We start from the raw sequence: 56494 nt of genomic DNA, 5'->3' as shown, positions 1-56494 counted from the left end.
CCCTCGGCGTGACGCCGCAGGCGATTTTCGATTCGCTCTCCCGCCAGAACGACGTGACGCCCGCCGGCACGGTCGAAACCGATGCGCGGCGCATCCCGTTGCGCGTCACCGGCGCCCTCGACGGCGTGAAGGCGGTGGCCGAGACCCCGGTGGAATCGGGAGGGCGCACCTTCCGGCTGGGCGATATCGCCACCGTGACGCGCGGCTTCATTGATCCGCCGGACTTCCTCGTCCGCCAGCGCGGCCAGCCGGCTCTCGGCGTCGGCGTGGTAATGGCTCGTGGCGCCAACATCCTGAAATTCGGCGAGGATGTCCTTGCTGAGACCCGCGCCTTCCAGGCGGACGTGCCGCAGGGCGTCTCCTTCGAGCAGATCGCCGACCAGCCCGAGATTGTCGAGGAATCGATCTGGGAGTTCGAGCGCTCCTTCGTCGAGGCGCTGGCGATCGTGCTCGGCGTCTCGTTCCTGTCGCTCGGCTGGCGCACCGGCATCGTGGTGGCGCTCTCGGTGCCGCTGGTGCTCTCGGCGACCTTCGTCGTCATGTACACGCTCGGCATGGACCTGCACCGCATCACTCTCGGCGCACTGATCATCGCGCTCGGGCTGCTGGTCGACGATGCCATCATCGCGGTGGAGATGATGGTCGTGAAGATGGAGCAGGGCTACGACCGCATGGAGGCTGCGGCCTTCGCCTGGACGTCGACCGCCTTCCCGATGCTCACCGGTACCGCGGTCACGGTCGCCGGCTTTCTTCCCGTGGGCTTCGCGAAGTCCGCCGCGGGAGAATATGCCGGCGGCATCTTCTGGGTGGTCGGCATTGCGCTTGCCGCCTCATGGATCGTCGCCGTGGTGTTCACACCCTATCTCGGGGTGATGCTGCTGCCTTCGTCGCTGGCAAAGGCCGGCGCGCACGGCGATCACGACGCCATCTACCAGACCCGCCTCTATCGCGGCCTGCGCGCGGCGATCCGCACCTGCGTGCGTTGGCGCATCACCACCGTGGCGATCACCGTCGCCCTCTTCTTCAGCTCCGTCGTCGGCTTCGGTCTGGTCCAGCAGCAGTTCTTCCCGCTCTCCGAGCGCAAGGAGCTTTTCCTCCAGCTTCGCCTTCCCGAAGGATCCTCGATCGGCGCCACGACGCGCATCGTCACTGAAGCGGAAAAGCTGATCGGACAGAGCGATCCCGATATCCAGACCTTCACCGCCTATGTCGGGCAGGGCTCGCCGCGCTTCTGGCTGGGCCTTAACCCGACCCTGCCCAATGAGGCCTTCGCCGAGATCGTGATCCTGACCCGGTCCATCGACGGGCGCGAGCGGGTGAAGACCCGGCTTGAGACCGCGATCGGCGCCGGTGCGCTGGCCCAGGCCCGCGCCCGCGTCGACCGCTTCTCCTTCGGGCCGCCGGTCGGCTTCCCGGTGCAGTTCCGCGTCATCGGACCGGATCCGATGAAGGTGCGTGAGATCGCCTACCGGGTCCGCGACGCGCTGCGAACCAACCCCAACACGATCGATCCGCATCTCGACTGGAACGAGATGTCGCCTTCGGTGAGGCTGGTGGTCGACCAGGAGCGCGCCCGCGCGCTCGGGCTGAATGTGCAGGATGTCGCGCAGACCTTGCAAACCCTGGTCTCGGGCCTCACCGTCACCACCGTCCGCGACGGTATCGAGCAGGTCGGCGTGGTGGCCCGTGCGGTGGAGAGCGAGCGGCTCGACCTCGGCCATGTCGGCGACCTGACCATCGTCGCCCGCAACGGCGTCGCCGTACCGCTGTCGCAGGTCGCGCGGCTCGACTATGTCCAGGAGGATCCGATCCTGTGGCGGCGCAACCGCGATACTGTCATTACCGTGCGGGCCGACGTCGCCGATGGTGTCCAGCCTCCGGACGTGACGGCGCGGACTCTGCCGCTGCTGCAGCCGATCAAGGACAGCCTGGAGCCCGGCTACCGCATCGAGACCGGCGGCGCGGTCGAAGAGTCGGAGAAGGCGAACGCCGCGCTTTTCGTGATTTTCCCGATCATGTTCCTGGCGATGCTGACGCTGCTGATGCTGCAGCTGCAGAGCTTCTCGCGGCTCGCGCTGGTGTTCATGACGGCCCCACTCGGCCTGATCGGCACCGCGGCGGGCCTGCTCATCGCACAGAAGCCGTTCGGCTTCGTCGCGCTGCTCGGGGTGATCGCGCTGGCCGGAATGATCATGCGCAACACGCTGATCCTAGTGGACCAGATCGAGAGCGATGTCGCGTCCGGCTCGCACACGCGCGGCGAGGCCATCGTCGAGGCCACCGTCCGCCGGGCGCGGCCGGTGGTGCTGACGGCGCTGGCCGCGATCCTCGCGATGATCCCGCTTTCGTCCAGCGCCTTCTGGAGCCCGATGGCGGTCACGATCATGGGCGGCCTGTTCGTCGCCACCTTCCTGACCATCCTGTTCCTGCCGGCGCTCTATGCCCTGTGGTTCCGCAACTCGCTCGACGCGCGCGGTGTTCCGCCAGAGCCGGCGCGGGCGGGTGCCCAGGCGAGTGCGCGTCCGGTTCTGGCGGCCGAAGGGCATCGCTAGGCCCATATACCCTTTCGGTGGGACATGTCCTTCGGTAGGACATGTCCCCTGCGACCGTTTCGGAGTAGCCTGAATGGAACGTTCCCCCGGTGCCCCGTCCCGAATGACCGCCCAGACCCAGACCGCCAATCGACGTCAGGACGGCTCGGAAGGCCAGCGCGAGATCATTGCGGTCGCCCAGAAGCTGTTCACCACGATCGGCTACCGTAAGACCACGGTGGCCGATATCGCGGCTGAGCTCGGCATGAGTCCCGCAAACGTCTATCGCTTCTTCGACAGCAAAAAGTCGATCAATGAGGCGGTGGCAGAGCTGCTGCTCGACGGGATCGTGGCAGAGCTGGGCGCGATTGCGACGTCGCCGGCGCCGCCGTCGACAAGATTGGCCGACTTCATGCGGGAACTCGCGCGGCTCAGCGATGAGCGCTTCATGACCAATAGCCGCGTGAACGACATGGTAGAGGATGCCATGACGGAGAGCTGGAGCGTCTGCGTGCGCTACGCCGAAAATGTCCAGTCGATGATCGCGCGAATTGTCGAAGACGGCCAGGTGTCGGGCGATTTCAACATCGACGATTCCTTGGTGTTTGCGGCGTGTGTGAAGGCCACGATGACCTGCTTCATGCACCCCACCATGATGGCGCTAAGCACCGGCCTCGGCAGGCCCGACATCGAGCAGGTGATCGCCTTCACGCTACGCGGCCTTGGTTACCAGCCCGCCGACTGAACCGAGCGCCCACAGCGCACCAACGGCTGCCATTCGCGGAGGGCGGAAGGCTATCGGACTGAGGGTGCGCTTCAGCATCGAGGCGCACCCGGGCAACCAAGCTCCCGCCGGCTGGCCGGGAGGCGGGACGGCATCGTCGACAAGGGGAAAGACGTTGCCATGGCATGAACCGACGCGCCATCGATCGGCATGCCATCACACAGCAACAACGCCGCTGGCGCCGCGGTTCGTGCCGGACTCTCCGAGGCGGCGAGGCGGGTTTCGCCTCGGGGCTGGAATATAAGGGCGGAAATCTGGCTCCCCAGGCGCCAAAAGGGCGAGAAGCCGCCGATGCGCAATCGCGCCTCCATGACGCGGACCGGACGCCGCCGCGCGCCGAAAATCCTCCGGCACGCCCGGCGACGACATGCGGAGCATCGAGGCGTTCCCGGCTAGACCTGCACGGAAAATTCTCGTCCCATCACCTGGTTTCGGCCGGCCGACTTGGCGAGGTAGAGCTGCTCATCCGCCGCCCGCACCCACGCCTCCGGCGCCCCGCCGGCAACGCAGGCAGCCGTCGCCACGCCGACGCTGACCGTCACGAAGGCCGCCGCATCTGAAGCCCTGTGCGGGATATCGAGCAGTTGCACGCGCTGATGGATCTGCCGGGCCACCTCCATGGCCTCGGCATGAGAGCATTCCGGCAGCACGCAGGCGAACTCCTCGCCGCCATAGCGGACGGCGACATCCGCCGTACGCTGCATCGCCCGCTTGAGCGCCGATGCCACCATGGAAAGGCAGCGGTCGCCGGCGGTATGGCCGTACGCATCGTTGTAGCGCTTGAAAAAATCGATATCGACGATGATGAGCGACAGCAGCGACTCGTTCATGGCCAGCCGCACCGCCGACTGGTCGAGCACCCGTTCCAGCCGTCGCCGATTGCCGAGGCCGGTCAGCGCGTCGGTCACCGCCATCTCGGCCAGCTGGTCGCGCATGCGCTTCATGTCGAGGTGGTTGCGCACGCGCGCCCGTACCGCGACAGGGCTGATCGGCTTGGTGATGTAATCGATCGCACCAAGCGTCAGCCCCCGCACTTCCGCGTCGCGGTCGCCAAGCGCCGTGGTGAAGATGATCGGCACGTCGCCGACCAGCGGATCGGCCTTGAGCGTGCTGCACACGACATAGCCGTCCGTGCCTGGCATCAGCACGTCGAGCAGGATCAGATCGGGCATGTTGGTGCGCGCGATATCCACGGCCTCCTCGCCGGAGGTCGCGAAATAGATTTCGTAGTCGTCTTCCAGCGCGGCCGAGAGAATCTCGATGTTGGATACTTCATCGTCGACGATCAGCACCGATTGGCGCTCGTTCAAGATTGCGTCTCCTCGGTCTCGGTCGGTTCGCTGAGCTGGTGAACAACGACCAGCGCAGCCGTGAAATCCAGGCGTGTCAGAGCCGCCTTCAGCGGATCGAGCGCGGCGTCCGGCCCGATGATCCGCTCCAGCTGCTCGAAGGTCCGGCGAGCGCCCAGATTGCGGCGCTCCAGCTGGGTGACGAGCGTGGCGACCAGCTCGCGCGCCATCGGGGTCAGCTCCGGTCCCTTCGGTACGTTCGCGCCCTCGGGGATCGCCTGCACCTCGGCGGTCGGCCTCAAGGATCTGGCGGCCGAAAGGGCGGGCAGCATGGCACGATCGAGGTGCGACAGCCGCACCCCGAAACCGTCGGTCTCGCGATGTGCCAGCGCGTCTTCCAGCTGGCGCGCCGCCTCGGTGACGTGCCGCAGTTCCAGCGAACCGGCGACGCCCTTGAGCGAATGCGCCAAACGGCGGGCCTCGTCGAGTTGGCCGGCGGCGATCTGCTCGCTCAGCTCTACCACCGCATCGGAATACTTCTCGCCGAAGCCGGAGATAAGCTTCGTGAGCAGGGGACGCTTGCCGTTCACTCGCACCAGCGCGGCCGCGATGTCGAAGGGCGGCAAGGTCTCGGGTAGCTCGGCCCATGGCGGCGGGCTCGGCGCGACGGCCGTCTCGGCCGCGGTGACAGCAGGCGGCGTGCGGCCCACCGGGCGCTCGCCGATCCAGCGGTCGAGGGTCGCGATCAGCCGTTGCGGATCGACGGGCTTGGCGATGTGATCGTCCATGCCGGCCTCGATGCAGGCCAGCCGCTCGCGTTCATAGGCGTGGGCGGTCATGGCGATGATGGGCAGCTGGGCCGCGGAAATCGTCCGGCGGATGCGCCGCGTGGCTTCCAGGCCGTCCATTTCCGGCATCTGCACGTCCATCAGCACCGCCTGGTAGTGCCGCCCGGATTCCAGCACCATCTCGCAGGCGACGCGGCCGTTGCCGGCCAGTTCGACCAGCAGCCCGGCATCGGTCAGCAGTTCGAAGGCGACCTCGCTGTTGATCTCGTTGTCCTCGACCAGAAGCACCCGCGCGCCACGCACGGCGGCGGACACCATAGGCACCGCGTCCGGCGCGACGGCGGCGGTTGCTTCTGTGGTGCCGCTCTTGGCCCGGAACAGATCGACGATGGTGTCGAGCAGCATGCCCGCATCGATCGGCTTGACCAGGAAGGCGGCGATGCCGACATCCTGCGCCGCCGCCATCGCGTCCTCGCGCGCATAGGCGCTGACCATCAGCGCCACCGGTGGCCGCGAAAGCTTCGGGCTGTGCTCGAGCTCGCGCACCAGATCAACGCCGTTCATGGAAGGCATCTTCCAGTCGACCAGCAGCAGATCGTAGGGCGTGCCCTGCGCGGCGGCCGCCTCGAGCGTCGCCAGCGCCTCCGGGGCCGAGGCCGCAAGCTCGACATGCAGCGACCAGCTCGCAAAGATGGCGCTCAGGATCTCGCGCGCGCCCGAATTGTCGTCGACGATCAGCACGCGCAGGCCGCGCATGTGCGCCGGCAGGGCAAGGGCCTTGGCCCGCTGGACTGCCGAGCCCTCCTCCAGGCGCAGCGTCACGGTGAACACGCTGCCAAGCCCCTGCGCGCTCTGCACCCCGATCGTGCCCCCCATCAGCTCCACCAGCTGCTTGGTGATGGCGAGGCCGAGCCCGGTGCCGCCGAACTTGCGCGTGGTCGAGCTGTCGGCCTGGGCGAAGGAGCGGAACAGGTTGGCCTGCTGCTCGGCATCCATGCCGACGCCGGTATCGCGCACCGCAATCTCCAGCACCACGTCGGAAGGCGTGGCGTCGGGCAGGCGCCGCACCGAGATCCGCACCTCGCCGCGCTCGGTGAACTTCACCGCGTTGCCGACCAGGTTGAGCATGACCTGGTTGAGGCGCAGCGCATCGCCCATCACCATGTCCGGCACGTTGGCCGCGATGGAGACGCGCACATCGATTCCCTTCTCGGTCGCCTTCAGCATGGTGATGCCGACCGCAGTCTCCACTTCCTCGCGGAGGTCGAAGCAGGATTTTTCCAGCATCAGCTTGCCGGCCTCGATCTTCGAGAAGTCGAGGATGTCGTTGATCAACGCCAGCAGCGCGGTGCTGGCCTGCCGGATCTTGGTGAGGTATTCGAGCTGCTTGGGCGGCAACTCGCCGCGCAGCGCCAGATGGGTGAAGCCGAGGATGGCGTTCATCGGCGTGCGGATCTCGTGGCTCATATTGGCCAGGAACAGGCCCTTGGCGGCATTGGCGGCCTGCGCCTCGCGGGTGCGTTCCTCGACCTTCTGCTCCAGCGTCTCGTTGCTGAGCATGATCTCCTGGCTCATGGCGTGCACGCGATCGAAGCCTCCAACCAGCATCTCGCTGATCCACACCAGGATCGCGGTCTGGAAGGCGACGATGCCGGCATGCAGCCAGACGCGGGAGAGGTCCTGCCCGGCCGGGAACACTGCGGCCGGGAACACGAAATTGAGCGTGAGATGGTGCACCGCCACAGCCGTCGCCGCCATCAGGATGCTGCGCCAGTCGCACCAGCCGATCATCAGCGCCAGCGAGGCGAAGAAATACATGTGCAGGTCCATCTGCCACCCGTGCCCCGCCAGCAGGAACACGAAAAGCGACGGCATGCCCATCAACGCGACCGCCGACACATAGCGCGTGACGGGCTCCACCCCATAGACCAGCCAGGAGATCGTGTAGGCGCCGGCCAGCGCCGCGACGATCAGCGCCGGCACCGTCATGTCGCGCCCCACCGCATAGGCGATCACCATGGCGACCGGCAGATGCAGCCACAGCAATGCGAGCAGCAGATAGCCAAAGCGAACCCGCAAATGCTCGATCTCGGTCATAACCTGATCCCGTAAGAACCTTGCGTGGCACGGGCTTCGCCCCTACCGGCCGCAGATAAAATAACTTGCAACAACAACGGCCTAACGGCCGACGCATCCCTTCAAAGAACCGGCATCGAGCGTCAGCCACGCCCCCTCGCGATGCAAGGCATCGAGAAAAGCCTGCCGCGCCGCACCATCTTCGACCACGGCGACCACCATATTGCCGAAACGCCCCATGTCGACGATCCGCCCGCCGGCGCGGCCGACGAGTTCCAGAGTCTGCGCCGGCCCATACCAGGGCGGCGCCACCACCGCGACATGCTCAGAGCCCGCTCCCGCCGCCAGCATGGTCGTGCCGATGGCCAGGGTGCTGAGCAGCAGAAGCAGCACCGCGGGCAGCAGCGCGCCAAGGCCGCCAAGGGCACGAACGCCCGGACGCGTCCGCAAAGGGAGCACGCCATGCCGCATCACCATCGGCGCACTGCGCATGAGACCTTGAACTTTCCTCTGGCGGAGCTGCAGCGCCCCTGCCCAATTCCACATCGCCCGCTGGGCGGAAGTTACCGGTAAACCACCGCCGCCGCCACCGGGCTCCGATGGCGGCCGAACATCAACAAATATGTCAGTTCGTGCATCTGCAGACCCACCCCGCAGGCCGAACATTCTCTACCGTGCCGCCTCAGCGCGGCATCATCCCCTCGACGATCAGCCGGATCGCCTCGCGCAGATAGTTGCGGCGGTCGGTCTCGCGCGGCCAGTCCGGCAGGCCCGGCTGCTTCAGCGGCACGGCGCCGAAAATCAGGTCCATCAGCATCCGCGCGGTATATTCGGGGTTGGCTAGGCGGATGCGGCCGCGCTCGGCCTGGCGGGCCAGCCACGCGGTAAGCTCGGCGCGCGACGGATCGGCACCGTGGATGCGCACCACATTGCCAAGCTCGGGGAATTGCCGGATCTCCGCTAGCACGAAGCCGACCAGGGCCATGCGCTCCTGGTTTTCCGCGTCGCCGATATCGACCCGGAAGATAGCGGCGATCGCATCGATCAGCGACAGCTGGTCGTAGTCGCCCGGCAGCGCCAGCATGGTGAAGCGGTGCTCCTCGACGATCGCCGCGAACAGGTCGATCTTAGCGGGAAACAACCGATACAGCGTGCGCTTGGAAATCCGGCAGGCGGCGGCAATTTCGTCCATGGTGGTACGACCATAGCCGCCGGCCAGGAACAGGGCGCGCGCCTGGGTGACGATCGCGGCGGCCTGCTCGTCGTCGGAGCGTGCCTTGGGCCGTCCCCGCCCGCGCTTCTGCGGGAGCCGATCCTCCTCCAACATTTCGCCTCCGACGTCTGCAACGGACCGATTTACGCACATCGCGGCCCAGCCGCATCGATCCGTCACGGTTTGACATATGGCAAGTTCGTCAATTATAGAAACGCATAAGTTTTGTAAATATGGATCGACTATTGCCGCTCCCCTTCTCCCTTTGGTCGAGGATCCGCTGATCGAAAGCCGCGCCGACATCGCCAGCGCCGAGTTCACCCGCGCCACGGCGTGGTCCGGCGATTGCAGCGGCGGGACCGATTCCTCTAAGCCGGAGCAGGAAGCCGGAGGTGGTAGACAGCCATACCGGTCACTATCCCGCCCCCTGTCGCGCCTTCCCAGCCAGCCGTACGCCATGATCCGCTTCCCGCGCCCACGCCTTGACACCCGCATGGAGAGCGACCGGTGAACACTCCCGCCCGTCTCATCGGCACGCTGGCGCTACTGGCCCTGGTCGCCGCCGGTGGCGCCTATTTCTGGCAGCAGCGCGCCGCCGCCACCACCCCGGCGCTGATCACCGCGCCGGTGACGCGCGGCGACATCGAGGAAACCGTGCTCGCCACCGGCACGCTGAAGCCGGTGAAGCTGGTCGCGGTCGGCGCCCAGGTCTCCGGCCGCATCACCGCGGTGAATGTGAAGCTCGGCGAGGCCGTGCGCGCCGGCGACCTGCTCGCCGAGATCGATTCAGTCACCCAGCAGAACGACCTGCGCACCGCCGAGGCGGCGCTCGCCAATGTCACCGCCCAGCGCGCGGAGAAGCAGGCGACGCTGCGGCTGAACGAGACCACGCTCGCCCGCCAGAAGCGCATGGTCGACCTGAACGCGGTGTCGCGCGCCGATTTCGACACCGCGCAAGCGGATGTCGACGTCACCCGCGCGCAGATCGACGCCTTGTCGGCGCAGATCGTGGAGGCGCAGGTCGCCGTCGACACCGCCCGCGCCAATCTCGGCTATACCCGCATCACCGCGCCGATCGAGGGAACGGTGCTCTCCCTCGTCAGCCAGCAGGGGCAGACGGTGAATGCCGCCCAGTCGGCCCCGACCATCGTCATCCTCGGCCAGCTCGACACCATGACGGTGCGCACCGAGATCTCCGAGGCCGATATCGTGCGGGTGAGGCCGGGCCAGCCGCTCTATTTCACCGTGCTCGGCGAGCCGGACCGGCGCTACGACTCAACGCTTGCCTTCATCGAGCCGGCACCGGAATCGATCCGCAGCGATTCCAGCTTCTCCTCCTCGACCACGTCCAGCACCAGCAGCAGCTCCTCTTCCTCCTCGTCGGAGGCGATCTACTATAATGGCGTGTTCGATGTCCCCAATCCGGACGGACGCCTGCGCACCTACATGACCGCCGAAGTACGCATCGTGCTCGGCAGCGCCAAGGACGCCCTCGCCATCCCTGCCGCGGCGCTCGGCGCGCGCGACGGCGAGGGGCGCTATCAGGTGCGCGTCGCCAATGCCGCCGGCGGCGTCTCCACCCGCAGCGTCGAGATCGGCCTCAACAACAAGATCGCCGCACAGGTGCTGTCCGGCCTCGAGGAGGGCGAGCGCGTCGTCATCGACGAGGCGACCGGCCAGACGGCGTCCGCGTCGTCGCGCCCGCCCGGCCCGATGGGGCTGTGAGCGATGGGGCAGTGACCATGGGCGAGCCGCTCATCGAGATCCGCAACCTGCGCCGCGAATTCCCGTCCGGCGAGCGCAGCATCACGGTGCTGAAGGATGTCGACCTCACCATCGAGGCCGGCGATATGGTGGCGATCGTCGGCGCCTCCGGCTCCGGCAAATCGACGCTGATGAACATTCTCGGCTGTCTCGACCGCGCCAGCTCCGGCAGCTATCGCGTCGCCGGCCGCGATGTCGCCGAGCTCGGCGCCGACGAGCTGGCGGCGCTGCGCCGCGAGCATTTCGGCTTCATCTTCCAGCGCTACCACCTGCTGGCCGAGCTGACCGCGCTGGGCAATGTCGAGATCCCCGCCGTCTATGCCGGCCAGACGCCGGCGGCCCGCCGCACCCGCGCCGCCGCGCTACTCGGCCGGCTCGGCATGGGCGAGCGCACCGGCCACCGGCCCGGCCAGCTCTCCGGCGGCCAGCAGCAGCGCGTCTCCATCGCCCGCGCGCTGATGAACGGCGCCAACGTCATCCTCGCCGACGAGCCGACCGGCGCGCTCGACAAGCACAGCGGCGAGGAAGTGCTGCGCATCCTTGCCGAGCTCAATGCCGAAGGGCGCACCATCATCATCGTCACCCACGACATGCAGGTGGCGAACCGCACCGGCCGCATCATCGAGATCAGCGACGGCGAAATCCTGTCCGACCGCCGCATCACCCCGGCGCCGGCCGCGCCGGCTGCGGAGGCCGCGGAGGCCGCCGCCTCCCCCGCGCAAGGCCGCCTCGGCGCCTTCGCCGACCGGTTCCGCGAAGCCTTCCACATGGCGCTGCTGTCGATGCGGGCGCACGGGCTGCGCACCTTCCTCACCATGCTCGGCATCATCATCGGCATCGCCTCGGTGGTCAGCGTGGTGGCGCTCGGGCAGGGCTCGCAGCAGCGCGTGCTCGCCAATATCGCCAGCCTCGGCACCAACACGCTGGAAATCTTCGCCGGCCGGGATTTCGGCGACACCCGCTCCGGCCGGGTGACCACGCTGGTGGTGGGCGATGCCGACGCTTTGGCCGGCCAGCCCTATGTGGCGGCGGTGACGCCGACGGTCTCCACCTCGTCGACGGTGCGCTACGGCTCCAAGGAGGCCAATGCGCTGGTGAACGGCGTCGGCGACCAGTATTTCAAGGCCAAGGGCACCCGCCTCGCCGCGGGGCGCCTGTTCGACGCCACCAGCGTGCATGCCCTGGCGCAGGACGTCGTCATCGACGAGAACACCCGCAAGACGCTGTTCGGCGACATCGCCGGCAGCCCGATCGGCGAGGTGGTGTTCATCGGCAAGGTGCCGGCGCGGGTGATCGGCGTCACCCAGCCGCAACAGGGCGGCTTCGGCTCCAGCCAGAACCTGTCGCTCTATTTGCCCTACACCACCGTGCAGGCCCGGCTGCTCGGCTCGACCTCGCTGCGCTCGATCACCGTGCGGGTGGCCGACGACGTGCCGACCGACCTCGCCGAGCAGGCGGTCACCCGGCTGCTCCTCCAGCGCCACGGCACCAAGGACTTCTTCATCCTCAACACCGACGACATCCGCAAGACCATCACCGCCACCACCCAGACGCTGGCCTTGCTGATCGCCGCCATCGCGGTGATCTCGCTGGTGGTCGGCGGCATCGGGGTGATGAACATCATGCTGGTGTCGGTGTCGGAGCGGGTCGGCGAGATCGGGGTGCGCATGGCGGTGGGGGCGCGGCGCGCCGACATCCTGCAGCAGTTCCTCATCGAGGCGGTGCTGGTGTGCCTCATCGGCGGGGTGCTCGGCATCGCCGCCGCACTCGGGCTCGGCGCCCTGGCCGGCGCCCTCGGCGCCGGTTTCAGCTTCGTCTACTCGACCGCCTCCATCGTCGCGGCGGTGCTGTGCTCCAGCCTGATCGGCATCGCCTTCGGCTTCCTGCCGGCGCGAAACGCCTCGCGGCTCGATCCGGTGGCGGCGCTGGCACGCGACTGACGCGCCACCGGCCTTCCGCGGAGGAAGAATGGAACATCCCGCGATTCCAGGACTTTAGCGGATAGGTGAGCCCTCCTCGGCGACCCGGCGGCCGGTCCATACCCGACTATATGCGATATTGCGCTGCACTTATTTTTCGCTGCATAGCAAAAAATGGACAGCCTCTGCCGGCGTGGGCGCCGGCCAAATGCTCGGAGTACGCCAAATCATGAGCACCGTTGACATCGCCGGCCTTCACATCGACGCCGACCTCTACGCCTTCGTCAACGACGAGGCCATTCCCGGCACCGGCATCGACCCCGCCGCCTTCTGGCAGGGTTTCGCCGAGATCGTCGGCGAGTTCGCCCCCCGCAACGGCACGCTGCTGGCCAAGCGCGACGCGCTGCAGACGGTGATCGACGACTGGCACCGCACCCATAAGGGGCGCAGCATCGATCCGGCTGAGTACGAGACCTTCCTCAGCGACATCGGCTATCTGCTCCCCGAGCCGGACGCGGTCGCGGTGGCGACGCAGAATGTCGACGACGAGCTCGCCCGCATTCCCGGCCCGCAGCTGGTGGTGCCGATCACCAATGCCCGCTATGCGCTGAACGCCGCCAATGCGCGCTGGAACAGCCTCTATGACGCGCTCTACGGCACCGACGCGTTGCCGGAGGAGGGCGGCGCCACCCGCGGCGGCGGCTTCAACCCGGTGCGCGCCGCGCTGGTGGTCGCCAAGGTCCGCGCGTTCCTCGACGAGACCTTCCCGCTGACCGTCGGCTCGCATCTCGACGCCACCGCCTATGCCGTCGCCGACGGCGCGCTCCAGGTGACGCTGGCCTCCGGCGCCATCGCCGGCCTCGCCGATACCGCGCAGTTCGCCGGCCATGCCGGGGACGCCGCGACGCCCGCCGCGGTGCTGCTGGTCAATCACGGCCTGCACGTCGAATTGAAGATCGACCGCGCCACCCGCATCGGCGCCACCGATGCCGCCGGCATCGCCGACGTCATCGTCGAAGCGGCGGTCACCACCATCATCGATTGCGAGGACAGCGTCGCCGCGGTGGATGCCGCCGACAAGATCCTCGTCTACCGCAACTGGCTCGGCCTGATGAAGGGCACGCTCAGCGCCCATTTCGACAAGGGCGGCGCGACGGTGGAACGCCATCTGGCGCAGGACCGCGCCTACACTGCGCCGGATGGCGGCACCAAGGTGCTGCATGGGCGCAGCCTGCTGCTGGTGCGCAATGTCGGCCACCATATGATGACCGACGCGGTGCGCGGCGCCGATGGCGACGAGATCCCGGAGGCGATTCTCGACGCGGCGGTGACCTCGCTCATCGCGCTGCACGATCTCAAGGGCACCGGCCCGCTGCACAACAGCCGCACCGGCTCGGTCTACATCGTCAAGCCGAAGATGCACGGGCCCGAGGAGGTCGGCTTCGCGGTGGAGCTGTTCGCCCGCGTCGAGGCGCTGCTCGGCATGGCGCCGACGACGCTGAAGATCGGCATCATGGACGAGGAGCGCCGCACCAGCGCCAATCTCGCCGCCGCCATCCATGAGGCGCGCGAGCGCGTCGTCTTCATCAATACCGGCTTCCTCGACCGCACCGGCGACGAGATCCACACCTCGATCGAGGCGGGCCCGATGGTCCGCAAAAACGAGATGAAGGCGCAGGTCTGGATCAAGGCCTATGAGGACAACAATGTCGATGTCGGGCTCAAAGCCCATCTCGACGGCAAGGGCCAGATCGGCAAGGGCATGTGGGCGATGCCGGACCGCATGGCCGACATGCTGGTGCAGAAGATCGTGCATCCGCTGGCCGGCGCCAACACCGCTTGGGTGCCTTCCCCGACCGCGGCGACGCTACACGCCCTGCACTATCACAAGGTCGACGTCTTCGCCCGGCAGGCGGAACTGCGCCACCGCAAGCCGGCCGCACGCCGCGACCTGCTCACCGTGCCGGTGGTCGATCGCGGCAACTGGGAGCCCGCCGCGGTGCAGGAGGAGCTCGACAACAACATCCAGGGCATCCTCGGCTATGTGGTGCGCTGGATCGACCAGGGGGTCGGCTGCTCCAAGGTGCCGGACATCCACGATGTCGGGCTGATGGAAGACCGCGCCACGCTGCGCATCTCCTCGCAGCACGTCGCCAACTGGCTGCTGCACCGGGTGGTGACGCGCGAGCAGGTCGAGGAGACCCTCAAGCGCATGGCCAAGGTGGTCGACGGCCAGAATGAAGGCGACCCGGCCTATGTGCCGATGGCCCCGTCCTATGATGGCTTCGCCTTCCGCGCCGCGCGCGACCTGATCCTCGAGGGCCGCACTCAGCCGAACGGCTATACGGAGTTCATTCTCCACCGCCGCCGCCGCGAGGCCAAAGCCGCCTGAGCCTACCGCCTCGGCGCAACGCGGTGCCGCCCGCCACCGATCCTCCCCGGCCCCTCGCGCCGATGCCCGGGGGAGGTTGCTTGCATTCCCAATGGACAGGCGAAGCATCGCGGTCGATAGTGGCCTGCCGCACCGAAACGACTGCCTCGAAGCGGCCGCTGAATTCGGGGCCCAGCCCGCGGCACTCCGCCGGGGCGGTCGACCGGCTGAAGCGCTTGACGTGGCGGTCCATTGCCCGGCCAAGGCTCCATGAACCTCCTGCGTCGCGTCGTTCTCGCTCTCCCGTTTCTGCTCCTGCCGGCGGCGCCCATCGCCGCCCAGACCCCGGCACCCGCCCCGCTCAGCCAGCAGCAATTCGACCAGTTGGTGGATTCGCTCAGCACGGCGGTGGTGGAACGGTTGAAGACCGGTGCCGCGGCGCCGGTCGCCAGCCCGCCGGCGGGAACCGCCGCCGCCGGGAAGCCGGAGGCGCCGGCCTCGGAACCGGCGCCGGCTCCGGCTCCGATGATGAGCATGACCCATGAGGAGCCGATGAGCGAAAAGTTCATCGAGGTCCTCGACCGCAGCGACGATGTGCTGGCGGAATTCCCGGCGCTGATCGAGCAGGCCGGCCGCATTCCCCACATACTCAGCGCCGATTTGAACCATGGCCGCGAGCCCGGCCGCTTCCTGCTGCTCTTGGCCGCCTGTGTCGCCGTGGCGCTCGGCACCGAGGGCCTGCTGCGCCTCGCTTTGCGCCCGGCGCGGCGCCATCTCGCCAACCGGGTGACCGGCGCCGCCTCGATGTGGGCTCTCGCGGCGCTGGTCAGCCTCGATGTGGTGATCCTTGCCGGCCTGTGGCTGGCGACGCATGCGATGATCGTCGGCTTCTTCGAGGATGGCGTGCCGCAGGCGCATTTCGGCTTCCTGGTGCTGACCAGCGTGTTCTACTGGCGGCTCTATCTGTTGGTGTTCCGCATCGCCCTGCGGCCGAACCTGCCGCAGGCACGGCTCGCCGAGATCGACGACGCCGGGGCGCTGAAGATCTATCGCTGGACCTCGGCGGTGATCCTGGTGGCGATCCTGCTCTCCGATATCCGCCGCATTCTCGACGGCATCCAGTCGCCGCCGCTGGTGATCGCCTGCGCCACGCTCATCAACTCACTGGTGCTCACCGGCCTGATCATTGGCGCGTCGGTCGCGATCCGCGAGCCGGTGGCGAAGTGGTTCCATGGCCTCAGCCAGGGCGGCAAGCCGGGGCCGTTGGTTGCCAGCGTCGCGCGGTTCTGGCTGGTCATCGCCATACCGTTCTTCCTCGTACTCGGCATGGCCCGCGTCTATGGTGCCCTCACCACCGCCAATGGCGTGCATGAGGCAATCATGATGACGCTGAACGTGCTGATCGGGCTTCTGGTGGTGGAATCCTTCATGGACAAGGTCTGCCGCCTGATGCGCCTCGACATGGACGTCAGTCATTCCCGGCGCGAGCGGGCGATCGAGGCGCTGATGCGCTGCGTGCGGGTCGCCATCCTGCTCGGCGCGCTGTCGCTGCTGTTCCGCATCTGGGCGGTGCATGGCGTCGGCATGATGGATATGAGCGGCTACAATGCGCTGGCGGCGGCAGCACTGCCGGCGGGTGCCATCCTGCTCGGCGCCTATTGCGCCTGGCAGGCGGTGGAATACTTCACCAAGCTCTACGCCGCCCCGGTCGCCAGCGGCCTTCCTGGCCACCAGGATACCGAGGACCCCGCCGCGGCCCCGACCACCGCCTCGCGCATGAGCACGCTGATGCCGTTGCTGCGGGTCACCATGCTGCTCGCCATTGTCGTCATGGCGGCGCTGACCGTGCTGTCGCAGCTCGGCATCAACATCACACCGCTGATCGCCGGCGCCTCCATTGTCGGCCTCGCCATCTCCTTCGGCAGCCAGACGCTGGTGAAGGACATCGTCTCCGGCGTGTTCTACCTCGTCGACGATGCCTTCCGGGTCGGCGAATATATCGACTGCGGCAAGGCCAAGGGCACGGTGGAGGGCTTCACCCTGCGCTCGCTGAAGCTGCGCCACCAGAACGGCATGGTGCACACCATCCCCTTCGGCCAGCTCGGCCAGATCACCAATTTCAGCCGCGACTGGTCGACGCTGAAGTTCAACCTGCGCTTCACCCGCGACACCGATATCGAGAAGCTGCGCAAGACGGTGAAGAAGATCGGCATCGAGCTGCAGGACGACCCCGAATACAAGGACGATTTCCTGATGCCGCTGAAGATGCAGGGCGTGGCCGATATCGCCGACAACGCCCTGGTGGTGCGGTTCAAGTTCACCGTGAAGCCGACCCGGCCCACGGTGATCCAGCGCGAGGCGGTCAAGCGGATGATCCGCACCCTGCCGCAGCAGGGCATCGAGTTCGCCAACAACACCGTCTCGGTGCAGTCCATGACGACCGGCGATCCGGCCGGTGCCGCCGCGGCCAGCCGCAAGGCCGCCAACGATCTCGCCGAGAAGGTGGCGGCGGAAGCCGCGGCGAGCTGAACGCCAGGCCGCGGTCGCCGCGCCGCGACGGCCTCGCCGCCCGACAATCGGGCAGCCCAAACCCCTTTCCGATCAGGTGAAATCGCCTGATCGTCAGGGAAGCGCTTTCGATAGAACAAGCTGAAGCTTGTCCCCGTCGCGAAGGCCTTTCGGCTTTCGTGGCGGGAACGGGCTCTAGCCGGAAAACTCGGTCTCGTGGCGCAGTGCGTCCTCCGCCTCGGGATTGAGCGCATGCGCCTCGCGCTCGGGCGGCACCAGCGGCTCGGGCTCGGCGGCCATGCGGCCGGGGCCGTAATCGATGCCGCCCTCCATCTGCCGCTGCAGCCGCTGGCGGTCGAGCTCGCGCACCTCGGCGATGATGTGGCGGGCCGCTTCGACCGCCACGCCATTGGCCCTCAGCGTCGCATTGCCGAAGGCCAGCGCGGATTCGAAGGTCTCGCGGATTTCATAGTCGACCCCCTTCGCCTTGAGGGCGAGGCTGTGGGTTCGATCATAGGCGCGCACATGCAGTTGCACGTGCGGGACGTTCATCTTGAGGATTTCGACGATGCGATCTGCCGTCTCGCGATGGTCGACGCACACCGCCACCACCCGCACCCGCTCGGCCCCCGCCGCGCGCAGCACGTCGAGCCGGGTGCCGTCGCCGTAATAGATGCGGAAGCCGAAGCGGCCGGCGCTCTGGATCATCTCAACATCGTTGTCGATGATCGTCACCTCCATGCCCTGGGTCAGCAGGCATTGCGAGACGATCTGGCCGAAGCGGCCGAAGCCGACCACCAGCACCGAACCATGCGCGTCAGAGAAATCGTCCGGCTTCGGCACCGTGATGTCGCGGCGCTCCAGCTTGCGGGCGATGCGCTCGCCGATCAGCGCCACCGGCGGGCCCAGCATCATGGTCATCGCCGCGCAGGCGGAGAGCAGATCCGCCTGCTGGGCGGTGATCAGGCCGAGCCCGAGGGCGAGCGGGAACAGCACGAAGGAGAACTCGCCCGCCGAGGTGAGCACCGAGGCGGCCCGTACCGAATCCGCCTCCGAGCCCTCCGACAGATGGAACACCGCCCAGACCGATACCGCCTTCACCAAGGTGACCAGCAGCGTCCCCAGGATCAGCAGCGGCGCATTGGCGAGCACAACGTCGAGATTCATCGACATGCCGATGCTCATGAAGAACAGCGCGATCAGCAGCCCGCGAAACGCGTCGACATTAGCCTCCAGCTCATGGCGGAAGCTGGATTCCGACAGCATCACCCCGGCGAGGAAGGCGCCCATCGCCATCGACATGCCGACAGAGGCCATCAGCGCGCCGGCGCCGAGCACCACCAGCAGCGCCGCCGCGGTCATCACCTCGCGGGCATGGCTGCGGGCGAGGATCTGGAACAGCGGCGTCAGCAGATAGCGGCCGACCCCGATCACCACCGCCACCGCCGCCAGCACGATGCCGACATCGCGCAGCGAATCGAGGATGGATTGCCCTTCATGGGTGCCCGGCACCATCAGCGGCATGAAGGCGATCAGCGGCACCACTGCCATGTCCTGGAACAGCAGCACCGCGAAGGCCCGCTGGCCGTAGGGCTGCGCGAGCCCGTTCTTCTCCTCCAGCAGCTGCAGGGCGATGGAGGTGGCCGACAAGGCGAGCGCCAGCCCGGCGATGGCGCCGGCGCGCCAGTCGAAATCCTTGCCGGCATAGTGCGCCAGCACGGCGATCGAGCCGCCGGTGAAGATCAGCTGCGCGGCGCCGATGCCGAAGATCGCCCGGCGCAGCGCCAGCAGCCGCGACAGTTTCAGCTCGAGCCCGATGACGAACAGCAGCAGCACCACGCCGATCTCGGCCACGGTGATGATGCGCTCGGGGTCGCGGATCGCCCCGAGGCCAGAGGGGCCGATGGCAATGCCGGCGACCAGATAGCCGACGATGGGCGAGAGGCCGAGCCGCCGGGCGAGGGGAACCGCCACCACTAGCGCCAACAGGAACACCAGCGCCGAGATCAGCAGCCCATACCCGTCGCCGTGCATTCCCACTCACTCCGTTCCGCGACCAGCCCGTTGCCACCGGTCCGGCGCCCCCGTATTCCGATGCCCCCCGGCCATGGCGGAACAATGGTCGCGACGCGGCCGAATGGCGCCGTAGCCATGGGATCACCTTTCGCGACCGGACAGAAGGCGTCTAGCCGAATCGCCCTGCAAAACGCCAACAAAACGCCCGCATGGACGATCCATGCGGGCGTGGCGACGTGACAAAAGGGAAGCTGGCGAGACCCGCTCAGTGATGCGCGGGCAGCGACTCGGAAGGGCGGGCCACCGGGATATCGGTGCGCTTCACCGGCGGCAGCGTCTTGAGCGATTCGACGACCAGCGGCTTCAGGCCGTCGCCGCCGGCGGCGATGTGGTCTTCGATCTTGGCGCGCATGCGCGGTTCCCAGAAGTCCTTGATATGCTTGGCGATGCCGACCACCGCCTTGTCGTGCTTCTGGGACTCGAAGAAGGCGCCGATCTGGTTCGCCATGTAGATCAGCCGCGGCAGGCTGTCATGCGAATCATGCGACATGGGGAACGGTCTCCGTGTTGGATCCGCCGGTCGCGATGCGCTGCGGATGGGTAAAGACTTCAAATCCGTCGTCCCGCGCGATCGCCGCGAGGGTGATGCCCGCCGCCTCGGCCGTGCGCACCGCCAGCGCCGTCGGCGCCGAGACCGCCACCAGCACCGAGGCCCCGAGCATCGCGGTCTTCTGGATCATCTCGATCGACACCCGGCTGGTCAGCAGCACGATGCCGCGCGACGCCGGGTTTTCCGTCGCCATCCGCGGCTGCCGCACCAGATGGCCGACCAGCTTGTCGAGCGCGTTGTGACGCCCGACATCCTCGCGCACCGCGACCAGCCCGGCCTCCGGCTCCCAGAACGCCGCGGCATGCACGGCGCGGGTGGCATGGTTGAGCAGCTGTGCCGGCGGCAATGCAGCGATGGCGCGGGAAATGTCGGCCGGCGCGAAGACCCGGCCCGCGCCGACAGCCCGCGCCGGCTTCACCGCCAGTTCGAGACTTTCCACCCCGCACAGCCCGCAGCCGGTCGGCCCGGCGATCTGCCGACGCCGCGCCACCATCTGCCCGGCCCGCTCGGCATTGATCCACAGCCGCACCTCAACCCCCTCGTCAAATTCGAGAAGCTCGAGGTCCTCGACATCGGCAAGGCGGTCGATCACGCCCTCGGTCAGGCTGAAGCCGATGCCGAAATCTTCCAGATCGGCCGGCGTCGCCATCATCACGGCATAGGTGGAGCCGTTATGGACAATGGCAACCGGCGTCTCCTCGGGAATGGCGCGCTCGCCCGCCTGCGCGCCTTTCGGCGTGCAGGCGAGACGGGGAACGCGGACAACCGGCGGGATCATCGCGCTATGCTATCACTCCGCCGCTTCGACGGCGATGCGGCGGCTCTGGCGTGCGAAGGCGTCATAATCCTCCTGCCACTGCGACGGCCCGTTGGAGCGAGCCACCTGCACCGCCGTCACCTTGAACTCAGGGCAGTTGGTCGCCCAGTCCGAGAAGTCGGTGGTGACGACATTGGCCTGCGTCGTCGGGTGGTGGAAGGTGGTGTAGACCACGCCCGGCGCCACGCGGTCGGTGATTTCCGCCCGCAGGGTGGTGGACCCGGCACGGCTGTCGATGCGCACCCAGTCGCCGTCGCGCACGCCGCGCTGCTCGGCATCGTGCGGGTGGATCTCCAGCAAATCTTCCGGGTGCCAGGCGACATTGTCGGTGCGGCGGGTCTGCGCGCCGACATTGTAGTGGGACAGGATGCGGCCGGTGGTGAGCAGCAGCGGGAAGCGGGCGCCGGAACGCTCGTCGGTCGGCACATATTCGGTGACGACGAACTTGCCCTTGCCGCGCGCGAAACTCTCGATGTGCATGATCGGCACACCTTCCGGGTTCGCGTCGTTGCAAGGCCACTGCACCGAACCGAGCTCGTCGAGACGCTTGAACGACACCCCGGCGAAGGTCGGGGTCAGCGCGGCGATCTCGTCCATGATCTCGGACGGGTGGGTGTAGTTCCAGTCCATGCCGATGGCGCGGGCGAGCAGCTGGGTCACTTCCCAGTCGCCATAGCCGTTCTTCGGCGCCATCACCTTGCGCACCAGCTGGATGCGGCGCTCGGCATTGGTGAAGGTGCCGTCCTTCTCCAGGAAGGTGCAGCCGGGCAGGAACACATGGGCGTAGTTGGCGGTCTCGTTCAGGAACAGGTCCTGCACGATCACCAGCTCCATGGCGGCGAGGCCGGCGGCGACATGCTTGGTGTCGGGGTCGGACTGCAGGATGTCCTCACCCTGCACGTAGAGCGCCTTGAAGGTGCCCTCGACGGCGGCGTCCAGCATGTTGGGGATGCGCAGGCCGGGCTCGGGATCGAGCGGACGGCCCCACATGGCTTCGAAGGTCGCGCGGGTGGCGTCGTCGGAGATGTGGCGGTAGCCCGGCAGCTCGTGCGGGAACGAGCCCATGTCGCAGGAGCCCTGCACGTTGTTCTGGCCGCGCAGCGGGTTCACGCCGACGCCGCGACGGCCGATATTGCCGGTCGCCATGGCGAGGTTGGCGATCGCCATCACCGTGGTCGAACCCTGCGAGTGCTCGGTGACGCCGAGGCCGTAATAGATCGCCGCATTGCCGCCGGTGGCGAACAGCCGGGCAGCGCCGCGGATCAGCTCCGGCGGCACGCCGGTATACTGGGCGACGGCTTCCGGCGAGTGGCGTTCGTCGGCGACGAACTCGGCCCAGTCCTGGAACTCGTCCCAGTCGCAGCGCTCGCGCACGAAGGTCTCGTCGACCAGGCCTTCGGTCACGATGACATGGGCGAGCGAGGTCACGATGGCGACGTTGGTGCCGGGCTGCAGCGGCAGGTGGAAATCCGCCTTGATGTGCGGCGAGCGCACCATGTCGATGCGGCGCGGATCAACGACGATCAGCTTGGCGCCGTCGCGCAGGCGCTTCTTCATGCGCGAGCCGAACACCGGGTGGCCGTCGGTCGGGTTGGCGCCGATGATCAGGATGACGTCGGAATCCTCGACCGAATCGAAGTCCTGCGTGCCGGCGGAGGTGCCGAACGCCTGGTTGAGGCCATAGCCGGTCGGCGAGTGGCAGACGCGGGCGCAGGTATCGACATTGTTGGTGCCGAAGCCGGCGCGGATGATCTTCTGGACGAGATAGGCTTCTTCGTTGGTGCAGCGCGAGGAGGTGATGCCGCCCACGGAACGGCGGCCATAGGTCCCCTGGATGCGCTTCAGCTCATTGGCGGTGTGGGTGATCGCCTCGTCCCACGACACTTCGCGCCACGGATCGGTGACCTTGGCACGGATCATCGGGTTGAGCACGCGATCCTTGTGCATCGCGTAGCCCCAGGCGAAGCGGCCCTTGACGCAGCTATGGCCGCGATTGGCCTTGCCTTCCTTCCACGGCACCATGCGCACCACTTCCTGGCCGCGCATTTCCGCCTTGAAGGTGCAGCCGACGCCGCAATAGGCGCAGGTGGTGACCACCGAATGCTCGGGCGTGCCGATCTCGATCAGCCGCTTCTCGGAGAGGGTGGCAGTCGGGCAGGCCTGCACGCAGGCGCCGCAGGACACGCATTCCGAGGTGAGGAAGGCTTCCGACTGGCCGGGCGACACGCGGCTGTCGAAGCCACGGCCGGAGATGGTCAGCGCGAAGGTGCCCTGCACTTCCTCGCAGGCGCGCACGCAGCGATTGCAGACGATGCACTTGGCCGGGTCATAGGTGAAATAGGGGTTCGACTCGTCCTTCGGCATGACGAGCTCGGAGGTCGGGGCGAAATGGTTCGCACCCTCCATGCCGTAGCGCACCTCGCGCAGGCCGACCGCACCGGCCATGTCCTGCAGCTCGCAGTCGCCATTGGCGGCGCAGGTGAGGCAGTCCAGCGGGTGGTCGGAGATGTAGAGCTCCATCACGCCCTTGCGCAGCTGGGCGAGACGCGGCGTCTGGGTGTGCACCTTGATGCCCGGCGCCACCGGCGTGGTGCAGGAGGCCGGGGTGCCGTTGCGGCCCTCGATCTCGATCAGGCACAGGCGACAGGAGCCGAAGGCGTCCAGCATGTCGGTGGCGCAGAGCTTGGGGATCTGCGTCCCCATCTCCATCGCCGCGCGCATGATGGATGTGCCTTCCGCGACCGTGACCTCGACGCCGTCGATGGTGAGCGTCACCATCTTGTCGGTCTTGGGGGCGGGCGTACCGTAGTCGATCTCATGGACGAGAGACATGCAGCGTCCTCCTCATTCAGCGGCTTCGAGGCGGCGCGGGGTGTCGCCGAATTCTTCGGGGAAATGGGTGAGAGCACTCAACACCGGATAGGGCGTGAAGCCGCCCAGCGCGCAGAGCGAGCCGAGCTTCATGGTCTGGCAGAGATCCTTCAGCACCACGAGGTTCTGCTCCCGGCGCTCGCCGGCGACGATACGGTCGATGACCTCGATGCCGCGGGTGGAGCCGATGCGGCAGGGCGTGCACTTGCCGCAGCTCTCCACCGAGCAGAACTCCATGGCGAAGCGGGCCATCTTCACCATGTCGGCGGTCTCGTCGAACACCACGATGCCGCCATGGCCGATCAGCGCGTCCTTGGCCGCGAAGGCCTCGTAGTCGAAGGGCAGGTCGAACTGCCAGGTCGGCACATAGGCGCCGAGCGGGCCGCCCACCTGCGCCGCCTTCACCGGGCGGCCGGACGCCGTGCCGCCGCCAATGTCGTTGATCAGCTCGCCGAGGGTGATGCCGAAGGCGGTCTCGAACAGGCCACCGAACTTCACATTGCCGGCGATCTGCACCGGCATCGTGCCGCGCGAGCGCCCCATGCCGAAATCGGCGTATTTCTGCGCGCCGTCGGCAAGAATATGCGGCACCGCCACCAGCGACAGCACGTTGTTGATCACCGTCGGCTTCTGGAACAGGCCCTTATGCGCCGGCAGCGGCGGTTTGGCGCGCACCGTGCCGCGACCGCCCTCGAGGCTGTCGAGCAGCGCGGTCTCCTCGCCGCACACATAGGCGCCGGCGCCCATGCGTACTTCCATGTCGAAGCTGTGCTGCGAGCCGGCGATGTTAACGCCGAGCATGCCGTGGGCGCGCGCCGCCTCGATCGCCTTCTCCATCGCCCAGATGGCGTGCGGATATTCCGAGCGGGTGTAGACGAAGCCCTTGGTGGCGCCCACCGCGATGCCGGCAATGGTCATGCCCTCGATCAGCTGGAAGGGGTCGCCCTCCATGATCATGCGGTCGGCGAAGGTGCCGCTGTCGCCCTCGTCGGCGTTGCAGACGATGTATTTGCGGTCCGCCTGCGCGTCGGCGACGGTCTTCCACTTGATGGCGGTCGGGAAGCCGGCGCCGCCGCGGCCGCGCAGGCCGGACTTCTTGACTTCCTCGATGATCTCCGTCGGGCCGAGCGCCAGTGCGCGCTCAAGGCCCTTATAGCCGCCATGGGCGACATAGTCGGCGTAGGAGGCCGGGTCGATGATGCCGCAGCGGGCGAAGGTTAGGCGGGTCTGCTTCGCCAGGAAGGGGTGCTCCTCCGGCTTGCCGATGCGCAGCGCATGCGTGGCCCCCGTGAGGAAGCCGGCCTCGAACAGGCCCTCGACGTCGCCTTCCTCCACCGGGCCATAGGCGATGCGGCCTTCCGGGGTCGCCACTTCGACCAGCGGCTCCAGCCACAGCATGCCGCGCGAGCCGGTGCGCACGATCTCGACCGGCTGCTTGCGGGCGAGGGCCGCGGCCTCGATGGCTTCGACCACCTCGTCGGCGCCGCAGGCGATGGCGCAGGCGTCCTTGGGAACGTAGATGCGGATGCTCACGACTGCGCCTCCGAGATCAGCGCGTCGAGGCGACGCTCGTTAAGACGGGCGACGATGCGGCCGTCGAGCATGGCGGAAGGCGCGGTGGCGCACAGGCCGAGGCAGTAGATCGGCTCGACGGTGACGCGGCCGTCGGCGGTGGTCTCGCCGAGCTTGCAGCCGAGCTTGTGCTCGGCATGGGCGGCGAGGGCGTCGCCGCCGGCAGCCTGGCAGGCCTCGGCGCGGCACAGCTTAAGCACGTGCTGGCCGGCGGGCTCATGCCGGAAATCGTGATAGAAGGTTACCACGCCGTGGACTTCGGCGCGCGAGACGTTCAGGCGTTCGGCAAGCATCGGCACCACCGCGTCCGGCACATAACCGAACGTTTCCTGCACCGCGTGGAGCATCGGCATGAGCGGGCCTTCGAGATGAACGAACTCGCCGATCACGGCCTGCGCCCGCTCTTCGCTCCATGGCTCGTAGTGCGGCATCTTCTCCCGGACCTTCTTTTAAAGTTTTCCAATGGAGAACATCGTCCCTGACTTGACGGAAATCAATTCCGGCGTTCCGTCTCTTGATAGAAAGGTTCTATCGAAGGCGCACGACGCCGTTTCGCGAGCGGGTGAATTCGTCGAATTCGTTCCCTTAATGTTCTTGACGTCGGGTTTCCGCACCGTAGAATTAGGGTTTCGGGGCTGGAAAGCGCGGCGAGACCGCGCGAAGACGTGATCGGGAGCTTGATGGTCCAGCGGGTGGCGACGGTGGCGTTCGAGGGCATCGAGGCGCGCCCGGTCGACGTGCAGGTTCAGGTCAGCCCCGGCCTGCCGGCCTTCAATCTGGTCGGCCTCGCCGACAAGGCGGTCACCGAGGCGAAGGAGCGGGTGCGCGCGGCGCTGATCGCCTCCGGCCTCGCTTTGCCGCCCAAGCGCATCACCGTCAATCTTGCCCCCGCCGACCTGCCCAAGGAGGGCAGCCACTATGATCTGCCGATCGCGCTCGGCCTGATGGCGGCCATCGGCGCGGTTCCCGCCGAGGCGCTGGAAGGTTTCACCGTGGTCGGCGAGCTGGCGCTCGATGGCCGCGTCGCCGCGGTGGCCGGGGTGCTGCCGGCGGCGATCGGCGCCAATGCCCGCGGCCACGGCCTCATCTGCCCGGCGGAATGCGGCCAGGAGGCCGCCTGGGCCAGCCCCGACATGCCAGTGCTGGCGCCCTCCTCGCTCATCCAGCTGGTCGGCCATCTCGCCGGCCGGCAGCGGCTTACCCGGCCGGAGCCCCGGCTGGACGCCGCCGGCGCCGCGCTGCCGGACCTCTCGGACGTGCGCGGGCAGGAGACCGCCCGGCGGGCATTGGAGGTGGCCGCCGCCGGCAGCCACAATCTGCTGTTCTGCGGCCCGCCCGGCGCCGGCAAGTCGATGCTGGCGCAGCGCCTGCCCTCGATCCTGCCGCCGCTGTCGCCGGTGGAGCTGCTGGAGGTCTCGATGATCGCCTCGGTGGCCGGCACGCTGCAATCCGGCGCGCTGACCGACCGGCGACCGTTCCGCGCCCCGCACCATTCCGCCTCGATGGCGGCGATGGTCGGCGGCGGCAACCGCGCCCGGCCCGGCGAGGTGTCGCTCGCCCATAATGGCGTGCTGTTCCTCGATGAGCTGCCGGAGTTCCAGCCCTCGGTGCTCGACGCGCTGCGCCAGCCCTTGGAGACCGGCGACGCCTTCATCGCCCGCGCCAACCACCGCGTCACCTATCCGGCCCGGTTCCAGCTGGTGGCGGCGATGAATCCCTGCCGCTGCGGGCGGGCCGGCGAGCCCGGCTTCACCTGCCGGCGCGGCCCGCGCTGCGCGGGCGATTATCAGGCACGGCTTTCCGGCCCCTTCCTCGACCGCATCGACCTGCATCTCGACGTGCCGGCAGTGTCCGCGGTGGATCTGGTACGGCCGGCGCCGACGGAATCGAGTGCCGGCGTCGCCCGGCGGGTGGCGGTTGCGCGGGCGATGCAGGCCGAGCGCTTCGCCGCCCTCGGCCGGCCGGACCTGACCACCAACGCCCAGGCCTCCGGCCCGATATTGGAGGAGATCGCCACCCCCGACAGCAACGGCACCGCGCTGCTCACCGATGCGGCGCGCATCATGCGGCTGTCGGCGCGCGGCTATCACCGTGTGCTCCGGGTCGCGCGCACCCTTGCCGATCTTTCCGGATCCGAAACGGTTGGGCGCACCCATATCGCCGAAGCCTTGGCCTATCGCGTCGGCGCCGACCGCACCACCGCCGCGGCATAATGCCGGAAACGCCGCCGCAGCCGCGAAGCGTTCCGGATCGACGGGAGTGCGGGCAGTGCGTGCCAAGGTCCGGCAAAGGGCCCGCAGCTGCCTTGTCGGCATGGCGCCGGGCCACCAGCTTCCCGGTTTCAAGCCACCAACCTTGCACACGGCCTGCCCTGCATACCGTCACTGCGCCCGATCGCTGGCAGGGTGCGATCGGCCATTTCCGGCTACAGCGCCGGCAGCCCCCTCCAAGCCTCCGGCCCCTGCGATCCGGCGCCTTCAGTCGCTCGCCGTCGAGGCCCCTATCCGCCAGCCCATTTGAACGAAACCGCGGAGCCTTTTATGCAAGGGCGTCCGTAAATCTCGCCCCGGCGATGCTCCTCCAGCCGAAGCCGGCCGCCGCCCCGCTCAGTACCCGCGATCCTGCGGGCACCCGGGGCATCGCTCTGCGTCGCCCCGTCCGAAGGATGTGTCCATGACCCTGCCGGCCGCCGCCATCAATGAATACAGCGAACGCCAGTACAATCTGGCGCTCACCGTGCCGGACATGAAGACGATCAACGGCGCCTGGCCCGCACATGCCGAAGCCACCCGCCGGCAGCATCCGCCGCTTGCCGACGTCGCCTATGGCGCGCATCCGCGCGAGCGGCTCGACCTGTTCCGCGCCCCCGAGCCGCGCGGCACCTTCGTCTTCATCCATGGCGGCTTCTGGCGGGCGCGGTCGAAGGATGAATTCTCCTGGATCGCCGAGCCCTTCCTCGCCGCCGGCTATTCGGTGGCGCTGCCCAGCTACCCGCTATGCCCGCAGGCGCCTTTCGCCACCATCGCGCCCGCGGTGCGTGCCGCCTTCGCCTATCTTTACCGCGAACTTCTCGCGCCGGCGGAGCGCACCCGCATCGTGGTCTCTGGCCATTCGGCCGGCGGCTATCTCGCCGCCGACCTGGCGACCGTCGACTGGACCGCGCACAGCCTGCCGACGGCCCCCTTCCAGGGCGTGCTGCCGATTTCCGGCGTGTTCGACCTGCGGCCGCTCATCGCCACCGGCATCAATGCCGATCCCGCAGCGCCATGGGCCGGATCGCGAGATTCACGGTGAAGTGCCGAGCAGGACGGTACGGCAAGGCAACGCTGCCGCTGTCACATCGCCGTTGGAAAAACGTGATTCTGTCGCCCCTTGAAACTATGATACGTGGCAGTTTCAGGGGCACGCCATGACCCGTTCTTTTGCCGACGATCCGGCCGGTCCTACGCCGAATCCCTTCGCTTCGGCGCTGCGTCTGGTATTGCCCACGTCACTCGCTCCCCATTTTGCCGAACCGATGCGCCGCATGGCCGGCCCGCTCGCCCCGTCGCGGCTGATGCCGGCGCTGCGCTCCTATTCCGGTCTGCGCCACCGGGAGAGCCGCGCCGAGCCGGGGCCGGTGAGCCTCGGCCGCATCGGTTCATTGGAAGTACGGCTCGCCCGCACCGCCGCCGATGTGCGCCGGGCGCAGCGCCTGCGCTACCAGGTGTTCTACGAGGAGATGTCGGCACTGCCCGGCGCCGCCGCCCGCCTCGCCCGCCGCGACTTCGACGGCTTCGACGCCATTTGCGACCATCTCCTGGTGATCGATCACGATGCGTGCCGGCTGGTGCGCGGACGGCGCGTGCCAGCGGTGGTGGGCACCTACCGGCTTCTGCGACAGGAGATCGCCAATCGCCACGGCGGTTTCTATACCGCCAGCGAGTTCGACATCGCGCCGCTGCTCGCCCGCCATCCGCATCGCCGCTTTCTGGAGCTCGGCCGCTCCTGCGTGCTCGGCCCCTATCGCACCAAACGCACGGTGGAGCTGCTCTGGCACGGCATCTGGGCCTATGTGCGCCAGCACCGCATCGACGTGATGTTCGGCTGCGCCAGCCTTGAAGGCACCGATCCGCTGACGCTGGAGCGTCCGCTGGCCTTCCTGCACCATTTCGCACCCTCCGAGCCGGAATGGCGCGCCCGCGCGCGGCCCGGCCGCGCGGCGGCGATGGACAATGTGGCGAAGGACGATCTCGACGCCAAGAAGGCTCTCAACGAGCTGCCGCCGCTGATCAAGGGCTATCTGCGCCTCGGCGCCCAGATCGGCCAGGACGCGGTGATCGACCACCAGTTCGGCACGACCGACGTGCTGATCGTGCTGCCGATCGAGCGCATCGATCCGCGCTATCTCGGCCATTTCGGCCCGAATGGCGAGCGCTACGCCGCCTGAGCCCGCACTGATTCGATCTTTGGGCGCGACATCGGCCGACATCTTGCGCCCCAGTACCACCTTGCCCATATCTCGATGCAACGGGATGCCCTTTGGGGGTCCCACCCTGCAAAGTCGCTTCGGACAAGGACTTTGGGAGCATGTCGCGCATTCCCACGCTGTCGAGCCCCTTCCTTCTCGGGTTCGACGAGGTGGAGCGGGCGCTGGATCGGGTCGCAAAGGGCTCGGACGGCTACCCGCCCTACAATGTCGAACGCATCGCCGCGCCGGGTCAGCCGGAACGGCTGCGCATCACGCTGGCGGTCGCCGGCTTCGCCCGTGACCAGCTGGATGTGACGCTCGAGGAAAAGGAACTCGTCATCCGCGGCCGTCAGGCCGAGGAGCCTCAGCGGACCTTTCTTCACCGAGGCATTGCCGCCCGTCAGTTCCAGCGCACATTCGTGCTGGCCGAGGGCATGCATGTCCTGGGAGCCGAACTGAAGAACGGTCTTTTATCGGTTGATCTCATCCGGCCGGAACCGGAACGGGTGGTTAGGCGTATCGCCATAGCAGCCGACGAGTGAACGTGCGACGAGTGAACGTGCCCAGAGCCGGTCTCGACAGCTTGGAAAGGAGTCGCGGACCATGACCAACGAATTCACCCTTGATCCCGCCGCCACCAGCGGTGCGCCCGGCGGCCTGACGGCGGAGGCCTTTGCCAGCCTCGGCGGCGGCCACATCGCCTATGTGCGCCCGATCGATTCGGAAGACGCGGCCCGCCTGTTCCCGCAAGCCCGGCTGCAGCCGGGTCTCAAGCTCTTCACGCTGCATGCTGCCGATGGCACGCCGTTGATGCTGACCGACAGCCGAGAGGCTGCTATTGCCAGCGCCATGCAGAACGAGCTCGTCATGGTAAGCGTGCACTGAGCTGCCAGGCGCCGTCCTCCCGGACGGCGCCTGCGCCCGTCAGCTCCGCTTCGCTTCGATCGCATCCCAGATCAGCGCGGCGATATCCGGCCCGCCCAGCCGGCGGATGGCGCGGATTCCGGTCGGTGAGGTGACGTTGATCTCGGTGAGATTGCCGTCGATCACGTCGATGCCGGTGAAGAGCAGACCCTTTGCCTTCAGCGATGGACCCAGCGCTTCGCAGATTTCCCGCTCGCGCGCAGTAAGGTCGGTCTCCTTCGCCGCGCCGCCGCGCACCATGTTGGAGCGCAGGTCGCCCGGGCTCGGCACGCGATTGACGGCGCCTGCAAACACGCCATCCACCAGAATGATGCGCTTGTCGCCCTGGGTGACCTCGGGAATGAAGCGCTGTACCACCCAGGGTTCGCGGAAGGTGGTTGCGAACAGGTCGTAGAGCGAGCCGAAATTCAGGTCATCGCGGGTCAGGCGGAACACCGCCGCGCCGCCATTGCCGTAGAGCGGTTTCACCACGATGTCGCCGAACTCGTCGCGAAACGCCTTGATCTCCTCGAGGTCGCGGGTGATCAGCGTCGGCGGCATAAGTTCCGGGAACTCGGTGACGAAGATCTTCTCCGGCGCGTTGCGCACATGCGCCGGATCGTTCACCACCAGCGTCTTCGGATGCACCCGCTCCAGCAGATGGGTGGCGGTGACATAGTGCATGTCGAAGGGCGGATCCTGACGCATGAGGATCACATCGAAGCCATCGACCCGCACCCGCTGCCTGTCGCCGAGGGTGAAGTGGTCGCCCTTGATGTCGCGCACCTCGACCGGCTGCACGGTGGCAAACAACTCGCCGTCGCGCAGGGCGAGGGTATCGGGCGTGTAGTAGGAAAGCGCGTGCCCGCGCGCCTGTGCTTCGAGCATGAGGGCGAAGGTCGAATCGCCCGCAAAGTTGATGCGGTCGATCGGGTCCATCTGGACGGCGACGTTGAGGCTCATGGATGCTGAGGTCCTAAAGGGGAAACCGCCTTGGCGGCATTCGTCCCCTGTTTACCGCCTCGCGCCGGACGACGCCATGCACACGAGATGTGCGCCGCACCGTCAGTCTGCCTCGAAGGCGCCCGGCAGATGCACCGGCGCGCGCCCCGGGGCCAGCAGCACGACATCGAGCCGCATGTCGAGGCCGGCAAACTCGGGATGCGCGGCAAGATAGATCTCTGCCGCAGCGGCAATGCGCCGGCGCTGGCGAACCAGCAGCGATTCGGCTGCCGCGCGCAGGCCCGAGCGCGCCTTCACCTCCACGAACAGCAGCAATCCCCCGCGCCGGGCGACAAGGTCGATCTCGCCGCGCGGCGTACGCACGCGGCGCGCCAGGATGGCGAATCCCTGATTTGCCAGCAACCGCGCGGCCGCTTCCTCGGCATCGATGCCACGGGAAAAGGCCGTTGGCTTCGGCGCGCTCATCCGTGCGATTCCGCCTGCAACGCCAGCGCCCGCGCATAGACGTCGCGGCGCGGACGGCCGGTGGCGGCGGCCACCGCAGCGGCCGCATCCTTGAGCGAAAGGCTGGCAAGCGCCTGGCGCAACGCCGAATCAATATCGGCATCGCTGGCTTCGGTGGCGTCGGGCGGGCCGATAACCAGCACGATCTCGCCCCTGGGCGGGCCGGCCTCCGCATAATGCGCCGCAAGGTCGGCGAGCGAACCGCGCCGGACTTCCTCGAAGGCCTTGGTAAGCTCGCGGCACATCGCCGCCTTCCGCTCCCCGAGCCCGGCGGCGAGGTCGGCAAGGCTCTCCGGCAGGCGCGGGCCGCTCTCATAGAGCACCAGCGTCGCGGGAAACGACGCCAGCTCGGCGATTCGGCTGCGGCGAGCCCCGCTCCTTTGCGGCAGGAATCCGTCGAACAGAAACCGGTCGGTCGGCAGGCCCGCCGCCACCAGGGCGGCAAGGCTCGCCGAAGCCCCCGGCACCGGCACGATGCGAAAACCGGCCTCGATGGCCGCCTCCACCAGCTTGTAGCCGGGATCGGAGACCAGCGGCGTGCCGGCATCCGACACCAGCGCCACGGTGGCGCCCTGTTCCAATCGCCCTAGCAGACGCGGGCGCATGCTGGCGGCATTGTGATCGTGATAGGCGACGAGCGGCGTTTCGATACCGTAACGATCAAGCAGGCGGCGAGTGACACGCGTATCTTCGCAGGCAATGAAATCGGCCCCGGCGAGTGTCTCCAGCGCGCGGATCGTCACGTCGCCGAGATTGCCGATGGGCGTCGCCACCACATGCAACCCCGCATCGAGGCGCGGCGCCGGCACGATCTGGCCGGCAAGACGAAAGGAACGCGGGGCATCGGCGGGCGGATGGGTCATCGTGGCGCCACTCTAGAAGGCGAGAGCGGCGCCGTCATGCCCGCATCGACTCCATGGGAGGGGATTGTCGGCATTTTTGCGCTGTTTGCCTGCGTAGGCCGCGTGACAGGTAGGCTCCCGACATCCTACAAGGGTGGATATGCCCGCTCAGAAACCCGACGAGGCGATGACCGAGCCAGACCGACCGACACAGACCGGCACCCGCGCCGCACTCGGCCACAGCCGTCGCGGCTTCCTGCTCATGGCCGGCGGCGCGACACTCGTTGCCTGCAGCTCATTGCCGGAATCGCCTCCCCCTCAGGCGGCGCTGCCGCCGGCACCGGCTGCGCCGGCGCTGCCAACCAATGTGCTCGGCAGCGGCACCGTGCGGATCGGCCTCATCCTGCCGCTGGGTGCGACCGGCAACGCCGCCATCGCCGCGCAGTCGCTGAAGAATGCCGCCGACATGGCGATCGCCGAGTTTACCGGCGCCAATATCCAGCTCATCGTCAAGGATGACGGCGGCACCGGCCCCGGTGCCCAGACCGCCGCGCAGCAGGCGCTCGACGAAGGCGCGCGGGCGGTCATCGGGCCGCTCTTCGCCCACACCGTCGCCGCCGCCGGACAGGTGACGCGCACGCGAAACGTCCCACTGGTCGGCTTCTCAACCGACACCAATGTGGCGACGCGAGGCGTCTATCTGCTTTCCTTCCTGCCGCAGACCGATGTGGTGCGCGCGGTACGCTATGCCTCATCGAGCGGTCGGCGCGCCTATCTCGCCATGCTGCCGGACAACGCCTATGGCTCGGTGGTCGAGGCCGCCTTCCGCGAGACGGTGCCGGCGGCCGGTGGTCGGGTGGTAGGCCTTGAGCGCTACACGCCCGGCAATGCCGGCCAATATGCCGAGGCCGCCCGCAGGCTGGCACCGTCCGCCGCCCTGGCGGATGCGCTGTTCCTGCCGGATTCCGGTGAAGCCGTGCCGCAGATCCTGCAGGCGTTGTCCAGCGCCGGGGTCAATCTGTCGGGCAAGCAAATGATCGGTACCGGTCTGTGGGACAGTCAGGCGTTGTTCAACGTCCCTCAGTTACAGGGCGGCATCTTCGCGGCGCCGGATCCGGCCGGCTTTCGTGCCTTCTCGCAGCGCTATGAGGCGCGCTTCGGCCAGAAGCCGGTACGCACCGCGACGCTGGCCCATGACGCGGTCTCGCTGATGGCAGCCCTGGTCAACACCGGCGGCGAAGCAGGCCTCAACGACACCGCGATCCAGAACCCGTCCGGCTTTGGCGGGATTGATGGCATCTTCCGTTTCCGCTCCGACGGCACCAACCAGCGCGGGTTGGCCGTCATGCGCATTGCCAGCGGCGGCACACAAATCGCCAGCCCCGCCCCGCGCAGCTTCGCCGAGCAGGGAATCTGACGCCCGCAGCTATGCCGCCAGATCCGCAACGATGGCGTCGAGCACCGGGAAGCCTTGTGGCGTCACCCGTAGCCGACCGTCGGCGCGCTCCTCGAGCATCCCTTCGCCGATCAGCGCCGCCACCCGTATCGCATCGAAATCGCGGCCGGAAAGGGCGGCAAAGCGGTGGCGGTCGATGCCCTCGGCGAGCCGCAGCCCCATGATGAGATATTCGTCGGCCTGCTCCGGCCGGCTCAGCCCCTCGTCGACGACGAGACCATGGCCATCCGCCTCGACGCGCCCCAGCCACTGCTCCGGGCCACGCTCGGTGGAAGTGGCGCGCCGGCCCTCCGGCGTGTCGAGCCGGCCGTGGGCGCCGGGGCCGATGCCGGCATATTCGCCATAGCGCCAGTAGAGGAGATTGTGCCGGCTCTCGGCGCCGCACCGGGCGTGATTGGAAATCTCATAAGCCGGCAGACCCGCGGCGGCGGTCGTCTCCTGCGTCACGTCCCACAACGCACGCGCAACGTCCGGGTCCGGCGTCTTCAGCTTGCCGGCGCGGTGCAGCGCCGCAAACGGCGTACCGTCCTCGATGGTGAGCTGATAGAGCGAGAGATGCTCGCAGCCCTCGGCGATAGCTCGCTCCAGCTCGCGCGCCCAATCCTCCGGCTTCTGATCCGGCCGTGCATAGATGAGGTCGAAGGAGGAGCGCTCGAAAGCCGAGCGGGCGATGGCGACCGCCTGCAGCGCCTCGGCTGCCGTGTGCATCCGCCCGAGTGCCTTCAATGAGCTGTCATCCAGCGCCTGCACACCGAGCGAGACGCGATTGATGCCGGCGGCGCGATAGCCACGGAAACGCCCGGCTTCGACGCTGGTCGGGTTGGCCTCCAGCGTTACCTCGGCGCGGGCATCGAGCGGCCAGGCGGCGTCGATGGCGGTCAGGATGCCCTCCACCGTCGCCGGCGCCATCAGTGAGGGCGTGCCGCCGCCGAAGAACACGCTCTGCGTCCGCCGCTGGCCGGTGCGCTCGCGCATATGGCCGATCTCGGCGCGAAACGCGGCGAGGAACCGCGCCTCGTCCGGCGGGGCATGGCGCACATGCGAATTGAAGTCGCAATAAGGGCATTTGGCTTTGCAAAATGGCCAATGCACGTAGACGCCGAATCCCGGATCCACCGGGGGCGCCCTATCGGCCAGGTCAGTCAAACTTGGCCCCGAAACAGGCCTCGGCCAGCTTGATGAAGGCACGGGCGCGATGCGATCCGCCGCGGCCGAGCGGTGGCATGGCGTGCTTCTCCTCGCCGTTCATCTCGCCGAAGGTGCGGGCCGAGCCGTCCGGGAGGAACATCGGGTCGTAGCCATGGCCGCTGTCGCCGCGCGGCGGCCAGACCATCTCGCCGGAGACCACGCCCTCGAAATCCTCGATATGGCCGTCCGGCCAGGCGATGCACAGCGCCGAGATGAAATAAGCACGCCGGTCGAGCGGATCGATGGCATCGACCTTGCGCAGTTCCTCCTCGACCTTGGCCATGGCCAGCCCCCAGTCACGCTGCGGCCCGGCCCAGCGCGCGGTATAAAGGCCCGGCGCACCGCCTAAAGCCTCGACACAGAGCCCTGAATCGTCGGCGAAAGCCGGCAGGCCGGTAAGCTCGCAGGCGGACCGCGCCTTGATGCGGGCATTCTCCTCGAAGGTCAGCCCGGTCTCCTCCGGCTCGGGCAGGCCGAGATCGCCGGCCGAGACCAACTCGACGCCATAAGGCTCCATCAGCCCGCGCATCTCGATGAGCTTGCCGGGATTATGGGTGGCGATCACCACCCGGCCGGTGAGGCGGCGGTGCGGCTGACGATCCTCATCCATGGTTCAGGCCACCGCCATCTTCTGCAGATCGACCAGCCGGCCTATGCCCTTGCGGGCAAGGCCGAGCATGGCATTGAACTCTTCCTCGGTGAAAGGCGCCTTCTCCGCCGTGCCCTGCAGCTCGACGAAACCGCCACCCCCGGTCATCACGAAATTGCAGTCGGTGCCAGCGTCGGAATCCTCGGCATAGTCGAGGTCAAGCCGCGGTTCGCCATCGATGATGCCGCAGGAGACCGCCGCCACATGGTCGCGCAGCGGGATCGTCGAGAGCAAGCTTCGAGCCTTCATCCAGCTGAGGCAATCATGCAGCGCGATCCAGGCACCGGTGATCGCGGCTGTACGGGTGCCGCCATCCGCCTGGATAACGTCGCAATCGACGGTGATCTGTCGCTCGCCGAGTTTTTCGAGATCGACGATGGTGCGCAGCGAACGGCCGATCAGCCGCTGGATCTCCATGGTCCGACCCGAGGGCTTGCCGGCCGTTACCTCGCGGCGGGTGCGCTCATGGGTGGCGCGCGGCAGCATGCCGTATTCGGCGGTCACCCAGCCGCGGCCCTGCCCCTTCAGCCAGGGCGGCAGCCGCTCTTCCAGGGTTGCCGCCACCAGCACATGGGTCTCGCCGAACTTTACCAGGCAGGAGCCTTCCGCATGGCGCAGCACGCCGCGCTCGAAGCTGACGGCCCGCATCTCGTCGGGGGCGCGGCGGGAGGGACGCATGCTGAAGTCTCCATGAGGCATTGTCGGGCGCGATGGCGCCAGTGCGCGCGACAAACCGCTACCAATGAGGCGCCGGTTTATCGGCGCTCCTTGTAAGGGGCAGCGCCGTGCAACCGCAAGCGCATAACACTGCGCCTTGTACGCTCCGACGCGAAGGCCGATGATATGTTTCACATGAAACGTCCTGATGGCGAACGCGGCTCGACCATGCCTCTCGATCCGATCCTGGCTTCCACCTCCCCCTCCCTCGCCAAGCTCGACGAGCGCTCGCGGGAGATCTTTCGGCAAATCGTCGAGACCTATCTCGCCACTGGCGAGCCCGCAGGCTCGCGGAATATTTCCCGCCTCATTCCCATGACGCTGTCGCCGGCTTCGGTGCGCAACGTGATGGCCGATCTCGAAGCCGCCGGCCTCATCTTCGCCCCGCACACCAGCGCCGGGCGCCTGCCGACCGAGCGCGGCCTGCGCTTCTTCGTCGATTCGCTGCTGGAGATCGGCGACGTCTCGGAGGAGGAGCGCAATGCCATCGAGGCGCAAGTCAAGGCGGCCGCCCGCGCCCAGACCGTCGAGGGCGTGCTGGCGGAAGCCTCCAATATGCTCTCCGGCCTGTCGCGCGGCGCCGGTGTCGTGACCGCCACCAAGAGCGACGCACGGCTGAAGCACATGGAGTTCGTGCCGCTCGACTCGTCGCGGGCGCTGCTCATTCTGGTTTCCGACGATGGCGAGGTGGAGAACAGGCTGGTGCCGCTGCCCGCCGGCCTGCCGCCCTCGGCACTGGTCGAGGCGACCAACTTCCTCAACGCCCGCACCCGCGGGCGCACGCTGTCCGAGCTCCGCGTCGAGGTGGAGCGCACGCTCGCCGCCCGCCGCGCCGAGCTCGACGAGGTCACGGCGCGCGTCGTCGCCGCCGGGCTCGCTTCGTGGTCAGGCGGCGACAAAGCCGAGCGGCGGCTGATAGTACGCGGCCAGACCCGGCTGCTGCACGACCTCAAGGCCATCGAGGACCTCGAGCGCGTGCGACTGCTGTTCGACGATCTCGAAGCCAAGCAGGAAGTGGTGGATCTTCTGGGGCGGGCGGAGGACGCGCAGGGCCTGCGCATCTTTATCGGCTCGGAGAACAAGCTGTTTTCGCTGTCGGGCTCCTCCACCATCGTCGCGCCCTATCGGGATGGGCAGGGGCGGGTGGTCGGCGTGCTCGGCGTCATCGGGCCGACCCGGCTGAATTATGCCCGTATCGTGCCGATGGTGGACTTCACCGCGCGGGTGGTCAGCCGGGTTCTGGGCCTTCCGGACTTCGACGCAGCTTGATTTTTTGCCGCTAGGACCCGATATGGCGGGCGACCGTGACGCAACGCGTCCGGAATTCCTTCCCCCGACGAGGCAGTCATGACCGAAGATAACCGCAAGCCGGCGGATGCTTCCGACGAGGTCGCCGGTACGCCGAGCGAAGAGACCGTCGGTTCGACTGAAAACGGCGAGGATGGTTTCGCCGCCGAGCGTGAGCGCTACGAGGCGGAAATCGCCGCACTGAAAGACAAGTTCCTGCGCGCCTTCGCCGAAGCCGACAATGTGCGTCGTCGCGCCGAGCGCGAAGTGGCCGATGCCAAGGTCTATGGCATTACCGGCTTCGCCCGCGACGTCCTGTCGCTGTCCGACGATTTCGAACGCGCGCTCGGCGCCATCGAGCCCGACGCTCGTACGAGCGCCGAGGGCACACTGAAGACGCTGCTGGACGGCATCGAGCTGACCGCGCGCAGCCTCAACCAGACGCTGGCGAAGCATGGCGTCGTCCGCATCGAGGCCGAGGGCTCCCGCTTCGATCCGAACCTGCATCAGGCCATATTCGAGGTCCCGAATGCCGAAGTCCCCTCCGGCACCGTCGTGCAGGTGATCCAACCCGGCTACACGATTGGCGGGCGCGTGTTGCGGCCGGCGATGGTAGGCGTTTCCAAGGGTGGTCCGAAAGCGGCTCCGGCGGAAACACAAAGTAGCCAGAACTGAGCTGAACAAAGGAGCTGGAGCCGCGCCTCAGCGCAGCTCCAGCCCGTCGCGCAGTGCTCGCAGACTGTCGAAGTCGCGAGCGAAATCGTCCGCCGGCAACACCCCGACCATGCGGATATAGTTGGCACGGCCGAAACGCAGCCACTGCGCAACCTTCACCGGCTTTCCCGTTTGCAGGTCCACGGCATTGGCGACGATCTCGATGCCGGGCTGACCGCCGATGCGCAGCGGCCCTCCGCGCTCGACGCGCAAATCGCGCACGCCCGGTACCGACGCGACCGCCCGTTTGGCAAGACTTTCACGCTCGTTCTCGCCGACCTCGCCCGGCACCACGCCGGCAATGAAGATCGGCTGCCCCTCCTGCGGCGCGGCCACCTCGCCCTTGGTCATCAACACCGCCGAATTGCCGAGCACTCGCAGCACCTTGAAACCCTCCAGCGACTGGAAGGTGAAGGGCAGGCGAGCGAGCAGCTCTTCCTGGCTTGGCGGCGCGCGGAACACCACGCTGGACAGCGCCGCTTCCACGGCTGCGTCCGGATAGCGCTCCGAGGCCGCCTCGGGGAATTGCACGGTGATGACCGCAGTCTGGCTCTTGCCACCCGCCAGCATGATCCACTTCTTGATCGCCACCGCGCCGACGCTCTGATAGCCGCTGAGGATCAGTCCGCGACCGCCGTCGGCCAGCGTGACCTGCTTGCGGTTCTCGATCGTCACGCCCTTGTTCTGCAGCGCATCCGGCTCGAAGCTTTTCACGATCGTGTCGAAATCCGCATGCGGCACCTCGACGAACAGGATCGCCGCCTTGGCAACGCGGTCTTCGAAGCCCGCGGCGCCGGGAATCGGCACCATGTCGCCCGGCACTTCCATGCCGACCGAACCGCCATTGGGAAACACCGGCTCGGCATGAACCGCGAGAGACGAGCCGGCCAACGCGGCGATCAGAACGGCAGCGCGCACGAGGCGTCGCATGGCATGTCCTTCCATGGGAAAGCGATTGAGTTGTTTCTGCTCATAGCGCCGCATCCCGTTCCTCGCGAGCCGGATGCACGCGCCGTAACGTCAGATTGATGCGGCCGGGCTGACTGAGCAGCGTCGACGTGCCGGCAAGAATACGATCAATACCGTGAAAGGCCAGCCGGCTCGACCCGGAAAGCAGCAGCGCATCCCCCGAGGCGAGATGAATGGAGCAGGTTTTGCCGCGCCGCTCGACGCCGCCGAGGCGGAAGATAGCGGTATCGCCCAGCGAAAGCGAAAGCACCGGCGCCGAAAATTCCTGCTCGTCCTGGTCCTGATGCAGCCCCATGCGGGCCTCGGGACCGTACCAGTTGATCAGGCAGGCTTGGGGAGCTGGGATCGCGCCGGCAAGCTCATCCCATGCCGTGCGTAGCGCAGCGGGGAAGGGCGGCCAAGGCTCGCCGGTCACCGGATGATGCGGCTGATAGCGATAGCCGCTCTCATCCGAGACCCAGCCGAGCGGACCGCAATTCGACATGCGCACCGAGAACGGCTTTCCGGTGCGCGGCATAAGCGGGCTGAACAGCGGCGCCGCCTTCAACACCTCGCGAATGTCGGCAACCAACGCCTTCTGAGCGGCACGGTCAAGATAGCCCCGCCACCACAGGCAGCCGGGCGCGAGTTCGAGCGGGGCGGGTATCATGACACGATCAGAGCTTGCGCAGCGCCACCGCTTCGACCTCGTGATCGCCACCCTTGCGCAGGATGAGGTCGGCGCGCTGGCGGGTGGGCAGGATATTCTCCTGCAAATTCACCCGGTTGATCGCGTGCCAGATGGAGCGCGCGGTCTGGTCGGCCTCGCTTTCGGAGATGCCGGCATAACGGTGGAAATAGGCGGCGGGGTCGCGGAAGGCGGTCTCGCGCAGCCGCATGAAGCGCTCGACATACCAGCGCTCCAGGATCGCGTCGTCGGCGTCGATATAGATCTTGAAGTCGAAGAAATCGGAAACGAAGGGAATGCCCTTGCCGTCCTTGGGCGGCCGGCTGGTCTGCAGCACGTTGAGCCCCTCGACGATGAGAATATCTGGCTGGTCGACCTCGACCCGCTCGTTGGGCATCACATCATAGTCGAAATGGCTGTAGATCGGCGCTGCCACCGGGTGCCGCCCCGCCTTGATATCGGTGAGGAAATGCAGGAGCGCCGGCAGGTCGTAGCTTTCCGGGAACCCCTTCTTCTGCATCAACCCTTCCCGCTCCAGCACCGCATTGGGCAGCAGGAAGCCGTCTGTGGTCACCAGCGCCACCTTGGGCGTGTTGGCCCAACGGCCGAGCAGCGCCTGCAGCACGCGCGACGTCGTCGACTTGCCGACCGCCACCGAACCGGCAACGCCGATGATGTAGGGCATCTTCCCGGCCTGCTCGGGGCCGAGGAACTTCTGCATGGCACGGAACAGCTTCTGCGTCGCCGCCACATAGATGGAGAGCAACCGCGACAGCGGCAGATAGATCTCCTCGATCTCCGCCAGGGACAAGCGGTCATTGAGGCCTTGTAGCCGGGCAATCTCCTCGGGCGTGAGCGGCTGCGGCGTATCGGCACGCAGTGCCGCCCATTCGGCGCGCGAGAAATTGCGGAAGGGCGAGAGCCCAATGCTGTCGAGCTTCATGTCCATGGGCTGCGATTCCTCGGGGCAGCATATATCGTCGTCGCCCGGACGTGGCGCCAAGCGTTGGTCGACCGTATACCACGTTCATATCGCACTCGATACCGCCTCCCCTCCGGCTCTCGGGATGGTTCAGCCAGCGGAACGCGACGTCTTCTCCTCGATGCCCGAACGGGCGGTACGACGACCGAGCTCGGCATAGATGTCCTCGAGCGGAATCCCCCGCGCATGGAGCAGCACCAAGAGATGGTAGAGGAGGTCGGCGCTCTCCGAAACGACGGCTTTGGTATCAGCCCCCACCGCCGCGAGAGCGGTCTCAACCGCCTCCTCGCCGAGCTTCTGGGCGCATTTGGCGACGCCCTTCTCGATCAGCGAACGCGTATAGGAAGGCGGCCCGCCGCCCGCCGCGCGGTCGGCGACGATACTTGCGAGATCATCCAGAGTTACGCGCTTGTCGTCCATTCCGGCTTCCTCAGCTGCGCCGCACCGGCAACCCGGCCTCGGCGAGACGGTCCTTGGCGGCACCGACGGTGAAAGTGCCGAAATGGAAGATCGAGGCGGCCAGCACCGCGCTCGCCTTGCCCTCGCGGATGCCGTCCACGAGATGATCGAGCGTGCCGACGCCACCGGAGGCGATCACCGGCACCGGGACGGCATCGGAAATGGCGCGGGTCAGCTTCAGGTCGAAGCCCTCGCCGGTACCGTCGCGGTCCATGGAGGTGAGCAGGATCTCGCCGGCGCCGAGCGCTACCACTTCGCGGGCGAAATCCACCGCATCGATGCCGGTGCGGTTGCGCCCGCCATGAGTGAAGATTTCCCAGCGGTCCGGGGTGCCAGGCTCCGACACTTTCTTGGCGTCGATGGCGACGACGATGCACTGCTCGCCGAACTTCGCCGCTGCCTCGCGCACGAATTCCCGCCGGTTCACTGCCGCGGTGTTGATCGACACCTTGTCGGCGCCGGCGTTCAGAAGCGCGCGGATATCCTCCACCGTACGCACCCCGCCACCCACCGTGAGCGGCATGAAGCACTGCTCGGCGGTGCGGCTGACGACGTCGATCAGCGTCCCGCGCGCCTCATGGCTGGCCGTGATGTCGAGGAAGCACAACTCGTCGGCACCGGCGGCGTCATAGGCCTTGGCGGCCTCGACCGGATCGCCGGCGTCGCGCAGATCAACGAATTTCACGCCCTTGACGACACGTCCGTCCTTGACGTCGAGACAGGGAATGACGCGGACCTTCAGCATGGATGCCTCGCTCACGCCGATACTCCCGCGACCAGCGCCAGCGCCGCGCGGGGATCGAGCCGCCCGTCATAAAGCGCACGGCCGGTGATGGCGCCTTCGAGCTTCGCGGCGCGCGGCTCGAGCAGCGACCGTACGTCGTCGATGGAGGCGAGTCCGCCGGAAGCGATCACCGGGATCGAGATGGCGTCGGCCAGCGCGAGGGTTGCATCGAGGTTAAGCCCCTTCAGCAGGCCATCGCGGGCGATGTCGGTGTAGATGATGGCCGCGACGCCGGCATCCTCGAATCGCTGCGCCAGTTCAAGCGCACCGAGATCAGAGGTCTCCGCCCAGCCCTCCACCGCCACGCGGCCATCCTTGGCGTCGAGACCGACGGCAACCCGTCCCGGGAAGCGGCGCGCCGCCTCCTTCACGAAGGCCGGGTCGCGCACCGCCGCGGTGCCGAGGATGACACGGGTCACGCCCTTCCCCAGCCATCCCTCGACGCCGGCAAGGTCGCGGATGCCGCCGCCGAGCTGCACCGGCATGGTGACGGCTTCGAGGATGCGCTCCACCGCGCCGGCATTCACCGGCTTGCCGGCGAAGGCGCCGTCGAGATCGACGATATGCAGATAGCGGAAGCCCTGCGCCTCGAACTCGGCCGCCTGCTGGGCCGGATCATGGTTGAACACGGTAGCGCGTGCCATGTCGCCCTGCTGCAGGCGCACACACTTGCCTTCCTTGAGATCGATGGCGGGAAAAAGAATCACGGCGTCCACGTCAGGAAATTGGCGAGAAGGGCGAGGCCGAGGCGCTGGCTCTTCTCGGGATGAAACTGGGTGCCGGCGACATTGTCGCGGGCGACGACCGCGGTGACCTTGCCGCCATAGTCGCTGGTGGCGACGAGTTGCTCGTCCCGCGCCGCGGCGAGATGATAGGAATGCACGAAATAGGCATCGAGCCCCGCTGCACCGGTGGGGATGCCCTCGAGAAGCGGATGCGGACGCCGGACGTCCAGCGAATTCCATCCCATATGCGGAATTTTTAGCGACGGATCGTCCGGCGCGATCTTCACCACGTCGCCGGCGATCCAGCCCAGGCCCGGCGTCACGCCATGCTCCAGCCCGCGCTCGGCCATGAGCTGCAGGCCGACGCAGATTCCGAGGAAGGGCTTGCCCTTGGCGATCACCGCCTCGTTCAACGCCTCGACCATACCGTCGATCGCATCGAGGCCATGCCGGCAATCGGCATAGGCGCCGACACCGGGAAGGACGATGCGCTCGGCCTTTCGCACCTCGTCCGGGTCGCTGCTGACGACAATCTGGGCGCCGGAGCCACCCTCGCGGGCGGCGCGCTCCAGCGCCTTGCCGGCCGAATGCAGATTGCCCGAGCCGTAATCGATCAACACTACCGTATCGCTCATCGGCGCATCGCCTCCGGAAACAGGCCGAGCACGGAGCCCGGTACACCGGGCCCGCCGAGCCGCGCCTCGAAGAAGCGGCGCTCGGCCGCTTCGGCATAATCGGCATTCACCACGCCGGCTTCCTCGAAGCCGAGGCGGGCGAGCTTGAGACGCCGCAGCATCGGCAGTTCCAGCGCCACGAACAGGTTCGGCACCACCAGCACCGCGATGAACCCGTCGCCGAGCTCGAAATTGACATAGGTTGCCAGCAGCGCACCCACGATCACCGCATAGATGACGAAGGCCAGCCACAAGCGGTTCGCCAGCAACACCAGCGGCGCGAAGAACAGCGCCCGCCAAGCAAAAGCCTCGCGCACGAACACCACCCGCTCGGACCAATCGGCCTCACCAGGCAACGCTTCCTCGGGCTCGAACACGGTCCATACCGCCATCGTCGGTCCTCCCAGGCTCAGCCGCCGAGGCTGCCCTTGGTGGAAGGGATCTCGCCGGCCGCTGCCGGATCGATTGCCACCGCCGCCCTGAGCGCCCGCGCCAGCCCCTTGAAGCAGCTCTCGGCGATGTGGTGCGCATTGGCGCCGTACAGCGTCTCCACATGCAAGGTGACGCCGGCATTGATCGCGAAGGCCTGGAAGAACTCGCGCACCAGCTCGGTATCGAACTCGCCGATCTTCGCCACCGCGAACTCGGTGCGGAATACCAGGAACGGCCGGCCGGAAATGTCGAGCGCGACTCGGGTCAGCGTCTCGTCCATCGGCATATAGAGGCTGGCATAACGGGTCATGCCGCGCATATCGCCCAGCGCCTGGCGTACCGCCTGACCGAGCGCGATGCCGACATCCTCCACCGTGTGGTGGAAATCGATGTGCAGGTCGCCCTTCGCCGCGATATCCATGTCGATCCGCGAATGGCGGGCGAGCAGGTCCAGCATGTGGTCGAAAAAGCCCACGCCGGTCGCAATCGTCGCCTTGCCCGTGCCGTCGAGATTCACGGCGAGGCGAATATCTGTTTCCTTGGTGGCGCGGGTGATGGACGCCGTACGCATGATCAGGCTCCCGGAAGAGCCGGCGTCTTAGCAGCATTGCCGGCCGGGCGCCATACAAAGCCGCCCTTGCAGCCAAGAGGCTGGGCACGCTCGCGCTTTGCCGTCATCATCGACTTACGCTTCACCGTTGGTAAGCCATCATGGACCTCGCCGCGCTGCGCTCCCGCGCCCCGCTGTTCCTCGCCGTCTTCATCGACATCTTCTCCTTCGGGCTGATGTATCCGTTGATCGTCGCGCTGTTCGGTGGCGGCTGGGTGGCTGAAGCCTATGCGCCGGCGACCCGCGACGCCCTGCTCTCGCTCGCCTTCGCGCTGTTTCCGATCGGCATGTTCTTCGGCGCCTCGCTGCTCGGCGACCTATCCGACGCACTCGGCCGCCGCAGGACGCTGATGATCTGCATGGGCGGCCTTGCCGCCGGGTATGGACTGATGTGGGGCGGGCTGGAGATCGAGCATCTCTGGCTGTTCTTCCTCGGTCGCCTCACCTGCGGCCTTATGGCCGGCACCGCCCCCATCGCCCAGGCCTCGGTTGTCGATGCGGCACCGGAGAGCGAACGCAGCGCCGCCATGGCGCAGGTGGTATTGGTCAATACGCTCGGCATGGTCGCCGGACCGGCGATCGGCGGCGTGCTCGGGCACTGGGATTTCCGGCTGCCGCTCGGCCTCGCCCTGATTCTGTGCCTCACCACCCTCGCCTTGCTGCGAAGCGCCGATTTCGCGCGCGACAGCGCGCGGCGCGCATTGGCGCTCGACTGGAAGCAGCCGTTCATCCTGCTCAGCCGGATCCGCGATCGCCCGGCGATCGTGCTTCCCGTCAGCGCCTTCTTCCTGTTCCAGCTCGGCTTCCTGATCTACTACACCTTCATTCTCGTCGAGATGCAGGCTTCCTATGGCTTCTCGACCGCCGGCCTCGGCCTGTTCTCCATGGTGATGGGGATTGGCTGCGCGGTATCGTCCGCCTGGGGTTTCGGGCTGCTGCGGGCCCGCTTTTCCAGCGACAGGCCGGTGACACTGATCGGCCTCGCCTTGTGCGGAGTGTTCGTCGCAGCAAGCGCCCTCCCTATTCCGGCCGCAGGACAAGTGACACTCGCCTTTCTGTCCACCTTCACCAACATCTTCGCCTTCATCACGCTGCTGGCCGCCATCTCGTCGGCCGTCGACGAAAGCGAACGCGGCTGGGCGCTAGGCATCGCCAATGCCGGGGTGGCGCTGTCGGTATTCATCGCCGGCCTGTTCACCAGCCTGCTCACCTTGATATCCAGCGACGCCTTCCTGCTGCTCGGCGGACTGATCATCGTCACCGGCCTTGTCCCGGCATGGCGAATGCGCCACGGGGGCTGAGCTTCCGCCGGGTGCGACGTGTTGCGAAACCGCGACTCATAGCTAAGTAAGGGCTCTGTTTCGGAGTCCCTCATGAACACTAGCGGTTTCCCCACCCAGCACTCCCCCGACACCATCTACGGCACCACCATCGTCTCGGTGCGCGACGGCAAGCGCGTCGCCATCGGCGGCGACGGCCAGGTGACGCTCGGGGCGACGGTGATGAAGTCGAACGCCCGCAAGGTGCGGCGGCTCGGCAAGGGCGATGTCATCGGCGGCTTCGCCGGCGCCACCGCCGATGCCTTCACCCTGTTCGAACGGCTGGAAGCCAAGCTGGAACAATATCCCGGCCAGCTGCAACGCGCCGCCGTCGAGCTTGCCAAGGACTGGCGCACCGACCGCTATCTGAGGCGGCTGGAGGCGATGATGATCGTTGCCGACGCCAAGATCACCCTGGTGCTCACCGGCACCGGCGACGTGCTGGAGCCCCAGTACGGCATCGCCGCCATCGGCTCGGGCGGCAACTACGCCCTCGCGGCGGCACGGGCGCTCGCCGATAGCGGCCAGGACCCGGAGGCGATCGTGCGCCGGAGCCTGGAGATCGCCGCCGACATCTGCATCTACACCAACGGCAATCTCACCATCGAGACGCTGGATGTCTGAGCCGCCACCGGCCGGCCATGCCAACCAATGTGCCGGCCGGGCCTCGGAGCCGACCGGATTTCATATCACCGCTCCACGCCCAACCCCGTTCGGCGACGTGCTCCTGAAGAGGCGGAACGCCGAGAGGACCTTGAGCTCATGAATAATTTCTCGCCTCGCGAAATCGTCTCGGAACTCGACCGCTATATCGTCGGCCAGCACAAGGCCAAGCGGGCGGTCGCCATCGCGCTGCGCAACCGCTGGCGGCGCCAGCAGCTGGAAGGCCATCTGCGGGAGGAGGTTCTGCCGAAGAACATCCTGATGATCGGCCCGACCGGCGTCGGCAAGACCGAGATCTCCCGTCGCCTCGCCAAGCTCGCCGGTGCGCCGTTCCTCAAGGTCGAGGCGACCAAGTTCACCGAGGTGGGCTATGTCGGCCGGGATGTCGAGCAGATCGCCCGCGATCTTCTCGAGATCGGCATCGGCCTGGTGCGCGACGCCAAGCGCAAGGAGGTGGAAGCCAAGGCCCACCTCGCCGCCGAGGAGCGGGTACTCGACGCGCTGGTCGGGACCGGTGCCTCGCCGGGTACCCGCGAGAGCTTCCGCAAGAAGCTGCGCGACGGGCTGCTCGACGACAAGGAAGTAGAAGTCGAGATCGCCTCCGGCGGCGGCCAGGGCATGCCGATGTTCGAGATTCCCGGCATGCCGGGGGCGCAGATGGGCGCCATCTCGATCGGCGACATGCTGGGCAAGGCATTCGGCGGCCGCTCCAAGCCGCGCCGCGTCACCGTGAAGGACGCGCATCCGCTGCTGCTGTCGGAAGAGGCCGACAAGCTGATCGATCAGGATGCCATCGTGCAGGAGGCCATCCGCTCGGTGGAGGAGAACGGCATCGTCTTCCTCGACGAGATCGACAAGATCGCCGGCTCGGAGCGCCGCGGCGGCGCCGATGTCAGCCGCGAGGGCGTGCAGCGCGACCTGCTGCCGCTGATCGAGGGCACCACCGTCTCCACCAAGCATGGGCCGGTGAAGACCGACCACATCCTGTTCATCGCCTCAGGCGCCTTCCATGTCTCCAAGCCTTCCGACCTGCTGCCGGAGCTGCAAGGCCGCCTGCCGATCCGCGTCGAGCTGGAGCCGCTCTCGCGCGAGGACTTCAAGCGCATCCTCACCGAAACCGAGGCCAGCCTCGTCAAGCAGTCGGTTGCGCTGATGGGGACCGAGGGCGTCACCCTGGACATCACCGACGACGCGGTGGAGGCGATTGCCGACCTCGCGGTGGAGGTAAACGCCACGGTAGAGAATATCGGCGCCCGCCGGTTGCAGACCGTGATCGAGCGGGTGCTGGACGACCTCTCCTTCACCGCGCCGGATCGTTCCGGCGAGACAGTGACGGTGGACGGGCCCTATGTGCGCGATCGTGTCGGCGATCTCGCCCAGAATGCCGATCTCAGCCGGTTCATCCTGTAAGCCCTTCTCGCAAGTCGGGGCGGCTTCTGCGATGGCCTTGTTGCAAGACCGCCGCTTGTTTCACGTGAATCGGTGAAGCTTTAGCCCGGCCGGCCCAGTATCTTGAGCCGGCCGAGCAATTCCGCCACCGCCTCTTGCGGCAAGGTGGCGATCTCGCGTGCCAGCAGGTTCGCCAGTTCGGTCGCCTCCGGCGTCAGCCCGGCCGTGTCGACCACGACCCGTGGATCCGAGATATCGGCGAGCATGCGCAGCGCTTCCGCCTCGTCCCAGATGACGTTGAAATAGGCCATGATGCGCTGGAGCATCAGCCAGGTCGGCTGGCCGCGCTTGCCGTGCTCCAACGCCGAGAGATAGGCCGCGGAAACGCCGATCTGCTCCGCCATCTGGCTGAGCGTCACCCCACGCTCGGCGCGCATCTCCCGCATGCGACGGCCGAAAGGCGTCATCGACGCACCTCCCGCACCCGGCGCAGGCGCACATAGAGCGCGCCCTCACCGCCATGGCCGCGACTGGCAGTCTCGAAACCGACCACGATGCCACGCAAGGCCGGCTCCGCCAGCCATTGCGGGACCAGGCGACGCAGCACGCCGCGCTCTCCTTCGCCGAACAGCGGGGACAGTCCGCCGTTACCGGCGCCGCCCTTGCCGGTAATCACCAGCACCAGCGCAAGCCCCTGCCCCTGGGCCGAGCGCAGAAACGCGCCAAGCCGGTGATGCGCCGCCGCTTGCGTCAGGCCGTGCAGGTCGAGGCGGGCGTCCACCTCGGCGCCACGCGACAGGCGCCGCCGCAATTTCGGCTCCAGGGGCGCCAGCGGCGGCGGACCGGGCGGACGCGGCGGCAAGGCCGGCTTCGACGGCGCTGCCAGAACGGGAGCGGCCTTCGTCGTCTCCTCCCCCATCAGTTCCGGAAAGCTCGGCTCGGGCGGCGTTGCCGCCGGCGGCTCGGGGCGTAGCCGGCGCACCGAGCGGGTGACGTGTTCCCACAGCTCCCTCTCCTCGGCACCCAGCGCGCGGCGGCGGCGGGAGGTGCGGGGAGGCTGATCGTCGGCGCCACTCATTGACCGGCGATCCACTGCGGTCGGCGGGGCGGACGCGGCATGGGGTGCGGACGGAAGGGATCGATGGCGCGGGGTACCAGCACCGCGAACTGCCCCGGATGCTGGATACGGCCGGCGATCGAGCCCGCCTCGGCGCCGGCGCCGAAGAAGATGTCCGCGCGCGCCGGCCCGACAATTGCCGAACCCGTGTCCTGCGCGATGGTCAGCCTTTGGAAAGGCTGCAACGATCCATCCGCGCCCAAAGGCAGTTCGGCATCGATGAACACCGGCGTCCCATAGACATGAATTCGCTTGTCGACGGCGATGGACCGCTCCGCCACCAGCGGCAGGCCCTGGGCGCCGATGGCGCCGTCCTTGTCGGTGAGTTGGGCGGCGACGCGGAAGAAGACATAGGAATGGTTCTCGCGCATCAGCGCCTTTCCCTCCTTGGGATGGGCGGCGATATAGGCGCGGATGGCATCCATCGACATCTTCTCCCGCGGGACGATGCCCTTCTCCACGAGAATGCGGCCGATCGGCGTGTAGGGCTGACCGTTATGGCCATCATAGTTCAGGCGCAGCAGGCGGCCGTCCGGCAGCCGTACTCGCACCGAGCCCTGGATATGGGCGAAGAAGGCGTCGGACGGATCGCGAATGAAGGCAACCTCGAGCCCCCTGCCTGCCAGCGCACCGTCCTCGATGGCGGCGCGGTCGTAATATGGAACGCGAATGCCGTTCTCCTCGCGAAAGGCCTTACCGCGATTGGCCGGAACGCCATCCTGCGGTGGGGCTTCGAGAATAAGATCGGGCGGCCGGCGGTACAGTGGTGTCGCGTAGTCGTCAGTCCGGGTCAACGAGCCGGCAACCTCCGGCTCGTAATAGCCGGTGAGGAAGCCTTGCGCCGCGGTGAGCGAAGTCACGCGCAGCGGCCGGAACTCGCGCTCGAAGAAGGCTTTCGCCCGCCATTCAGCGGGTTGGGCCGGAAGACGCTCCGCCCGACTGCAAACGCGCTTCAGCGCCGTGAAAACCGGACGCGGCGGTTCGACGAGATCGGTGCCGGCGCGGATTCGGCCGCAACTGCGGCGGAAGGCGGCCAGCGCCTCGCGCGGGTCGTCCTGCCGCCAGCCGGGCAGATCGGCGAAACGCAACGGCTCGACCGCTGCATCGACGAACAGTGGCGGCGCGACGGACGGCACAGCTTTAGCCTGCGCCGTCGGCGAGAGAAGGATCAGCCCTGCTGCGAGCAGGAACCGCAAGGTGGGGGTGAGCGCATGCACACGGCTAGCGTATCAGGAAGCCGCTTCGGTCGCGACGAGCTTCCAGTTGGGGTCGCGGGCGCCGAGATCGCGGGAGAAGGTCCACACATCGGTCACATCAGCCACCAGTTCCGGATCACCATCCACCACCTGGCCGTTGCGGTCGCGCGTCACCGAAATCAGCTGCGACAGGAAGCGCACGGTGATCTGCGCCGTGCGACCCTTCACCGACGCTTCGGTGATGTCGGCCTTCTCGATGCCGACGAAGCGGGTTTCCATCTTCTCCCCGCGGGTCTCCCGCTCGGAAATGGCGGCGGCGAAGCCGTCGAACACGTCCTTGGCGAGGAGGTCCTTCAGCGCCGCACGATCGCCCTCGGCGAAGGCGACGACGATCATCTCATACGCCGCCCGAGCGCCGCTGATGAAATGCTTGGCGTCGAAGTCACGGTCCTGCGCGGCGATGGCATCGAGACCGTTGGCGACCGCCGAGCCGATCTCCGCGACCCCCGCCCAGCGCGGCGGCGGCGGTTCGGAGGCATCGACGGGCTCCACCGGAGCGGGCGGAAGCGTCTGCTCGCCGGTGCGATCGGGGAAATTGATGACCTTGTCCGCACCGGACTCGGCGCCGGCAGGCGCCTTGGCAGCATCGCGACGCGAATAGGGATCATAGGGCGGGCGCTCGCGACCGGTCCTTTGGCCCAGCACGCTGCGCAGCCGGATGAAAATGAAGACGGCCAGCGCCAGGAATATGATCGTGTAGATATCGAACACTTCGCTTTTCGCCGCTGTTCGTCGCCACCGGCGGACCGGAAGCGATGGGTGTGTGACACGGCCGCCCGTAACGATACGGGAAGACGCCCTCAAAGTTATTTACGTAGTCCTAGCGATTTCGCCAGTGTCGTCCCGTCGGAAGCTGACCTAGCGACACCATAATGTGTGCAGGTCCTTATCCGACAATTCGGTGAAAGAGTAGAGCATCACCTGCCTGCGGCAAAGCTGCTCGCCCGCGCCGACCGCTCAAGACGCCCCGTGCCACCCGCCTTGTGACCGGGTGGCAACCGTGTTAGCCACTCTCGCCCTTCAAGCCTGCCGTCAGCACGAACGCCGACGCCGCAGCGCATCCCGCCGACGCGAGGCGCCGCCGGACGGCGGAGCACGGAGACGATAATGGCCGAGAACGACGCTACACCCGCCATGCCGACCCTGCATGTGCTGACCCAGTACATCAAGGATCTTTCCTTCGAGAACCCCGGCGCTCCCGAATCGCTGGCACCGCAGGGCCAGCCGCAGATCGGCATCCAGATCGGCGTGAACGCCCGTCCCGTCCGCGAGGGCGAGTATGAGGTCGAGCTGAAGATCGAAGTGAAGGCGGAGATCCAGAACAAGACGCTCTTTGCGCTGGAACTGCTCTATGCCGGCGTTTTCCGTGCCCAGAACGTGGCGCAGGAGACGGTGCATCCCTTCGTCATGATCGAATGCCCGCGCATGCTGTTCCCCTTTGCGCGCCAGATTGTCGCCGATACCGTGCGCAATGGCGGCTTCCCGCCGCTGATGATCGATCCGGTGGATTTCGTGACACTCTACCGTCAGCGCATGGCGCAGACCCAGCCGAGCAACGTGCTGGCTTCCTGACGCACGGCTGCACCACAGCTCAACGAAAGCGGATCAGTTCGCCTGATCCGCTTTCTGCGTGACGGCGTAGTCGTTCCAGATCGCGGCATCGCCGAGCGTGCGCACAAAGGCGGCATGCGCCGCGGTCTCCGCTTCGGACAGGCGCGGCGCCAATGGCACCGGCCGCACCAGCACGATCGGCTCCAGCCCCTCGACGGTCGATTCCGCGGCGGCTTCGACCACGGTTAGGCCCAGCGCCGTCTGGCGCCCGCCGGCGAGCTCGGCATAGACATCCGCCAGCAATTCGGAATCGAGCAACGCGCCATGCTTGGTGCGGCGCGAACCGTCGATGCCGTAGCGCGCCATCAAGTCGTCAAGACGGTTCGAAGCGCCGGGGTGACGCCGGCGGGCCATTGCCAGCGTGTCGACCACCCGTTCGAAGGTGAGTGGCGGCCGGCCGAGCCGCGACAACTCGGCATTGATGAAACCGATGTCGAACGAGGCGTTGTGGATCACCAGCGGCGCATCGCCGATAAAGGCGAGGAAATCGTCGACCACATGCGCGAACAGCGGCTTGTCGGACAGGAATTCCGCCGACAGCCCGTGCACATTGAACGCCTCGACCGGCATGTCGCGCTCGGGATTTATGTAGACATGGAAGTTCTGCCCGGTCGGGATCCGGTTGAAGATCTCGACGCAGCCAACTTCCACCAGCCGGTCGCCGCGCAGCGGATCGAGGCCGGTGGTTTCGGTATCGAGAACGATCTCGCGCATCGTGTCACTCCTGTGCTGCGGTAAGCCGGCGGACCAGTTCGGCGACATCCTTGCTGGTCGCCTCGACGCTGCTGCCGGTGTCGATGACATAATCGGCACGCCGCCGCTTCTCCGAATCGGGCATCTGCTTGTCGAGAATCGCCCGGAATTTTTCTTCCGTCATGCCCGGCCGCGCCAGAACCCTGGCGCGCTGCACAGCCTGCGGCGCCGAGACCACGACAACGGCCTGAACGCGCTTTTCAGCACCGGTCTCGTAAAGCAGGGGGATGTCGAGCACGGCAAGCGGCGCGTCGTCGAGGCGCGCCTCTTCAAGGAAGCGCTGCTCGCGCTGTCGCACCAGCGGATGCACGATTGCCTCCAGGCGCTTCATTGCTTCGGCGTCGTGCAGCACGCGGGCACCGAGCTTGACCCGATCGATCCGCCCATCGACGGTGACCCCTGGAAACGCCGCCTCTACCGGCGCGACACCCTCACCGGCATAGATGGCGTGCACGACGGCATCGGCATCGTGCACGGGTACGCCGAGCTCGCGGAACAAGCCTGCCGTTGTCGATTTGCCCATGCCGATGGACCCGGTGAGGCCGAGCAGGAACGGCCGCGTCTTCACGGCGGTTGCCATGGTCACGCGAGTTGGCCCTTGACGCGCAGATCCTCCACCGCCAATGCCCGGAGCGCCGGTGTCACCTGCGGCGCCACGCCGAACCAGCGCGCAAAACCCGGAACCGCCTGATGCAGCAGCATGCCGAGCCCGTCCACCGCGGCAAGGCCGCGCGCCCTGGCCGCCCGCAATAGCGGCGTTTCCAGCGGCACATAGACGGCGTCGGTCACCACCGCATCGGGGGAGAGCAGCGACAGGTCGATGTCGAGCGGCGGCTGGCCTTTCATGCCGAGCGAGGTGGTGTTCACCAGCAGCCGCGCGCTCGGCAACGTGCCGGCGAGATCACGCCAATCCACCGGCAACACCTTGTCGCCGAACTGGGCGCGCAGGGCCTCGGCACGGGAAAGCGTACGGTTCGCCACGGTGACGCGGCCAATACCGCGGCCAATCAGGCCGTAGACGATGGCCCGTGCGGCCCCACCGGCTCCCAGCACCACTGCCTCGTCAAGTGCACGGTCCCATTCGGGTGCCGCGGCATCGAGATTGGCAAGGAAGCCGTGCACATCGGTGTTGGCGCCATACAGCCGGCCCTCCTCGAGCCACAGCGTGTTCACCGCGCCAAGCGCTTCGGCGACCGGGTCGCGCTCCACGGCAGCGGCGAAGGCAGCCTCCTTGTGCGGCACGGTGACGTTAGCACCCACGAGGTCGCCGGCCGCGAAATTGGCCAGAAAGCCAGCAATCTCCTCGGGCGGGACATCGCGCCGGTCATAAGTACCGTCGATGCCGTGCTCGGCAATCCAGTAGCCATGGATCAGCGGCGAGCGCGAATGCGCCACCGGATGGCCGATGACGGCGACATGGCGGGTCACAGCAGATCTCCCCGCTCGCGGAGGAAGGCAAGCAGCTGGATAAGCGGCAGGCCGAGGATAACCATGTGATTGCCCGCCACCTTCTCGAACAGATGGATGCCGAGCCCTTCCAGCTGGTAGCCGCCGACACTGGACGACACCGTCGGGCCGGCTTCGGCGAGATAGGCGGCGAGCGACCTCTCGCTCAGCTCGCGCATGGAAAGCAGCGCCGATTCGACGGCGCGAAACACGATCTCGCCATCAAGCGCTACAGCGATGCCGGAATGCAACGCGTGGGTATGACCGGCAAGGCGACGCAGCTGCTGTGCGGCGGCTTCCAGATTGGCCGGTTTGTGGAAACGCTCGTCACCGAGAGCCAAGGTCTGGTCAGCGCCGATGACGAGGCGTCCCGGATGCCGTGCGCTGCCGGCAAGCGCCTTGGCAATGGACAGCTCCAGCGCGATCTTGGCGGGCGACGCGCCTTCCTTGAGCAGCCGCGCCTCGATGCCGCGTTCGTCGACTTCGATACTCACCGTCTCCACCGGCAGTCCTGCCGCGGCCAGCAACGACAGACGGGCGATGCTCTTGGAGGCAAGCACCAGCGCGTCCTTGCCCTGCCATAGCGAATTGGCGTCCCTTGGGTCGCGTTCCAGCATCAGCTTCCAATCTCCGCCAGCCTGCGGCGATGCTCCTGCAGCAACCCGATAATCGCGGCCGCGGTTTCCTCGATCGAGCGGCGCGTGACGTCGATCACCGGCCAGTCGTGGCGCACGCACAGGCGGCGCGAAAACGCGATCTCCTCGGCAACGGAATCGCGGTCGATATAGGAATCGTGCGGCTGGGCGGCATTGAGACCCAGCAGGCGGTTGCGGCGAATCTCGACCACGCGCTCGGCGCTCGCCACCAACCCGACCACCAGCGGACGCTTCAGTTCGGACAGGCCGGGCGGTACCGGAATGTTCGGCACCAGCGGGATATTGGCGGTCTTGATGCCACGATTGGCGAGATAGATGCTGGTCGGCGTCTTTGACGAGCGGGAAATGCCGAGCAGCACCACATCCGCAGCTTCCAGCCCATCCGTGTGCTGGCCATCATCATGCATGACGGTGAAGTTCATGGCGTCGATGCGGCGGAAATACTCGCCGTCGAGCTGGTGCTGGCCGCCGACGCGCGGGGTCGGCGCCCCGCCGAGATAGGCCTGGAACAGCCGCACCACCGGCGCCAGTACCGAGAGCACCGGTATGCCGTTGTCGAGGCAATAGGCCTTCAACCGGTTGCGGAGCTCCGGCTCGGTGAGGGTGTACAGCACGATGCCGGGATATTCGTCGATATCGCTGATCGCCTTGTCGAGCTGCTTGTGGGTGCGTACCAGCGGGTAGATGTGCTCGATCGGCTTGACGCCGCTATATTGCGCGGCAGCAGCACGGGCCACGCTGATCAGCGTCTCGCCGGTCGAATCCGACACGAGATGCAGGTGATAATAGTTCTCGGCCGGTCGAACGCTGTCGGTCACGGAGCCATCCACAGGGCTGTGCATAGTCTGGGAACAAGCCATGCGGTTGGGACGCTGGCAAGGCCCCGCCTGGGGATGACGTGGGATTCCATCCACATCACTGCACCTTGTGGGTGGTTGGAACAGCCGGGAGCGAACTGTGAGGATAAGCCGCGCCGAGGAGATCAACCCCTTGAAATCCCTCGCGCAATCGCTGGCGTGAGAATCGGGGACAACGGCGGACGGCTGGGGGCTGGTTGCCCGATGCCAGGAACACGGCTAATGCCCAGCCACAAACACTGAAGACTCTCATTTAAAGAGATTAATGAAGTATGAAGAGCCAGGTGGACAACGCGCTTCCCCGATCGGTCATCCTTCAGGCT

General features: G+C 67.3%; 52 protein-coding genes (1 of these 52 running past the window's edge). 18 read left to right on the top strand and 34 right to left on the bottom strand.

The window, feature by feature from the left end; all coding sequences use genetic code 11:
- Positions 1-2552: the 3' portion of an efflux RND transporter permease subunit gene (locus KHC24_RS07875; protein WP_213361908.1), read on the top strand. Its footprint begins 595 nt before the window's first position; 2552 of the gene's 3147 nt are visible here — the last part of the coding sequence; the start codon falls outside the window, past its left edge; the stop codon is at positions 2550-2552.
- A 103-nt stretch (positions 2553-2655) separates the two neighbouring features.
- Positions 2656-3276, top strand: coding sequence for a TetR/AcrR family transcriptional regulator (locus KHC24_RS07870; protein ID WP_213361907.1), 621 nt, complete (start codon positions 2656-2658; stop codon positions 3274-3276).
- Between the two features lie 431 nt (positions 3277-3707).
- Here the strand turns inward: KHC24_RS07870 and KHC24_RS07865 are convergent, their stop codons facing one another.
- From KHC24_RS07865 to KHC24_RS07850, 4 genes are all read right to left on the bottom strand, one after another.
- The gene (locus tag KHC24_RS07865) at positions 3708-4625 is read right to left on the bottom strand and encodes a diguanylate cyclase (RefSeq protein WP_213361905.1); all 918 of its coding nucleotides are present in this window, start codon (positions 4623-4625) and stop codon (positions 3708-3710) included.
- Entirely contained in the window at positions 4622-7489 is a 2868-nt protein-coding gene (locus KHC24_RS07860; protein ID WP_213361903.1) for a hybrid sensor histidine kinase/response regulator, read from the bottom strand. Before KHC24_RS07860 ends, KHC24_RS07865 begins: the two co-directional genes overlap by 4 nt.
- A gap of 81 nt (positions 7490-7570) precedes the next feature.
- Positions 7571-7960, bottom strand: coding sequence for a hypothetical protein (locus KHC24_RS07855; protein WP_213361899.1), 390 nt, complete (start codon positions 7958-7960; stop codon positions 7571-7573).
- A 190-nt stretch (positions 7961-8150) separates the two neighbouring features.
- Positions 8151-8795, bottom strand: a complete 645-nt coding sequence (locus KHC24_RS07850; protein WP_213361895.1) for a TetR/AcrR family transcriptional regulator — start codon at positions 8793-8795, stop codon at positions 8151-8153.
- Positions 8796-9218: 423 nt separating this feature from the next.
- Here KHC24_RS07850 and KHC24_RS07845 point away from each other — a divergent pair, with 423 nt between their 5' ends.
- The 4 genes from KHC24_RS07845 to KHC24_RS07830 all read left to right on the top strand — a co-directional run bounded on the left by KHC24_RS07845 (position 9219) and on the right by KHC24_RS07830 (position 17264).
- Complete coding sequence (locus KHC24_RS07845; RefSeq protein ID WP_476726954.1) at positions 9219-10406, top strand: efflux RND transporter periplasmic adaptor subunit; 1188 nt, start codon at positions 9219-9221, stop codon at positions 10404-10406.
- 17 nt (positions 10407-10423) lie between these two features.
- Positions 10424-12385, top strand: coding sequence for a MacB family efflux pump subunit (locus KHC24_RS07840; protein ID WP_213361933.1), 1962 nt, complete (start codon positions 10424-10426; stop codon positions 12383-12385).
- Between the two features lie 208 nt (positions 12386-12593).
- A complete protein-coding gene (locus KHC24_RS07835; RefSeq protein WP_213361893.1) occupies positions 12594-14756 on the top strand; it encodes a malate synthase G in 2163 nt (720 codons plus the stop codon).
- A 249-nt stretch (positions 14757-15005) separates the two neighbouring features.
- Positions 15006-17264, top strand: a complete 2259-nt coding sequence (locus KHC24_RS07830) for a mechanosensitive ion channel family protein (RefSeq protein WP_213361892.1) — start codon at positions 15006-15008, stop codon at positions 17262-17264.
- A gap of 174 nt (positions 17265-17438) precedes the next feature.
- On the opposite strand, the gene KHC24_RS07825 is transcribed toward KHC24_RS07830, so the two are convergent.
- The 6 genes from KHC24_RS07825 to KHC24_RS07800 form a co-directional block, all read right to left on the bottom strand.
- Complete coding sequence (locus KHC24_RS07825) at positions 17439-19277, bottom strand: monovalent cation:proton antiporter-2 (CPA2) family protein (protein ID WP_213361890.1); 1839 nt, start codon at positions 19275-19277, stop codon at positions 17439-17441.
- Between the two features lie 247 nt (positions 19278-19524).
- A complete protein-coding gene (locus KHC24_RS07820; RefSeq protein ID WP_213361888.1) occupies positions 19525-19809 on the bottom strand; it encodes a formate dehydrogenase subunit delta in 285 nt (94 codons plus the stop codon).
- The gene (gene fdhD / locus KHC24_RS07815; RefSeq protein ID WP_213361886.1) at positions 19799-20647 is read right to left on the bottom strand and encodes a formate dehydrogenase accessory sulfurtransferase FdhD; all 849 of its coding nucleotides are present in this window, start codon (positions 20645-20647) and stop codon (positions 19799-19801) included. The genes KHC24_RS07820 and fdhD overlap by 11 nt, the downstream gene beginning before the upstream one ends.
- A gap of 12 nt (positions 20648-20659) precedes the next feature.
- The gene (gene fdhF / locus KHC24_RS07810) at positions 20660-23518 is read right to left on the bottom strand and encodes a formate dehydrogenase subunit alpha (protein ID WP_213361885.1); all 2859 of its coding nucleotides are present in this window, start codon (positions 23516-23518) and stop codon (positions 20660-20662) included.
- 12 nt (positions 23519-23530) lie between these two features.
- Complete coding sequence (locus KHC24_RS07805; RefSeq protein ID WP_213361882.1) at positions 23531-25090, bottom strand: formate dehydrogenase beta subunit; 1560 nt, start codon at positions 25088-25090, stop codon at positions 23531-23533.
- The gene (locus KHC24_RS07800) at positions 25087-25560 is read right to left on the bottom strand and encodes a formate dehydrogenase subunit gamma (RefSeq protein ID WP_213361880.1); all 474 of its coding nucleotides are present in this window, start codon (positions 25558-25560) and stop codon (positions 25087-25089) included. The genes KHC24_RS07805 and KHC24_RS07800 overlap by 4 nt, the downstream gene beginning before the upstream one ends.
- 249 nt (positions 25561-25809) lie before the next feature.
- On the opposite strand from KHC24_RS07800, the gene KHC24_RS07795 reads away from it, so the two are divergent.
- The 5 genes from KHC24_RS07795 to KHC24_RS07775 all read left to right on the top strand — a co-directional run bounded on the left by KHC24_RS07795 (position 25810) and on the right by KHC24_RS07775 (position 30464).
- Positions 25810-27342, top strand: coding sequence for a YifB family Mg chelatase-like AAA ATPase (locus KHC24_RS07795; protein ID WP_213361878.1), 1533 nt, complete (start codon positions 25810-25812; stop codon positions 27340-27342).
- 460 nt (positions 27343-27802) lie between these two features.
- A complete protein-coding gene (locus KHC24_RS07790) occupies positions 27803-28423 on the top strand; it encodes an alpha/beta hydrolase (protein ID WP_213361876.1) in 621 nt (206 codons plus the stop codon).
- A gap of 232 nt (positions 28424-28655) precedes the next feature.
- On the top strand, positions 28656-29558 hold the full coding sequence (gene olsB, locus KHC24_RS07785) for a l-ornithine N(alpha)-acyltransferase (RefSeq protein ID WP_309299327.1): 903 nt from the start codon (positions 28656-28658) through the stop codon (positions 29556-29558).
- Between the two features lie 140 nt (positions 29559-29698).
- Positions 29699-30121: an Hsp20 family protein gene (locus tag KHC24_RS07780; protein WP_213361875.1), complete on the top strand. Its 423-nt coding sequence runs from the start codon at positions 29699-29701 to the stop codon at positions 30119-30121.
- 61 nt (positions 30122-30182) lie between these two features.
- On the top strand, positions 30183-30464 hold the full coding sequence (locus KHC24_RS07775) for a BQ00720 family protein (RefSeq protein WP_213361874.1): 282 nt from the start codon (positions 30183-30185) through the stop codon (positions 30462-30464).
- A gap of 39 nt (positions 30465-30503) precedes the next feature.
- Here the strand turns inward: KHC24_RS07775 and gshB are convergent, their stop codons facing one another.
- The 3 genes from gshB to rsmI all read right to left on the bottom strand — a co-directional run bounded on the left by gshB (position 30504) and on the right by rsmI (position 32812).
- Positions 30504-31445, bottom strand: a complete 942-nt coding sequence (gshB, locus tag KHC24_RS07770) for a glutathione synthase (protein WP_213361872.1) — start codon at positions 31443-31445, stop codon at positions 30504-30506.
- Positions 31446-31547: 102 nt separating this feature from the next.
- The gene (locus KHC24_RS07765; RefSeq protein ID WP_213361871.1) at positions 31548-31910 is read right to left on the bottom strand and encodes a YraN family protein; all 363 of its coding nucleotides are present in this window, start codon (positions 31908-31910) and stop codon (positions 31548-31550) included.
- Positions 31907-32812: a 16S rRNA (cytidine(1402)-2'-O)-methyltransferase gene (gene rsmI, locus KHC24_RS07760; protein ID WP_213361868.1), complete on the bottom strand. Its 906-nt coding sequence runs from the start codon at positions 32810-32812 to the stop codon at positions 31907-31909. Before rsmI ends, KHC24_RS07765 begins: the two co-directional genes overlap by 4 nt.
- A gap of 166 nt (positions 32813-32978) precedes the next feature.
- Between rsmI and KHC24_RS07755 the strand changes: the two genes are divergently transcribed.
- Positions 32979-34208 carry a penicillin-binding protein activator gene (locus KHC24_RS07755; RefSeq protein ID WP_213361867.1) on the top strand — a complete coding sequence of 410 codons (1230 nt, stop codon included), beginning with the start codon at positions 32979-32981 and terminating at the stop codon, positions 34206-34208.
- 9 nt (positions 34209-34217) lie between these two features.
- On the opposite strand, the gene hemW is transcribed toward KHC24_RS07755, so the two are convergent.
- From hemW to rph, 3 genes are read right to left on the bottom strand one after another with little or no spacing between them, the layout of a single operon-like run.
- Positions 34218-35384 carry a radical SAM family heme chaperone HemW gene (hemW, locus tag KHC24_RS07750; protein WP_420838530.1) on the bottom strand — a complete coding sequence of 389 codons (1167 nt, stop codon included), beginning with the start codon at positions 35382-35384 and terminating at the stop codon, positions 34218-34220.
- 1 nt (position 35385) lies between these two features.
- The gene (gene rdgB / locus KHC24_RS07745) at positions 35386-36045 is read right to left on the bottom strand and encodes an RdgB/HAM1 family non-canonical purine NTP pyrophosphatase (RefSeq protein ID WP_213361864.1); all 660 of its coding nucleotides are present in this window, start codon (positions 36043-36045) and stop codon (positions 35386-35388) included.
- A 3-nt stretch (positions 36046-36048) separates the two neighbouring features.
- Positions 36049-36762, bottom strand: a complete 714-nt coding sequence (rph, locus tag KHC24_RS07740) for a ribonuclease PH (protein WP_213361862.1) — start codon at positions 36760-36762, stop codon at positions 36049-36051.
- 207 nt (positions 36763-36969) lie between these two features.
- On the opposite strand from rph, the gene hrcA reads away from it, so the two are divergent.
- Together hrcA and grpE are read left to right on the top strand one after the other, a co-directional pair.
- Positions 36970-38070: a heat-inducible transcriptional repressor HrcA gene (hrcA, locus tag KHC24_RS07735; RefSeq protein ID WP_213361930.1), complete on the top strand. Its 1101-nt coding sequence runs from the start codon at positions 36970-36972 to the stop codon at positions 38068-38070.
- Positions 38071-38148: 78 nt separating this feature from the next.
- The gene (gene grpE / locus KHC24_RS07730; protein ID WP_213361861.1) at positions 38149-38763 is read left to right on the top strand and encodes a nucleotide exchange factor GrpE; all 615 of its coding nucleotides are present in this window, start codon (positions 38149-38151) and stop codon (positions 38761-38763) included.
- Between the two features lie 27 nt (positions 38764-38790).
- On the opposite strand, the gene KHC24_RS07725 is transcribed toward grpE, so the two are convergent.
- From KHC24_RS07725 to hisB, 9 genes are all read right to left on the bottom strand, one after another.
- The gene (locus KHC24_RS07725) at positions 38791-39732 is read right to left on the bottom strand and encodes a hypothetical protein (RefSeq protein WP_213361859.1); all 942 of its coding nucleotides are present in this window, start codon (positions 39730-39732) and stop codon (positions 38791-38793) included.
- Positions 39733-39772: 40 nt separating this feature from the next.
- Complete coding sequence (locus KHC24_RS07720) at positions 39773-40420, bottom strand: alpha-ketoglutarate-dependent dioxygenase AlkB family protein (RefSeq protein WP_213361929.1); 648 nt, start codon at positions 40418-40420, stop codon at positions 39773-39775.
- A 7-nt stretch (positions 40421-40427) separates the two neighbouring features.
- Positions 40428-41387: a type I pantothenate kinase gene (gene coaA / locus KHC24_RS07715; RefSeq protein WP_213361857.1), complete on the bottom strand. Its 960-nt coding sequence runs from the start codon at positions 41385-41387 to the stop codon at positions 40428-40430.
- A gap of 123 nt (positions 41388-41510) precedes the next feature.
- Positions 41511-41840: a phosphoribosyl-ATP diphosphatase gene (locus tag KHC24_RS07710; RefSeq protein WP_213361853.1), complete on the bottom strand. Its 330-nt coding sequence runs from the start codon at positions 41838-41840 to the stop codon at positions 41511-41513.
- Positions 41841-41850: 10 nt separating this feature from the next.
- Complete coding sequence (gene hisF / locus KHC24_RS07705) at positions 41851-42624, bottom strand: imidazole glycerol phosphate synthase subunit HisF (RefSeq protein WP_213361928.1); 774 nt, start codon at positions 42622-42624, stop codon at positions 41851-41853.
- 11 nt (positions 42625-42635) lie between these two features.
- Entirely contained in the window at positions 42636-43370 is a 735-nt protein-coding gene (gene hisA, locus KHC24_RS07700; protein ID WP_213361851.1) for a 1-(5-phosphoribosyl)-5-[(5-phosphoribosylamino)methylideneamino]imidazole-4-carboxamide isomerase, read from the bottom strand.
- Positions 43367-44023, bottom strand: coding sequence for an imidazole glycerol phosphate synthase subunit HisH (hisH, locus tag KHC24_RS07695; RefSeq protein ID WP_213361849.1), 657 nt, complete (start codon positions 44021-44023; stop codon positions 43367-43369). Before hisH ends, hisA begins: the two co-directional genes overlap by 4 nt.
- The gene (locus KHC24_RS07690; protein ID WP_213361845.1) at positions 44020-44454 is read right to left on the bottom strand and encodes a DUF2628 domain-containing protein; all 435 of its coding nucleotides are present in this window, start codon (positions 44452-44454) and stop codon (positions 44020-44022) included. The genes hisH and KHC24_RS07690 overlap by 4 nt, the downstream gene beginning before the upstream one ends.
- Positions 44455-44471: 17 nt before the next feature.
- A complete protein-coding gene (hisB, locus tag KHC24_RS07685; RefSeq protein ID WP_213361844.1) occupies positions 44472-45065 on the bottom strand; it encodes an imidazoleglycerol-phosphate dehydratase HisB in 594 nt (197 codons plus the stop codon).
- Positions 45066-45205: 140 nt separating this feature from the next.
- Here hisB and KHC24_RS07680 point away from each other — a divergent pair, with 140 nt between their 5' ends.
- The 3 genes from KHC24_RS07680 to hslU all read left to right on the top strand — a co-directional run bounded on the left by KHC24_RS07680 (position 45206) and on the right by hslU (position 48496).
- Entirely contained in the window at positions 45206-46405 is a 1200-nt protein-coding gene (locus tag KHC24_RS07680; RefSeq protein ID WP_213361843.1) for an MFS transporter, read from the top strand.
- Positions 46406-46477: 72 nt separating this feature from the next.
- Positions 46478-47047 carry an ATP-dependent protease subunit HslV gene (gene hslV / locus KHC24_RS07675; RefSeq protein WP_213361841.1) on the top strand — a complete coding sequence of 190 codons (570 nt, stop codon included), beginning with the start codon at positions 46478-46480 and terminating at the stop codon, positions 47045-47047.
- A 138-nt stretch (positions 47048-47185) separates the two neighbouring features.
- Entirely contained in the window at positions 47186-48496 is a 1311-nt protein-coding gene (gene hslU, locus KHC24_RS07670; RefSeq protein ID WP_213361839.1) for an ATP-dependent protease ATPase subunit HslU, read from the top strand.
- Between the two features lie 80 nt (positions 48497-48576).
- Here the strand turns inward: hslU and KHC24_RS07665 are convergent, their stop codons facing one another.
- The 4 genes from KHC24_RS07665 to KHC24_RS07650 are packed head-to-tail and all read right to left on the bottom strand — an operon-like array spanning position 48577 to position 51559.
- Positions 48577-48942, bottom strand: a complete 366-nt coding sequence (locus KHC24_RS07665; protein WP_213361836.1) for a helix-turn-helix domain-containing protein — start codon at positions 48940-48942, stop codon at positions 48577-48579.
- Positions 48939-49553, bottom strand: a complete 615-nt coding sequence (locus tag KHC24_RS07660; protein ID WP_213361834.1) for a Smr/MutS family protein — start codon at positions 49551-49553, stop codon at positions 48939-48941. Before KHC24_RS07660 ends, KHC24_RS07665 begins: the two co-directional genes overlap by 4 nt.
- Complete coding sequence (mltA, locus tag KHC24_RS07655; protein WP_271180550.1) at positions 49550-50809, bottom strand: murein transglycosylase A; 1260 nt, start codon at positions 50807-50809, stop codon at positions 49550-49552. The genes KHC24_RS07660 and mltA overlap by 4 nt, the downstream gene beginning before the upstream one ends.
- A gap of 12 nt (positions 50810-50821) precedes the next feature.
- Entirely contained in the window at positions 50822-51559 is a 738-nt protein-coding gene (locus KHC24_RS07650; protein ID WP_213361832.1) for a Tim44/TimA family putative adaptor protein, read from the bottom strand.
- Between the two features lie 396 nt (positions 51560-51955).
- Here KHC24_RS07650 and secB point away from each other — a divergent pair, with 396 nt between their 5' ends.
- The gene (gene secB / locus KHC24_RS07645) at positions 51956-52420 is read left to right on the top strand and encodes a protein-export chaperone SecB (protein ID WP_213361831.1); all 465 of its coding nucleotides are present in this window, start codon (positions 51956-51958) and stop codon (positions 52418-52420) included.
- A gap of 33 nt (positions 52421-52453) precedes the next feature.
- Here secB and dnaQ read toward each other — a convergent pair whose 3' ends face one another.
- Genes dnaQ through KHC24_RS07620 form a run of 5 tightly spaced genes read right to left on the bottom strand, consistent with a single transcriptional unit; the run spans position 52454 to position 56156 of the window.
- Positions 52454-53173, bottom strand: a complete 720-nt coding sequence (gene dnaQ, locus KHC24_RS07640) for a DNA polymerase III subunit epsilon (protein ID WP_213361827.1) — start codon at positions 53171-53173, stop codon at positions 52454-52456.
- A gap of 4 nt (positions 53174-53177) precedes the next feature.
- Positions 53178-53780, bottom strand: coding sequence for a dephospho-CoA kinase (coaE, locus tag KHC24_RS07635; protein WP_271180549.1), 603 nt, complete (start codon positions 53778-53780; stop codon positions 53178-53180).
- Between the two features lie 14 nt (positions 53781-53794).
- Positions 53795-54640 carry a shikimate dehydrogenase gene (locus KHC24_RS07630; protein ID WP_213361825.1) on the bottom strand — a complete coding sequence of 282 codons (846 nt, stop codon included), beginning with the start codon at positions 54638-54640 and terminating at the stop codon, positions 53795-53797.
- Positions 54637-55275 (bottom strand): Maf family protein, encoded by a 639-nt coding sequence (locus KHC24_RS07625; RefSeq protein ID WP_213361824.1) that lies wholly within the window; start codon positions 55273-55275, stop codon positions 54637-54639. The genes KHC24_RS07630 and KHC24_RS07625 overlap by 4 nt, the downstream gene beginning before the upstream one ends.
- Positions 55275-56156 (bottom strand): pyruvate, water dikinase regulatory protein, encoded by an 882-nt coding sequence (locus KHC24_RS07620; RefSeq protein ID WP_213361821.1) that lies wholly within the window; start codon positions 56154-56156, stop codon positions 55275-55277. The genes KHC24_RS07625 and KHC24_RS07620 overlap by 1 nt, the downstream gene beginning before the upstream one ends.
- Positions 56157-56494 lie beyond the last annotated feature (338 nt).

The sequence above is a fragment of the Ancylobacter defluvii genome (genome assembly GCF_018390605.1).
Classification (GTDB): domain Bacteria; phylum Pseudomonadota; class Alphaproteobacteria; order Rhizobiales; family Xanthobacteraceae; genus Ancylobacter; species Ancylobacter defluvii.
This window is presented reverse-complemented; position numbering and strand designations above follow the sequence as displayed.

What these genes read in the sequence shown, in the direction of transcription:
- KHC24_RS07870 (WP_213361907.1), top strand. Translation starts at nt 2,656, where the DNA reads ATGACCGCCCAGACCCAGACCGCCAATCGACGTCAGGACGGCTCGGAA.
- KHC24_RS07860 (WP_213361903.1), bottom strand. Translation starts at nt 7,489, where the DNA reads ATGACCGAGATCGAGCATTTGCGGGTTCGCTTTGGCTATCTGCTGCTC.
- KHC24_RS07855 (WP_213361899.1), bottom strand. Translation starts at nt 7,960, where the DNA reads ATGCGCAGTGCGCCGATGGTGATGCGGCATGGCGTGCTCCCTTTGCGG.
- KHC24_RS07850 (WP_213361895.1), bottom strand. Translation starts at nt 8,795, where the DNA reads ATGTTGGAGGAGGATCGGCTCCCGCAGAAGCGCGGGCGGGGACGGCCC.
- KHC24_RS07840 (WP_213361933.1), top strand. Translation starts at nt 10,424, where the DNA reads ATGGGCGAGCCGCTCATCGAGATCCGCAACCTGCGCCGCGAATTCCCG.
- KHC24_RS07835 (WP_213361893.1), top strand. Translation starts at nt 12,594, where the DNA reads ATGAGCACCGTTGACATCGCCGGCCTTCACATCGACGCCGACCTCTAC.
- KHC24_RS07830 (WP_213361892.1), top strand. Translation starts at nt 15,006, where the DNA reads ATGAACCTCCTGCGTCGCGTCGTTCTCGCTCTCCCGTTTCTGCTCCTG.
- KHC24_RS07825 (WP_213361890.1), bottom strand. Translation starts at nt 19,277, where the DNA reads ATGCACGGCGACGGGTATGGGCTGCTGATCTCGGCGCTGGTGTTCCTG.
- KHC24_RS07820 (WP_213361888.1), bottom strand. Translation starts at nt 19,809, where the DNA reads ATGTCGCATGATTCGCATGACAGCCTGCCGCGGCTGATCTACATGGCG.
- fdhD (WP_213361886.1), bottom strand. Translation starts at nt 20,647, where the DNA reads ATGATCCCGCCGGTTGTCCGCGTTCCCCGTCTCGCCTGCACGCCGAAA.
- fdhF (WP_213361885.1), bottom strand. Translation starts at nt 23,518, where the DNA reads ATGTCTCTCGTCCATGAGATCGACTACGGTACGCCCGCCCCCAAGACC.
- KHC24_RS07800 (WP_213361880.1), bottom strand. Translation starts at nt 25,560, where the DNA reads ATGCCGCACTACGAGCCATGGAGCGAAGAGCGGGCGCAGGCCGTGATC.
- KHC24_RS07795 (WP_213361878.1), top strand. Translation starts at nt 25,810, where the DNA reads ATGGTCCAGCGGGTGGCGACGGTGGCGTTCGAGGGCATCGAGGCGCGC.
- KHC24_RS07790 (WP_213361876.1), top strand. Translation starts at nt 27,803, where the DNA reads ATGACCCTGCCGGCCGCCGCCATCAATGAATACAGCGAACGCCAGTAC.
- olsB (WP_309299327.1), top strand. Translation starts at nt 28,656, where the DNA reads ATGGCCGGCCCGCTCGCCCCGTCGCGGCTGATGCCGGCGCTGCGCTCC.
- KHC24_RS07780 (WP_213361875.1), top strand. Translation starts at nt 29,699, where the DNA reads ATGTCGCGCATTCCCACGCTGTCGAGCCCCTTCCTTCTCGGGTTCGAC.
- KHC24_RS07775 (WP_213361874.1), top strand. Translation starts at nt 30,183, where the DNA reads ATGACCAACGAATTCACCCTTGATCCCGCCGCCACCAGCGGTGCGCCC.
- gshB (WP_213361872.1), bottom strand. Translation starts at nt 31,445, where the DNA reads ATGAGCCTCAACGTCGCCGTCCAGATGGACCCGATCGACCGCATCAAC.
- KHC24_RS07765 (WP_213361871.1), bottom strand. Translation starts at nt 31,910, where the DNA reads ATGAGCGCGCCGAAGCCAACGGCCTTTTCCCGTGGCATCGATGCCGAG.
- rsmI (WP_213361868.1), bottom strand. Translation starts at nt 32,812, where the DNA reads ATGACCCATCCGCCCGCCGATGCCCCGCGTTCCTTTCGTCTTGCCGGC.
- KHC24_RS07755 (WP_213361867.1), top strand. Translation starts at nt 32,979, where the DNA reads ATGACCGAGCCAGACCGACCGACACAGACCGGCACCCGCGCCGCACTC.
- rdgB (WP_213361864.1), bottom strand. Translation starts at nt 36,045, where the DNA reads ATGGATGAGGATCGTCAGCCGCACCGCCGCCTCACCGGCCGGGTGGTG.
- rph (WP_213361862.1), bottom strand. Translation starts at nt 36,762, where the DNA reads ATGCGTCCCTCCCGCCGCGCCCCCGACGAGATGCGGGCCGTCAGCTTC.
- hrcA (WP_213361930.1), top strand. Translation starts at nt 36,970, where the DNA reads ATGCCTCTCGATCCGATCCTGGCTTCCACCTCCCCCTCCCTCGCCAAG.
- grpE (WP_213361861.1), top strand. Translation starts at nt 38,149, where the DNA reads ATGACCGAAGATAACCGCAAGCCGGCGGATGCTTCCGACGAGGTCGCC.
- KHC24_RS07725 (WP_213361859.1), bottom strand. Translation starts at nt 39,732, where the DNA reads ATGCGACGCCTCGTGCGCGCTGCCGTTCTGATCGCCGCGTTGGCCGGC.
- KHC24_RS07720 (WP_213361929.1), bottom strand. Translation starts at nt 40,420, where the DNA reads ATGATACCCGCCCCGCTCGAACTCGCGCCCGGCTGCCTGTGGTGGCGG.
- coaA (WP_213361857.1), bottom strand. Translation starts at nt 41,387, where the DNA reads ATGGACATGAAGCTCGACAGCATTGGGCTCTCGCCCTTCCGCAATTTC.
- KHC24_RS07710 (WP_213361853.1), bottom strand. Translation starts at nt 41,840, where the DNA reads ATGGACGACAAGCGCGTAACTCTGGATGATCTCGCAAGTATCGTCGCC.
- hisF (WP_213361928.1), bottom strand. Translation starts at nt 42,624, where the DNA reads ATGCTGAAGGTCCGCGTCATTCCCTGTCTCGACGTCAAGGACGGACGT.
- hisH (WP_213361849.1), bottom strand. Translation starts at nt 44,023, where the DNA reads ATGAGCGATACGGTAGTGTTGATCGATTACGGCTCGGGCAATCTGCAT.
- KHC24_RS07690 (WP_213361845.1), bottom strand. Translation starts at nt 44,454, where the DNA reads ATGGCGGTATGGACCGTGTTCGAGCCCGAGGAAGCGTTGCCTGGTGAG.
- hisB (WP_213361844.1), bottom strand. Translation starts at nt 45,065, where the DNA reads ATGCGTACGGCGTCCATCACCCGCGCCACCAAGGAAACAGATATTCGC.
- KHC24_RS07680 (WP_213361843.1), top strand. Translation starts at nt 45,206, where the DNA reads ATGGACCTCGCCGCGCTGCGCTCCCGCGCCCCGCTGTTCCTCGCCGTC.
- hslV (WP_213361841.1), top strand. Translation starts at nt 46,478, where the DNA reads ATGAACACTAGCGGTTTCCCCACCCAGCACTCCCCCGACACCATCTAC.
- hslU (WP_213361839.1), top strand. Translation starts at nt 47,186, where the DNA reads ATGAATAATTTCTCGCCTCGCGAAATCGTCTCGGAACTCGACCGCTAT.
- KHC24_RS07665 (WP_213361836.1), bottom strand. Translation starts at nt 48,942, where the DNA reads ATGACGCCTTTCGGCCGTCGCATGCGGGAGATGCGCGCCGAGCGTGGG.
- KHC24_RS07660 (WP_213361834.1), bottom strand. Translation starts at nt 49,553, where the DNA reads ATGAGTGGCGCCGACGATCAGCCTCCCCGCACCTCCCGCCGCCGCCGC.
- secB (WP_213361831.1), top strand. Translation starts at nt 51,956, where the DNA reads ATGGCCGAGAACGACGCTACACCCGCCATGCCGACCCTGCATGTGCTG.
- dnaQ (WP_213361827.1), bottom strand. Translation starts at nt 53,173, where the DNA reads ATGCGCGAGATCGTTCTCGATACCGAAACCACCGGCCTCGATCCGCTG.
- KHC24_RS07625 (WP_213361824.1), bottom strand. Translation starts at nt 55,275, where the DNA reads ATGCTGGAACGCGACCCAAGGGACGCCAATTCGCTATGGCAGGGCAAG.
- KHC24_RS07620 (WP_213361821.1), bottom strand. Translation starts at nt 56,156, where the DNA reads ATGCACAGCCCTGTGGATGGCTCCGTGACCGACAGCGTTCGACCGGCC.